The 56,675-nt window shown below is 67.1% G+C and carries 47 protein-coding genes and 3 pseudogenes (2 of these 50 cut by a window edge); 26 read left to right on the top strand and 24 right to left on the bottom strand.

Annotated features, from left to right (window positions below; all coding sequences use genetic code 11):
• The 8 genes and pseudogenes from bamA to ACTJI4_RS14930 all read left to right on the top strand — a co-directional run.
• Nucleotides 1-1,504, top strand: the 3' portion of a protein-coding gene (gene bamA, locus ACTJI4_RS14965; RefSeq protein ID WP_392916016.1) for an outer membrane protein assembly factor BamA. 920 nt of this gene lie to the left of the window's left edge; 1,504 of the gene's 2,424 nt are visible here — the last part of the coding sequence; its start codon lies beyond the left edge, outside the window; the stop codon is at nt 1,502-1,504.
• 592 nt (nt 1,505-2,096) lie between these two features.
• Nucleotides 2,097-3,119 (top strand): UDP-3-O-(3-hydroxymyristoyl)glucosamine N-acyltransferase, encoded by a 1,023-nt coding sequence (gene lpxD / locus ACTJI4_RS14960; protein ID WP_392916013.1) that lies wholly within the window; start codon nt 2,097-2,099, stop codon nt 3,117-3,119.
• A complete protein-coding gene (gene fabZ, locus ACTJI4_RS14955) occupies nt 3,116-3,571 on the top strand; it encodes a 3-hydroxyacyl-ACP dehydratase FabZ (RefSeq protein WP_068850460.1) in 456 nt (151 codons plus the stop codon). Before lpxD ends, fabZ begins: the two co-directional genes overlap by 4 nt.
• Nucleotides 3,568-4,353 (top strand): acyl-ACP--UDP-N-acetylglucosamine O-acyltransferase, encoded by a 786-nt coding sequence (gene lpxA, locus ACTJI4_RS14950; protein ID WP_392916009.1) that lies wholly within the window; start codon nt 3,568-3,570, stop codon nt 4,351-4,353. Before fabZ ends, lpxA begins: the two co-directional genes overlap by 4 nt.
• A gap of 14 nt (nt 4,354-4,367) precedes the next feature.
• Nucleotides 4,368-5,543, top strand: a pseudogene (lpxB, locus tag ACTJI4_RS14945) (lipid-A-disaccharide synthase); the annotation flags it as partial.
• On the top strand, nt 5,540-6,190 hold the full coding sequence (locus ACTJI4_RS14940; RefSeq protein WP_440869806.1) for a ribonuclease HII: 651 nt from the start codon (nt 5,540-5,542) through the stop codon (nt 6,188-6,190). The pseudogene lpxB and the gene ACTJI4_RS14940, both read left to right, overlap by 4 nt.
• 421 nt (nt 6,191-6,611) lie before the next feature.
• Nucleotides 6,612-10,193 (top strand): DNA polymerase III subunit alpha, encoded by a 3,582-nt coding sequence (gene dnaE, locus ACTJI4_RS14935; RefSeq protein WP_392916003.1) that lies wholly within the window; start codon nt 6,612-6,614, stop codon nt 10,191-10,193.
• A gap of 79 nt (nt 10,194-10,272) precedes the next feature.
• The gene (locus ACTJI4_RS14930; protein WP_392916000.1) at nt 10,273-11,232 is read left to right on the top strand and encodes an acetyl-CoA carboxylase carboxyltransferase subunit alpha; all 960 of its coding nucleotides are present in this window, start codon (nt 10,273-10,275) and stop codon (nt 11,230-11,232) included.
• A 72-nt stretch (nt 11,233-11,304) separates the two neighbouring features.
• Here the strand turns inward: ACTJI4_RS14930 and ACTJI4_RS14925 are convergent, their stop codons facing one another.
• Complete coding sequence (locus ACTJI4_RS14925; protein ID WP_282246776.1) at nt 11,305-11,760, bottom strand: CopD family protein; 456 nt, start codon at nt 11,758-11,760, stop codon at nt 11,305-11,307.
• A gap of 128 nt (nt 11,761-11,888) precedes the next feature.
• Here ACTJI4_RS14925 and ACTJI4_RS14920 point away from each other — a divergent pair, with 128 nt between their 5' ends.
• Together ACTJI4_RS14920 and ACTJI4_RS14915 are read left to right on the top strand one after the other, a co-directional pair.
• Nucleotides 11,889-12,485: a class I SAM-dependent DNA methyltransferase gene (locus tag ACTJI4_RS14920; RefSeq protein WP_068850442.1), complete on the top strand. Its 597-nt coding sequence runs from the start codon at nt 11,889-11,891 to the stop codon at nt 12,483-12,485.
• Nucleotides 12,486-12,582: 97 nt separating this feature from the next.
• Complete coding sequence (locus ACTJI4_RS14915; protein WP_392915995.1) at nt 12,583-13,896, top strand: polyhydroxyalkanoate depolymerase; 1,314 nt, start codon at nt 12,583-12,585, stop codon at nt 13,894-13,896.
• Nucleotides 13,897-14,025: 129 nt separating this feature from the next.
• On the opposite strand, the pseudogene ACTJI4_RS14910 reads toward ACTJI4_RS14915, so the two are convergent.
• From ACTJI4_RS14910 to ACTJI4_RS14900, 3 genes and pseudogenes are all read right to left on the bottom strand, one after another.
• Nucleotides 14,026-14,661, bottom strand: a pseudogene (locus ACTJI4_RS14910) (sensor domain-containing protein); the annotation flags it as partial.
• A gap of 171 nt (nt 14,662-14,832) precedes the next feature.
• Nucleotides 14,833-15,033, bottom strand: a pseudogene (locus tag ACTJI4_RS14905) (HAAS signaling domain-containing protein); the annotation flags it as partial.
• Nucleotides 15,034-15,044: 11 nt separating this feature from the next.
• Nucleotides 15,045-15,410: a PadR family transcriptional regulator gene (locus ACTJI4_RS14900; RefSeq protein WP_392915993.1), complete on the bottom strand. Its 366-nt coding sequence runs from the start codon at nt 15,408-15,410 to the stop codon at nt 15,045-15,047.
• Between the two features lie 148 nt (nt 15,411-15,558).
• On the opposite strand from ACTJI4_RS14900, the gene ACTJI4_RS14895 reads away from it, so the two are divergent.
• Nucleotides 15,559-16,458 (top strand): peptidylprolyl isomerase, encoded by a 900-nt coding sequence (locus ACTJI4_RS14895; protein WP_392915990.1) that lies wholly within the window; start codon nt 15,559-15,561, stop codon nt 16,456-16,458.
• A 31-nt stretch (nt 16,459-16,489) separates the two neighbouring features.
• Here ACTJI4_RS14895 and ACTJI4_RS14890 read toward each other — a convergent pair whose 3' ends face one another.
• Entirely contained in the window at nt 16,490-17,356 is an 867-nt protein-coding gene (locus ACTJI4_RS14890; protein WP_440869871.1) for a DMT family transporter, read from the bottom strand.
• A gap of 172 nt (nt 17,357-17,528) precedes the next feature.
• Between ACTJI4_RS14890 and ACTJI4_RS14885 the strand changes: the two genes are divergently transcribed.
• Together ACTJI4_RS14885 and ACTJI4_RS14880 are read left to right on the top strand one after the other, a co-directional pair.
• The gene (locus tag ACTJI4_RS14885; RefSeq protein ID WP_440869805.1) at nt 17,529-18,533 is read left to right on the top strand and encodes a LysR substrate-binding domain-containing protein; all 1,005 of its coding nucleotides are present in this window, start codon (nt 17,529-17,531) and stop codon (nt 18,531-18,533) included.
• A gap of 88 nt (nt 18,534-18,621) precedes the next feature.
• Nucleotides 18,622-18,915: a hypothetical protein gene (locus tag ACTJI4_RS14880; RefSeq protein ID WP_440869804.1), complete on the top strand. Its 294-nt coding sequence runs from the start codon at nt 18,622-18,624 to the stop codon at nt 18,913-18,915.
• A gap of 40 nt (nt 18,916-18,955) precedes the next feature.
• On the opposite strand, the gene ACTJI4_RS14875 is transcribed toward ACTJI4_RS14880, so the two are convergent.
• Both ACTJI4_RS14875 and ACTJI4_RS14870 read right to left on the bottom strand, forming a co-directional pair.
• A complete protein-coding gene (locus tag ACTJI4_RS14875; protein ID WP_440869870.1) occupies nt 18,956-19,720 on the bottom strand; it encodes a DUF4349 domain-containing protein in 765 nt (254 codons plus the stop codon).
• A gap of 38 nt (nt 19,721-19,758) precedes the next feature.
• Entirely contained in the window at nt 19,759-20,115 is a 357-nt protein-coding gene (locus ACTJI4_RS14870; RefSeq protein ID WP_392915982.1) for a GFA family protein, read from the bottom strand.
• 103 nt (nt 20,116-20,218) lie between these two features.
• Between ACTJI4_RS14870 and ACTJI4_RS14865 the strand changes: the two genes are divergently transcribed.
• Nucleotides 20,219-22,027: a DUF885 domain-containing protein gene (locus ACTJI4_RS14865; protein WP_440869803.1), complete on the top strand. Its 1,809-nt coding sequence runs from the start codon at nt 20,219-20,221 to the stop codon at nt 22,025-22,027.
• Between the two features lie 536 nt (nt 22,028-22,563).
• On the opposite strand, the gene smrA is transcribed toward ACTJI4_RS14865, so the two are convergent.
• Nucleotides 22,564-24,399, bottom strand: coding sequence for a multidrug efflux ABC transporter SmrA (gene smrA, locus ACTJI4_RS14860; protein ID WP_440869802.1), 1,836 nt, complete (start codon nt 24,397-24,399; stop codon nt 22,564-22,566).
• A 69-nt stretch (nt 24,400-24,468) separates the two neighbouring features.
• Nucleotides 24,469-26,046, bottom strand: coding sequence for a serine hydrolase (locus tag ACTJI4_RS14855; RefSeq protein ID WP_440869801.1), 1,578 nt, complete (start codon nt 26,044-26,046; stop codon nt 24,469-24,471).
• Nucleotides 26,047-26,180: 134 nt separating this feature from the next.
• Between ACTJI4_RS14855 and ACTJI4_RS14850 the strand changes: the two genes are divergently transcribed.
• The 3 genes from ACTJI4_RS14850 to ACTJI4_RS14840 are packed head-to-tail and all read left to right on the top strand — an operon-like array spanning nt 26,181 to nt 28,427.
• Nucleotides 26,181-26,615, top strand: a complete 435-nt coding sequence (locus ACTJI4_RS14850) for a VOC family protein (protein ID WP_440869800.1) — start codon at nt 26,181-26,183, stop codon at nt 26,613-26,615.
• A complete protein-coding gene (locus ACTJI4_RS14845; protein ID WP_440869799.1) occupies nt 26,570-27,430 on the top strand; it encodes a DUF72 domain-containing protein in 861 nt (286 codons plus the stop codon). The genes ACTJI4_RS14850 and ACTJI4_RS14845 overlap by 46 nt, the downstream gene beginning before the upstream one ends.
• 49 nt (nt 27,431-27,479) lie before the next feature.
• Nucleotides 27,480-28,427 carry a DMT family transporter gene (locus ACTJI4_RS14840; protein WP_392915965.1) on the top strand — a complete coding sequence of 316 codons (948 nt, stop codon included), beginning with the start codon at nt 27,480-27,482 and terminating at the stop codon, nt 28,425-28,427.
• 12 nt (nt 28,428-28,439) lie between these two features.
• Here ACTJI4_RS14840 and ACTJI4_RS14835 read toward each other — a convergent pair whose 3' ends face one another.
• The 6 genes from ACTJI4_RS14835 to ACTJI4_RS14810 all read right to left on the bottom strand — a co-directional run bounded on the left by ACTJI4_RS14835 (nt 28,440) and on the right by ACTJI4_RS14810 (nt 37,977).
• On the bottom strand, nt 28,440-29,603 hold the full coding sequence (locus tag ACTJI4_RS14835) for an AAA family ATPase (protein ID WP_392915962.1): 1,164 nt from the start codon (nt 29,601-29,603) through the stop codon (nt 28,440-28,442).
• A gap of 154 nt (nt 29,604-29,757) precedes the next feature.
• A complete protein-coding gene (locus ACTJI4_RS14830) occupies nt 29,758-30,828 on the bottom strand; it encodes a sensor domain-containing diguanylate cyclase (protein WP_392915958.1) in 1,071 nt (356 codons plus the stop codon).
• A 67-nt stretch (nt 30,829-30,895) separates the two neighbouring features.
• Nucleotides 30,896-31,618, bottom strand: a complete 723-nt coding sequence (locus tag ACTJI4_RS14825; protein WP_392915955.1) for a pseudouridine synthase — start codon at nt 31,616-31,618, stop codon at nt 30,896-30,898.
• A 37-nt stretch (nt 31,619-31,655) separates the two neighbouring features.
• Nucleotides 31,656-33,314, bottom strand: coding sequence for a diguanylate cyclase (locus ACTJI4_RS14820; protein WP_440869798.1), 1,659 nt, complete (start codon nt 33,312-33,314; stop codon nt 31,656-31,658).
• A 121-nt stretch (nt 33,315-33,435) separates the two neighbouring features.
• Nucleotides 33,436-35,853, bottom strand: a complete 2,418-nt coding sequence (locus ACTJI4_RS14815) for a putative bifunctional diguanylate cyclase/phosphodiesterase (protein WP_392915949.1) — start codon at nt 35,851-35,853, stop codon at nt 33,436-33,438.
• 168 nt (nt 35,854-36,021) lie between these two features.
• Nucleotides 36,022-37,977 carry a DEAD/DEAH box helicase gene (locus ACTJI4_RS14810; protein WP_440869797.1) on the bottom strand — a complete coding sequence of 652 codons (1,956 nt, stop codon included), beginning with the start codon at nt 37,975-37,977 and terminating at the stop codon, nt 36,022-36,024.
• 268 nt (nt 37,978-38,245) lie between these two features.
• On the opposite strand from ACTJI4_RS14810, the gene ACTJI4_RS14805 reads away from it, so the two are divergent.
• A complete protein-coding gene (locus tag ACTJI4_RS14805) occupies nt 38,246-38,476 on the top strand; it encodes an RNA-binding S4 domain-containing protein (RefSeq protein WP_068850383.1) in 231 nt (76 codons plus the stop codon).
• A 96-nt stretch (nt 38,477-38,572) separates the two neighbouring features.
• On the opposite strand, the gene ubiM is transcribed toward ACTJI4_RS14805, so the two are convergent.
• The 4 genes from ubiM to ACTJI4_RS14785 form a co-directional block, all read right to left on the bottom strand.
• The gene (ubiM, locus tag ACTJI4_RS14800) at nt 38,573-39,763 is read right to left on the bottom strand and encodes a 5-demethoxyubiquinol-8 5-hydroxylase UbiM (RefSeq protein ID WP_440869796.1); all 1,191 of its coding nucleotides are present in this window, start codon (nt 39,761-39,763) and stop codon (nt 38,573-38,575) included.
• 87 nt (nt 39,764-39,850) lie between these two features.
• Nucleotides 39,851-40,252 carry an MAPEG family protein gene (locus tag ACTJI4_RS14795; protein ID WP_440869795.1) on the bottom strand — a complete coding sequence of 134 codons (402 nt, stop codon included), beginning with the start codon at nt 40,250-40,252 and terminating at the stop codon, nt 39,851-39,853.
• An 18-nt stretch (nt 40,253-40,270) separates the two neighbouring features.
• Nucleotides 40,271-40,801, bottom strand: coding sequence for a DUF4019 domain-containing protein (locus ACTJI4_RS14790; RefSeq protein ID WP_392917546.1), 531 nt, complete (start codon nt 40,799-40,801; stop codon nt 40,271-40,273).
• Nucleotides 40,802-40,862: 61 nt separating this feature from the next.
• Entirely contained in the window at nt 40,863-42,002 is a 1,140-nt protein-coding gene (locus tag ACTJI4_RS14785; protein ID WP_392917543.1) for a hypothetical protein, read from the bottom strand.
• 172 nt (nt 42,003-42,174) lie between these two features.
• Between ACTJI4_RS14785 and ACTJI4_RS14780 the strand changes: the two genes are divergently transcribed.
• The 3 genes from ACTJI4_RS14780 to ACTJI4_RS14770 are packed head-to-tail and all read left to right on the top strand — an operon-like array spanning nt 42,175 to nt 45,437.
• A complete protein-coding gene (locus ACTJI4_RS14780; protein ID WP_392915934.1) occupies nt 42,175-43,632 on the top strand; it encodes an AlkA N-terminal domain-containing protein in 1,458 nt (485 codons plus the stop codon).
• A gap of 4 nt (nt 43,633-43,636) precedes the next feature.
• Complete coding sequence (locus tag ACTJI4_RS14775) at nt 43,637-44,128, top strand: methylated-DNA--[protein]-cysteine S-methyltransferase (protein ID WP_392915931.1); 492 nt, start codon at nt 43,637-43,639, stop codon at nt 44,126-44,128.
• A 52-nt stretch (nt 44,129-44,180) separates the two neighbouring features.
• Complete coding sequence (locus tag ACTJI4_RS14770) at nt 44,181-45,437, top strand: alkaline phosphatase family protein (protein WP_440869794.1); 1,257 nt, start codon at nt 44,181-44,183, stop codon at nt 45,435-45,437.
• An 87-nt stretch (nt 45,438-45,524) separates the two neighbouring features.
• Here ACTJI4_RS14770 and ACTJI4_RS14765 read toward each other — a convergent pair whose 3' ends face one another.
• Together ACTJI4_RS14765 and ACTJI4_RS14760 are read right to left on the bottom strand one after the other, a co-directional pair.
• Nucleotides 45,525-45,707 carry a 30S ribosomal protein THX gene (locus ACTJI4_RS14765; RefSeq protein ID WP_068850363.1) on the bottom strand — a complete coding sequence of 61 codons (183 nt, stop codon included), beginning with the start codon at nt 45,705-45,707 and terminating at the stop codon, nt 45,525-45,527.
• A 108-nt stretch (nt 45,708-45,815) separates the two neighbouring features.
• Nucleotides 45,816-46,229, bottom strand: a complete 414-nt coding sequence (locus tag ACTJI4_RS14760) for a MerC domain-containing protein (protein ID WP_392915925.1) — start codon at nt 46,227-46,229, stop codon at nt 45,816-45,818.
• A 163-nt stretch (nt 46,230-46,392) separates the two neighbouring features.
• Here ACTJI4_RS14760 and ACTJI4_RS14755 point away from each other — a divergent pair, with 163 nt between their 5' ends.
• The 4 genes from ACTJI4_RS14755 (at nt 46,393) to ACTJI4_RS14740 (ending at nt 52,176) form a co-directional block, all read left to right on the top strand.
• On the top strand, nt 46,393-48,579 hold the full coding sequence (locus ACTJI4_RS14755; protein ID WP_440869793.1) for a TonB-dependent receptor: 2,187 nt from the start codon (nt 46,393-46,395) through the stop codon (nt 48,577-48,579).
• 170 nt (nt 48,580-48,749) lie between these two features.
• Nucleotides 48,750-49,316: a TetR/AcrR family transcriptional regulator gene (locus ACTJI4_RS14750; RefSeq protein WP_440869792.1), complete on the top strand. Its 567-nt coding sequence runs from the start codon at nt 48,750-48,752 to the stop codon at nt 49,314-49,316.
• Nucleotides 49,313-50,998, top strand: a complete 1,686-nt coding sequence (locus ACTJI4_RS14745) for an MFS transporter (protein ID WP_440869869.1) — start codon at nt 49,313-49,315, stop codon at nt 50,996-50,998. The genes ACTJI4_RS14750 and ACTJI4_RS14745 overlap by 4 nt, the downstream gene beginning before the upstream one ends.
• A gap of 8 nt (nt 50,999-51,006) precedes the next feature.
• Entirely contained in the window at nt 51,007-52,176 is a 1,170-nt protein-coding gene (locus ACTJI4_RS14740) for an HlyD family secretion protein (protein ID WP_440869791.1), read from the top strand.
• Nucleotides 52,177-52,354: 178 nt separating this feature from the next.
• On the opposite strand, the gene ACTJI4_RS14735 is transcribed toward ACTJI4_RS14740, so the two are convergent.
• Together ACTJI4_RS14735 and gltX are read right to left on the bottom strand one after the other, a co-directional pair.
• Entirely contained in the window at nt 52,355-52,840 is a 486-nt protein-coding gene (locus ACTJI4_RS14735; RefSeq protein ID WP_440869790.1) for a transcriptional repressor, read from the bottom strand.
• A gap of 14 nt (nt 52,841-52,854) precedes the next feature.
• A complete protein-coding gene (gene gltX, locus ACTJI4_RS14730) occupies nt 52,855-54,258 on the bottom strand; it encodes a glutamate--tRNA ligase (protein WP_440869789.1) in 1,404 nt (467 codons plus the stop codon).
• Between the two features lie 491 nt (nt 54,259-54,749).
• On the opposite strand from gltX, the gene ACTJI4_RS14725 reads away from it, so the two are divergent.
• Entirely contained in the window at nt 54,750-55,754 is a 1,005-nt protein-coding gene (locus ACTJI4_RS14725; RefSeq protein ID WP_440869788.1) for a hypothetical protein, read from the top strand.
• On the opposite strand, the gene ACTJI4_RS14720 is transcribed toward ACTJI4_RS14725, so the two are convergent.
• Nucleotides 55,747-56,675 carry the end of a dermonecrotic toxin domain-containing protein gene (locus tag ACTJI4_RS14720; RefSeq protein ID WP_440869787.1) on the bottom strand. Its footprint extends 4,489 nt past the window's final position, so only the last 929 of its 5,418 coding nucleotides appear in the window; its start codon lies beyond the right edge, outside the window — the gene reads right to left on this strand; it ends in the stop codon at nt 55,747-55,749. The genes ACTJI4_RS14725 and ACTJI4_RS14720 overlap by 8 nt on opposite strands.

The raw sequence follows: 56,675 nt of genomic DNA, 5'->3' as shown, positions 1-56,675 counted from the left end.
GGAATTCAGCTCGGATGCCATCACCAATTCGCTGTCCAACATCGGTTACGCGTTCGCCAAGGTGAACCCGATCCCGACCAGCAACCGCGCCGAACGTACCGTGGCGATCAACATGCAGGTCGTGCCGGGTCCGCGCGTGGGCGTTCGCCGCATCGTGTTCAAGGGCAACACCCGTACTTCCGACGAAGTGCTGCGTCGTGAAATGCGCCAGTTCGAAAACAGCTGGTACTCGCAGGCCGCGATCGACCGCTCCAAGATCCGCCTGCAGCGCCTGGGTTACTTCGAATCGGTGGACGTGGAAACGCCGCCGGTCACTGGCAGCAACGACCAGGTCGACGTGGTGTACAACGTCAAGGAAACCACGTCGGGCAGCTTCGTGTTCGGCCTGGGCTATTCGCAGTCCTACGGCATGACCACTTCGGTGCAGCTGTCGCAGAACAACTTCCTGGGCGGCGGCAACCGCGTATCGGTCGAAGCCTCGCGCAGCAGCTACCTGCAGCGTTACGGCTTCTCCTATACCAACCCGTACTTCACCGACGACGGCGTGTCGCTGGGCTACAACCTTTCCTGGCGAGAGCTGGATTACTCCGACTTCAACACCGCGCAGTACAACAGCACCAACGGCGCAGCGCAGGTGGTATTCGGCGTGCCGATCACCGAGAACGACACCGTCTCGCTGATGGTGGGCATCGACAGCAACCAGATCACGACCTACCAGGGCTCGACGCCGCAGTCGATCATCGATTACATCGATGCCATCGGCAGCAAGACGTTCCACTCCTGGCGCACCGAACTGGGCTGGGCCCGCGACACCCGCAACGACTACTTCATGCCCACCCGCGGCATGTACCAGCGCGTGGGCCTGGAAACGACCCTGCCCGGCTCGACGGTCGAGTACTACAAGCTGAACTACCAGGTCTCCAAGTACTGGCCGATCATCCCGTCGCTGGTCATCAACACCCGCGCCGAAATCGGCTACGGCGACAGCTACGGCAACGACGTCACCCGCGACCTGTGCTACACCGCACCGACCACCGCGAACCCGAACCCGACCCAGACGGTGAACTGCAACACGTCCTCGCCCGATTACGTGAAGACCGTCACCGCCTCCGGCCTGCCGTTCTTCGAAAACTTCTACGCCGGTGGTACCAACTCGGTGCGTGGTTTCGAAGACAACACCCTGGGCCCGCGCTCGGAGCCCACGCTGTCGTACAACCGTGGCCAGCCGCTGGGTGGTTCGCTGAAGACCGTCGGCTCGATCGAAGCCTACTTCCCGCGCCTGTTCGACAGCCCGTCGGCCCGCGTCTCGGCGTTCTTCGACGTCGGCAACGTTTACACCGGCGTGGACAACTTCAAGGCCAACGAGCTGCGTGCCTCGGCCGGTGTCGCCCTGCTGTGGCGCGCCCCGGTCGGCCCGATCTCGATCAGCTACGCCTTCCCGCTCAAGAAGGAAGACGGCGACGAAATCGAAAGGCTCCAGTTCACGTTCGGTGGCCAGTTCTAAACCCACCGATCGCACACGAAGACGCCGGGCATGCCCGGCGTTTTTGTTTGTGGCGCATAGGGCAACGGCGAACGGCGAACGGCGAACGGCGAACGGCAGCGTTTCAGCTTTTACGTGCTGGGGAGGCCGGCGGGCAGCCCCGCTCCGGGACACGCCGTAAACCCATCCATGGGGGCTTGGCAAAAACATCCATGTTTTTGACAGTCCCTCCGGGGGCTGCCCGCCGGCCTCCCCTGCAAGGTGGGTCGCAGGCGGAAACGAAGAGCAGCCACGCAGGGCGTGGCTCTACGCGGCCACGTGGAAATGATCGACACCGCTCTTGATCACCCTTGGCCACCGACAAAGCTGTCGAAGGCGGGTCGGGGCGGGTTTGCGGGGGTGTCAAAAACATGGATGTTTTTGCCAAGCCTCCAAGGACGGATTCACGGCGTCCCCCGCAAACCCGCACCGTCCCGCCAAACCAGGAGACAACGGGCCACAGGCTGTTCGCCCAAGTGCGTGAAGCCGCCGGGCAGAGCCCGGCGCTACGGGATCGCCTGCCACCCCAACGCCCGAACATGACCGAAGTCACGCCACACGGTAAACTCCCGGCGTGAACACTCCTACCTATACCGCCCAGCAACTCGCCGAGCAGTTTGGCCTGCAGGTCCATGGTGATGGCAGCACCGCCATCCGTGGCGTGGCCACGCTTGCCCATGCCGGCCCCGGCCAGCTGACCTTCCTGGCCAACCCGCGCTACCGTGCCCAGCTGGCCGACAGCCAGGCCGGCATCGTGGTGCTGCGCGCCGAGGATGCCGAAGCCGCACCCGGTACCGCACTGATCGCCAAGGATCCGTACACCACCTTCGCCAAGATTGGCGCGCTGTTCGACATCGCCCCGACCCGTCCCCCCGGCATCCACCCCAGCGCTGTCATCGATCCCCAAGCCCAGGTCGCGGCCAGTGCCCACATCGGCCCGTTCGTCACCATCGGCGCGCGCAGCGTGATCGGCGAAAACTGCATCATCGGCGCCGGCAGCATCATCGGCGAAGACTGCAGCCTGGACAGCGGCTGCGAACTGATCGCCCGCGTCACCCTGGTCACCCGTGTCCGGATCGGCAAGCGCGTGCGCATCCACCCCGGCGCCGTGCTCGGCGCCGATGGCTTCGGCCTGGCGATGGATGCCGGCAGCTGGATCAAGGTGCCGCAACTGGGTGGCGTGCGCATTGGTGACGACTGCGAGATCGGCGCCAATACCTGCGTGGACCGCGGCGCCCTCGAAGATACCGTGCTCGACAACGATGTGCGCCTGGACAACCTGGTCCAGATTGCCCACAACGTCCAGATCGGCGCGCACTCGGCCATCGCCGGCTGCACCGGCATCGCCGGCAGCGCGAAGATCGGACGTTACTGCCTGCTCGGCGGCGCCGTCGGCGTCGTCGGCCACCTCGAGATCTGCGACAAGGTGGTGATCACCGGCAAGTCCGTGGTGCGCAACTCCATTACTGAACCGGGCGAATACTCGTCCGGGACCCCGTTGACCGACAATCGCACGTGGCGCAAGAACGCCGCGCGCTTCAAGCAGCTCGATGCCCTGGCCCGTCGCATCCTGTCTGTGAGCAAGGAGAAGGAATGAGCCACGAACAGAAGCTGCCGGACATCACCCAGATCCAGGCGTTGATCCCGCACCGTTACCCCTTCCTGCTGGTCGACAAGGTTGTCGCCATCGATTACGAAAAGCGCACCATCGTTGCCACCAAGAACGTCAGCATCAACGAACCGTTCTTCCAGGGCCACTTCCCCAGCCAACCGATCATGCCCGGGGTGCTGATCATCGAAGCCATGGCCCAGGCCGGCGGCGTGCTGACCCAGCTCACTCTGGGCCGCGATGCGCAGTCCAAGCTGTTCTACATGGTGAAGGTGGACAAGGCGCGCTTCAGCAAGCAGGTGGTGCCCGGTGACGTGCTGGAAATGCACGTGGAGATCAAGCGCGTGATCCGCAACATGGCGGTGTACGACTGCGTGGCCAAGGTCGACGGCGAGATCGTCGCCTGCGCCGAAGTGCTCTGCGCCGGCACGCGCGAATGAACGGGCCGCTCATCCACCCCACCGCGGTCATCGACCCGTCGGCGAAACTGGCGGCGGATGTACGTGTCGGTGCGTTCTGTCTGATCGGTGCCGAGGTCGAGATCGGCGAAGGTACCGAAGTCGGCCCGCACTGCTCGATCCACGGCCCGACCCGGATCGGCCGCAACAACCGTTTCATCGGCCACGTCGCGGTGGGCGGCGAACCGCAGGACAAGAAGTACGCTGGTGAGCGCACCGAGCTGGTGATCGGCGACGACAACGTGTTCCGCGAATTCGTCACCCTCAACCGGGGCACCGGCGGTGGCGGTGGCGTCACCACCATCGGCAACGGCAACTGGATGCTCGCCTACACCCACGTCGCCCATGATTGCCACGTGGGCAACCACTGCGTGTTCTCCAACAACACCACACTGGCCGGCCACGTGACCGTCGGCGACTACGTGATCATCAGCGGCTTCGCCGGCGCCCACCAGTTCTGCCGGATCGGTGCGCACGCCTTCCTGGGCATGGGCGCACTGACCAACGGCGACGTGCCGCCGTTCACCATGGTCGGCAGCGACTCGCTGGGCCGCCCGCGCGGCATCAACAGCGAAGGCCTCAAGCGCCGCGGCTTCGATGCCGAGCGCATCGCCAGCATCAAGCGTGCCTACCGCACGCTGTACGTGGCCGGCCTGCCGCTGGCCGAGGCCAAGGTGCAGCTGGCCGAACAGGCCGCGCACAGCGCAGACGTCAAGGACATGCTGGACTTCATCGAGCACGCTGAGAGGCCCCTGCTGCGATGACGGCGCCGGGCTCTTCGCGACCACTGCGGATTGCGCTGGTTGCCGGCGAAGCCTCCGGCGACCTGTTGGGCGCCGGCCTGGTGCGCGAACTGCAGCAGCGGTTCCCGGATGCGGAGTTCGCCGGGATTGGCGGCGACGCGATGCGCAGCGCCGGCTGCCTGACCTGGTTTGATGCCAGCGAGCTGGCGGTAATGGGCCTGACCGAGATCCTGCGCCACCTGCCGCGCCTGCTGAAGCTGCGCAATGAATTCCGCACGCGGGTGCTGGAGTGGCAGCCGGACGTGTTCATCGGCATCGATGCACCCGACTTCAACCTGGGGGTGGAGCGCTGGCTGAAGCTGCGTGGCATTACCACGGTGCACTACGTCAGCCCGTCGGTATGGGCGTGGCGCGAGAAGCGTGCCGAAAAGATCGGCGCCAGCGCCGACCTGGTGCTGTGCCTGTTCCCGATGGAACCCCCCATCTACGCCCGCCATGGTATCGACGCTCGTTTCGTCGGCCACCCGATGGCCGATGACATTCCGCTGCACAGCGACCGCGAAGAGGCCCGCGTGGCCCTGGGCCTGCCGGCCAATGCCAAGGTGCTGGCGGTCCTCCCGGGCAGCCGGCTGGGCGAGATCAGCAGGCTGGGTGGCGCGTTCTTCGAAGCGGCCTGGCAGGTATCCGAACGTATTCCGGGCCTGCACGTGGTGGTGCCGGCGGCCAACCCAGCGTGCCGCGCATTGATCCAGGAACAGCTGTCGCGCTCGGCGCTGCCGGTGGCTTACTCGCACCTGCTGGACGGCCAGGCGCGCCTGGCGATGATCGCGGCCGATGTGGTGGTGCTCGCATCGGGCACGGCCACGCTGGAAACGATGCTGGTGAAGCGGCCGATGGTGGTGGGTTACCGGGTGGCGGAGCTGACCTACCGCATCGTGAAGGCGCTGGGCCTGATCAAGGTGGACCGCTTCGCACTGCCGAACATCCTGGCGGGCAAGGACCTCGCGCCGGAACTGATCCAGCACGACTGCGTGCCGGACAAGCTGGCCGACGCGATTCTGCAGTGGTTCGATCATCCGCAACGCGCCATCGAGATCCAGGACACGTACGAAAAGCTCCACCTGCAGTTGCGCCAGGACGCGTCGGCGCGCGCGGCCGACGCGGTGGCGGAACTGCTGGCACGCAAGCCGCGCGGGAACGCGCCGGCATGAGTCGCCGCCACGCTGCGGCGGCCTCGCTGGCGCTGTTCGACGGGGCGGCGCTGGCCACCGTGGCGCCGCGCTATGTGGCGGGCGTGGACGAAGCCGGTCGCGGGCCGCTGGCCGGCCCAGTGGCGGTAGCGGCGGTGGTGTTCTGCCCGGAGCGCCCGCGCCTGAACGGGCTGGACGATTCCAAGCAGCTCACGGCGATCCGGCGCGACCAGCTGTTCGACAGGATCCAGCAGCGTGCGCTGGCCTTCCACGTGGTGATGGTGGACGTGGCGGAGATCGATTCGCTCAACATCTACCAGGCCACGATGCTGGGCATGCGCCGGGCGGTCGAGGCGGTTGCGCACGTGGCGCAGTTCGCGCGCATCGACGGCAACGTGGTGCCCAAGGGCCTGCCCTGCCCCGCGCAGGCGCTGGTCGGCGGCGACGCGCTCGACCGCGCGATCATGGCGGCCTCGATTCTGGCCAAGGTCAGCCGCGACCGCTACATGCACCAGCTGCACGAGCAGCACCCCGAATACGGTTTCGACCAGCACAAGGGCTATGGCACCCCGGCCCACCTGGCCGCCCTGCGCACCCACGGCCCCTGCCCCCACCACCGCCGCAGCTTCGCGCCCGTGCGCGATTCCTTGGTCGCTGGCGTCGCTTAGCGCCGGGCCCTGCCCGGCCTCATGCATTCAGGCGAACAGCCGGTTAGCGCCTGGTTCTCTGGTTTGGCGGGACGGTGCGGGTTTGCGGGACACGCCGTGAACCCATCCTTGGGGGCTCGTAGAAAACATCCATGTTTTCTACGGTCCCGCAAACCCGCCCCGCCCCACCTTCGACAGGTGGTCGGTAGCCATAGCCAAGGCAAAAGCGCCACCGGCTCGGTTCAGGGCTCGACCGGCTGCTCTCCGATCCGGGCCACGTCAAGCTTGATGGAATAGAGCCCCCTTCTTGTTGAAGGGGGCGCGCCAACGGCGCGGGGTTAAGGTGGAATGCTCGGACATCACGGGCCGCAGGCCCTTGATGTCAAGCCTTGTTCCGCTTGCCCCGCGCGGCTACCCTGACCGGGCATTACATTGGCCCGGCATGTCCACTTCCCGTTTCGTACATCTGCACGTCCACACCGAGTTTTCGCTGGCGGATTCGACCATCCGTGTCCCGGCGAAACCGGATCAGGCTGACCCGAAAAAGGCCAAGCAGGCCAACCTGCTCAGCCGTGCCGTCGAACTGAACCTGCCCGCGTTGGCAGTGACCGACCTGAACAATCTGTTCGCGCTGGTCAAGTTCTACAAGGCCGCCGAAACGGTCGGCATCAAGCCGATCGCCGGTGCCGACATCATGATCGCCGAAGAGGGCATGACCCCGTGGCGCATGACCCTGTTGTGCCGCGACCGCGAAGGCTACCTCAGCCTGTCGCGCCTGCTTACCCGCGCCTGGATGGAAGGCCACCGCCCGGAAGGCGGCGTGGCCGTGCACCCCGATTGGCTCAAGGCCGGTTGCCATAACCTGTTTGCCCTGGCTGGCCGCGACAGCCTGGCCGGGCGCCTGGCCGGCGAAGGCCGGCATGACCTGGCCGAGCAGCAGCTCGCCGACTGGCAGCGCGTGTTCGGCGATGGCCTGCACCTGGAACTGACCCGTACCGGTCGCGAGGGCGAAGAAGCGTTCAACCAGTTTGCGCTGGTGGCCGCCGGCCAACGTGGCCTGCCCGTGGTGGCCAGCAATGACGTGCGCTTCCTGCGCCCGGACGATTTCAGCGCCCACGAAGCGCGCGTGTGCATTTCCTCCGGCCGCGTGCTGGACGATCCCAAGCGCCCGCGCGATTACAGCGACCAGCAGTACCTGAAGTCGCCCGAAGAGATGTGCGCGCTGTTTGCCGACATCCCCGATGCGATCGACAACACGCTGGCGCTGGCCGAACGCTGCAATATCGAAATGCGGCTGGGCACCTACTTCCTGCCCAACTACCCGGTGCCGGAAAACGAAACGCTGGACAGCTGGATCTGCAGCGAATCGCGCAAGGGCCTGGACGCGCGCCTGGAAAAGAATCCGCTGGCCGAAGGCAAGACCCGCGAGGATTACTTCGAGCGGCTGGAATTCGAGCTGGCCACCATCATCAAGATGGGCTTCCCCGGCTACTTCCTGATCGTGGCCGACTTCATCCAGTGGGGCAAGAACCAGGGTATTCCGATCGGCCCGGGGCGTGGTTCCGGTGCCGGCTCGCTGGTGGCCTGGGCGCTGCAGATCACCGATCTGGATCCGATTCCGTACAACCTGCTGTTCGAGCGGTTCCTCAACCCCGAACGCGTGTCGATGCCCGACTTCGACATCGATTTCTGCATGGACCGCCGCGACGAAGTCATCGACTACGTCGCGCGCAAGTATGGCCGCGAACGCGTCAGCCAGATCATCACCTACGGCACCATGGCCGCCAAGGCCGTGGTGCGCGACTCCGGGCGCGTGCTCGGTTTCCCGTATGGCCTGGTCGATGGCGTGTCCAAGCTGATTCCCAACATCCTGGGCATTTCGCTCAAGGATGCGATGGGCGAAGGCAAGGATTCGGAAATGGCATCGCCGGAGCTGATCCAGCGGTACCAGAACGAAGACGACGTGCGCGACCTGATCGATCTGGCCCGCCAGCTCGAAGACCTTACCCGCAACGCGGGCAAGCATGCCGGTGGCGTGGTGATCGCGCCCGAGCCGCTGGCCGAATTCTGCCCGCTGTTCGCCGAACATGATGAAGGCGGCCGTGGCCGCAACCCGGTCACCCAGTTCGACAAGAACGACGTCGAAGAAATCGGCCTGGTGAAGTTCGACTTCCTGGGCCTGCGCACGCTGACGATCATCGACTGGGCGGTCAAGGCGATCAACAAGCGCCATGCCCGCGCCGGCATTCCGCCGATCGACATCACCGCGCTGCCGCTTGATGACGCCCCGACCTACAAGGACATCTTCGCCAACGGCAACACCGGCGCGGTGTTCCAGTTCGAATCTTCGGGCATGCGCCGCCTGCTTAAGGACGCGCGCCCCGACCGCTTCGAAGACCTGATCGCGCTGGTGTCGCTGTACCGCCCCGGCCCGATGGACCTGATTCCTTCCTTCAACGCGCGCAAGCACGGGCAGGAAGAGATCATTTACCCCGATCCGCGCACCGAAGCGATCCTGAAAGACACCTACGGCATCATGGTGTACCAGGAGCAGGTGATGCAGATGGCGCAGATCGTCGGCGGATACTCGCTTGGCGGCGCCGACCTGCTGCGCCGTGCGATGGGCAAGAAGGTGCCTGCCGAAATGGCCAAGCACCGCGAGATCTTCCGCGAGGGTGCCGCCAAGGGCGGCGTCGATGGCCCCAAGGCCGACGAGATCTTCGATCTGATGGAGAAGTTCGCCGGCTACGGTTTCAACAAATCGCACGCCGCCGCCTACGCGCTGGTCAGCTACCAGACCGCCTGGCTCAAGCGCCATTATCCGGCCGAGTTCATGGCCGCCACGCTGTCCTCGGACATGGACAACACCGACAAGGTGGTGGGCTTCCTTGCCGAAGTCCGCAACCTCGGCCTGACCGTGCTGCCGCCGCGCGTGAACGAATCGGCGTACATGTTCGAAGCCTCCAGCGCCGACACCATCCAGTACGGCCTGGGGGCCATCAAGGGCGTGGGCCAGGGGGCGTGCGAGGCGGTGGTCGAAGAGCGCCTCGCCAACGGCCGCTACGCCTCGCTGCTGGATTTCTGCATGCGCATCGAATCGGGCAAGCTCAACCGGCGCACGCTTGAAGCGATGATCAACTGCGGCGCGCTCGATGGCCTTGGTAAGAATCGCGCCTCGCTGATGCTGCAGCTGCCTGAAGTGCTCAAGGCCACCGACCAGATGTCGCGCGAGAAGGCCTCTGGCCAGAACTCGCTGTTCGGCGCGCCCGACCCCGTCAGCACCGCGCTGCAGCTGGACCTTCCCGAAGCCAAGGAATGGGGGCTGGGCCAGCTGCTGGACGGCGAACGCGAAACGCTGGGGTTCTACCTCAGTGGCCATCCGTTCGACCCGTACGCCGAGGACGTCAAGGAACTGGTCGGCACCGACCTCGGGATGCTGGAGAAACTCATTCCCCCGGCCCGCCCCGGCAAGGACGGCGAGAAGCGCGCCTGGCGCCAGGAAACCCCGGTCATCCTGGCCGGACTGGTGGTCGGCGTGCGCCGCAAGGGCGAGAGCCAGGTGTTCATGCAGCTCGAAGACGGCAAGGGCCGGGTTGAATGCAGCGCATTCAGCGATGGCCTGGCCGAGTTTGGCCACCTGATGACCAAAGACCGCATTCTGGTGGTCAAAGGCGGCCTGCGCGAGGATGAGTTCAATGGCGGCTACGCGCTGCGCATCCGCCAGTGCTGGGACTTCGAGGAAATCTGTGCCAATTACGCCACCCGGCTGTCGTTGCGCCTGGACCTGCGTCAGGGCGACCCGGTTTGGGCGCGGGTAAACGGCCTGCTCGACCGCCACCGTCCCGGCCGCACCCCCTTGCGCCTGGACCTGCTGCTGGGCACCGACCAGGGCCCGGTGGCCGGCATGCTGGACGTGGCCGGCGACACCGCAGTGCGCGTGGACAGCCAGCTGGTGGACGCCCTCCGGGCGGATCCGGCGGTACGCACGCTGAAGGTGCGCTACAGTCCGCCGTGGGCCAATTAGCCCCGGACCAGACGACGGCGTACGGGGCATTTCGACGCATTCGGCTACACTTTCCCTCTTTTCTTCACGACGGCTTCCGATGAATCCGAACTACCTCGACTTCGAGCAACCCATCGCTGATCTGGAGGCAAAGATCCAGGAGCTGCGCAGCGCAAGCGCCGGCCCGGCGGTCAATGTCGAAGCCGAAGTGCGCACCCTGCAGGACAAGCTGCGGCTGCGTACCGCGCAGATCTTCCGCAACCTGACCTCGTGGCAGGTGCTGCAGCTGGCCCGCCATCCTTCGCGCCCGTACACCGCCGACTACATCCGCATCTTCTGCGATGAATTCCAGGAACTGGCCGGCGACCGCGCCTTTGCCGATGACAAGGCCATCATGGGGGGCCTGGCCCGAATCGGCGGCCGTCCGGTGATGCTGATCGGCCACCAGAAGGGCCGCGACACCAAAGAGAAGATCAAGCGCAACTTCGGCATGCCCAAGCCGGAGGGCTACCGCAAGGCGCTGCGCCTGATGAAGATGGCGGAGCGCTTCGGCCTTCCGGTGTTGACCCTGATCGACACCGCTGGCGCCTGGCCGGGCATTGATGCCGAATCGCGCGGCCAGTCCGAAGCGATCGCGCGCAACCTGATGGAGATGGCCGAGCTGAAGGTGCCGGTGATCTGCACGGTGATCGGCGAAGGCGGCTCCGGCGGCGCGCTGGCACTGGGCGTGGGCGACCGCACCGTGATGCTGGAATACAGCGTGTACTCCACCATCAGCCCGGAAGGTTGCGCCTCGATCCTGTGGAAGGACGCCGGCAAGGCCAAGGAAGCGGCAGAGCAGCTCGGTCTCACCGCGCCACGCCTGAAGAGCCTGGGACTGGTCGACAAGGTCGTGCGCGAGCCGACCGGCGGTGCCCACCGCAACCCGAATCAGATGGCCAGGCGTTTGAAGGCCGTGCTGCTCAATGAACTGGACGCGCTTGAGAAGCTGTCCACCGAAGACCTGTTGCAGAAGCGTTACGAGCGCCTGCGCGGGTATGGCGCGTACGAAGTGGCCTGACCGGCGCACCCGTGGTCACGGCCACCGTGACGCCACACAGGTGGCTCACGACCGTTGGTCGTGAGCCATGCCTCAAAAGGGCTTGGCCAGCACCAGCCACACCACGCCGATGAACAGCACCAGCGGCAACTCATTGAACCAGCGCAGCGCGCGCGATGACGGCAGCACCTTTCCCTTCACCGCGCCCTTCAGCAGCCGCCCGGTCCACGAGTAATACACCAGCAGCAGCACCACCAGACCCAGCTTGGCGTGCAACCAGCCCGCCGCACCCGGTGCGACCATCGTCGGGAAGTCCGGAATCACCCGGTAGCCCAGCCACAGCACCAGCCCCAGGATCAGCGCGAAGCCGAACATCATGTGGCCGAACCTGTACAGGCGCAGGCCCATCAGCTGCAGGCGCTCCACCACCGGCAACTGCCCGGCCGTCTCACTCAGGTTTACCAGTATCCGCGGCAGGTAGAACACCGCCGCCATCCACGCCACCACGAACAGCAGGTGGAAGGTCTTGACCCAGTAGTAGGACTGCATGCGCTTGCTCCGGCGGCTGGCGTGGGGTGTCGTTCATTCTGGCCGATTCAGGGCGGCAGCGCATGCGCGGCGGATTGACGCAGCGGGCTCGGCTACCATGTGCACCTCGTCACCGAGCCCTGTCCCGCATGCAGAAGACCTACGACCAGGCCTACTTCCAGCGCTGGTACCAGCCCGACCAGACCGGCGGCGCGGCGCGCCTGGCGCGCAAGGTCGCGCTGGCGGTTGCCAGTGCGGAGTATTACCTGGAGCGGCCGATCCGCAGCGTGCTGGACATCGGCGCCGGTGAAGGTGCCTGGCGCGCGCCGCTGCTCAAGCTGCGCCCGCGCGTACAGTACATGGGCTTCGACAGCAGCGACTATGCGGTGCAGCGCTACGGCCGCAGCCGCAACCTGCACCCGGCCCGCGTCGGCGATTTCGCCTGGCTGCGCCCGTGCGCGCCGGTGGACCTGCTGGTCTGTTCGGACGTGATGCACTACGTGCCGACCCGCGAGCTGCGCCCGGCCCTGGCTGGCTTTGCCGAGCTGACCGGCGGCGTAGCCTTCCTGGAGGCGTTCACCGCCGAGGATGAGTTCGAGGGTGACCATGAAGGATTCCAGGCCCGCCCGGCGGCCTGGTACCGCCGCCAGCTGACGGCCGAGGGCTTCACCGCGCTCGGGTCCCACTGCTGGCTGTCGCCGGCACTGGCGGGCCACGCCGCCGCCCTGGAACGCAGCGGCCGCTGATCTCAGGGTCGGTTGCGACGAAATCGCCTATTAAGGCGTTTCTGACCCGGGTGCGGTATGCTGCGCGGCAACATAAGACCATACATATTCGGACGTCATGCTCTATCAGCTGCATGAATTGACCCGCAACCTGCTCGCCCCGTGGGTGCACCAGGCCCAGGCCAACGCCAGGTTCTTCGCCAACCAGGGCCACTGGTGGTCGCAGATGCCCGGTGCCGATCGCCTGTCCGCGGTGAACGAGCTGTTCCATCGCATCGGCAAGGATTACGAGAAGCCCGAATGGGGCATCAACGAAATCGAGGTCGACGGCGAGCGCGTGCCGATCGTGGTGCACGAAGAAGTCAGCAAGCCGTTCTGCAAGCTGCTGCGCTTCAAGCGCCACAGCAACGAGGCCGACCAGCTCAACACCATGCTCAACCAGCCGTTCGTGCTGGTGGTGGCGCCGCTGTCGGGGCACCACGCCACGCTGCTGCGCGACACCGTGCGCACCCTGCTGCGCGACCACCGCGTGTATGTCACCGACTGGGTCGACGCGCGCATGGTGCCCGGCAGCGAAGGCGAGTTCAGCCTGGACGATTACATCGCCTACGTGCAGGAATTCATCCGCCACCTCGGTGCGGAAAAACTGCACGTGGTCAGCGTGTGCCAGCCGACCGTGCCGGTGCTGGCTGCCGTTTCGCTGATGGCCAGCCGGGGTGAAACCACGCCGCGTTCGCTGGTGATGATGGGCGGCCCGATCGATGCGCGCTGCAGCCCGACCGCGGTGAACAACCTGGCTACCCAGAACCCGCTGTCGTGGTTCGAGAACAACGTGATCCACACCGTGCCGCCGGGGTACCCGGGCGCGGGCCGTCGCGTGTACCCGGGCTTCCTGCAGCACGCCGGATTCCTGTCGATGAACCCGAGCCGGCACTTCAGTTCGCACTGGGATTTCTATGCCGACCTGGTCAAGGGCGACATGGAAGATGCCGATGCGCACCGCCGCTTCTACGACGAGTACAACGCGGTGCTGGACATGCCGGCGCGCTACTACCTGGACACCATCCGCGTGGTGTTCCAGGAATTCCTGCTGCCGCGCGGCGAGTGGTACGTGCAGGGTGAACTCGTGGATCCCGGTGCGATCACCGGCACCGCGCTGCTGAGCATCGAAGGCGAGCTGGACGATATCGCCGGCCTGGGCCAGACGGAAGCAGCGCAGGAACTGTGCACCGGCATTCCGGCCGCGCGCCGCGAGCACTTCATCGTCGAGGGCGCCGGCCACTACGGCATCTTCAGCGGCCGCCGCTGGCGCGAAACCGTGTACCCGAAGGTACGCGAGTTCTTCGCCGCCAACGCGCAGGCGGCGGCGAAGCCGAAGAAAGCAGCCAAGGCCGCCAGCAACGTCACCCCCATCCGCAAGAAAGCGGGGTAACCCCGTATCGACCAACGGTCGATACCTGCCGTCGTGACTGAGGCTGCGCACAGCCGGCAGGTGACAACCGTTGTGGCTGACGCCGCGCACAACCGGTAGGTGACGACCGTTGGTCGTCACCTACGTAACTTACAGGCGCACCAGCAGGTGCTTGGCCATCTGCCCGTGCAGGTGCCCGATGACGCGCGCCAGGTGCATCGTGCAGAACAGGAGCACCACGCCCAGTACGGCCAGCGCAGGGGTCGCCCACAGCGGCAGCACCACCAGCTCGCTTTCGAAGTACAGGCTTGGGGCGCCCAAGGCGAACATCGAAGCAACCGGCGCCCAGATGAAGACCAGCGACACCGTCAGCAGCGTGACCGCGATGGTGAAGTAGATGATGCCCAGCGGCAGCATCAATACGAAGTACAGCATCGTCAGCCAGGTCCGGCCATCAGTGAACATGTCGCCGATCCGTTGCAGCCAGCTGCGGCTGCGGTCGGCGTAACGCGGCCGGCGCGGCATGCGCTCGCCCAACAGCACTTCCACCAGCCGCCCTTCGAGCAACGCCAGGCCACGCACCGAGCCGAAGAACAGCACCGTCAGCGGAATGCCGATGATCAGGATCAGCAGCCCGAGCGAGAGCGACAGGCCAGTGATCACCCACATGAAGAAGAACGTGCCGGTCGCCAGCGACAGCAGCATGTAGAACAGCGCGCCATAGGTGCGCGGTTCCAGTGCCACGCCGAAGAAGCGCGCCAGCGCCGAGCGGTGCGGCGGCGGAACACGCTCACCTGGCGTCGCTTCGCTCCCCCCCGCTGCCGCAGTCGTTGCCGCTGCCCCACCCGGCGCCACCTGCGCCGGCACCACCCGGGCGATCGGCCGTACGCTGGCACTCGGGGTGCGCAGCGCGCGGTTCACGGTGATTTCGGTTTCGCGGTAAATCTCGGCCACTTCCTCCGGCGCACCATAACTGCCGGCGACGTCGGCAATCACCTCGGCTTCGCTGCGGCCGGGCTGGGCAGCCAGCTCCGAGCGCAGGTATTCCTCGGCGTCGTACAGCGCGTCCTGCACCATCGCCGGATCGGCGTCGTGCAGCGCCGCGCGCAGCTGCGCCAGGTACTGCCCGATGGTGGTGGGCAGGCCCCCACCCCTCATGCTTTCTTCGTTCATTGCAGTACCCCTTCCAGCACGGAATCAACGGAATCTCGGGTGGCACGCCAGGCCTGGGTCCACTGCTCCAGTACCTCGCGGCCGCGCTCATTGATGCGGTAGTAACGTCGCGGTGGCCCGGCCACCGATGGTTCGATCTGGCTTTCCAGCAGCCCCGCGCCTTCCAGGTTGCGCAGCACCGGGTACAACGCACTCTGCTTGCCGCTCAGCACGCCCTGCCCGACCCGCTCCAGCTCCTTGGCGATCAGGTAGCCGTACAGCGGCTCGCCGGTCCGGGCCAGCACCGCCAGCAGCGCCAGTGAAACCGTGCCGGCGCTGAGCTCCTTCTGGAACTTCTTCAGGTGGGCCTCGTGGTCGCTCATGACGATCTCCAGCTAGCGTGGAGTCAACACTAGTGTGAAGTCAGCTATAGCGAACATGCCGTTAGTCACGCTGCCCGCAGACAGGGCGGACTGGCGGCTGCGGCCGGGCTTCGCGCAGAATCGGGGCTCGTCCATCCCGGTAACCACCATGTCGCCACGCCGTCCTGCCCTGCTCGCGCTTGCCCTTTCCTGCCTGCTTCCGGGCCTGGCCATGGCGGCCACGCCCTACCGCAGCGCGCAGCAGATCCTGGAGGCATCGCCGGCCAGTGACTGGCGCACGCCGGATCCGGCCAACCTGCTGGTGATGAAGCTCGATGCCGGTGAGGTCCTGATCGAGCTGGCGCCCGCCTTCGCGCCGCAGCACGTGGCCAACATCCAGACCCTGGCCCATGAGCATTTCTGGGATGGCGAAAGCATCTACCGCGCGCAGGACAACTTCGTGGTGCAGTTCGGCGATGCCGATGCCGATGACGCGGCCAAGGCCAAGCCGCTGGGCAGCGCCAAGCGCAGGCTGCCGGCCGAGTTCCAGCGCGACAGCAGGGGTCTGCAGGTGAGCGTGCTGCCCGATCGCGATGGCTGGGCCGACCGCACCGGCTTTGTCGACGGCTTTGCCGTGGGCCAGGATGCGAAGGAGGGCAAGACCTGGCTGGCCCACTGCTACGGCGCGCTCGGCGCGGGCCGCAACAACGAAGAAGACAGCAGCATCGGCGCCGAACTGTATGTGGTCACCGGCCAGTCGCCGCGCCAGCTGGACCGCAACATCACCGTGGTCGGCCGGGTGCTCAAGGGTATGGAGCTGCTCAGCGCGCTGCCGCGCGGACCAGCGCCGATGGGGTTCTATGCGGACCCGGCACAGCGCACCGCGATCCAGTCGATCCAGCGGGTGAGCGACCTGCCGGAAGCGGAGCGGCCCAAACTGCAGGTGCTGCGTACCGATTCGAAGACGTTCACCGATACGGTCGAAGCGCGGCGCAACCGGGTGGATGGCTTCTACAAGCGCGCCGCAGGACATATCGACCTGTGCAACATTCCCGTGCCGGTGCGGTAAGGGACGCCGCCTTCTGCCACGGCCGCGTTACTTACCGTTTCTGGCTGGCGGCGACGCTGCCGAGGATCAGCGCGCCGGCGACCACCATCGCCCAGGTCACCGGCTCGCCCAGGAACAGCCAGGCGAACAGCGCGCCGAACATCGGCACCAGGTAGGTCACGGTGGAGGCGCGCGCCGGGCCGATACGCGCGATGAGGCGGTAGAACATCAGGAACGCAAAGCCGGTGCAGACCACGCCCAGCGCGATCGCGCAGGCCCACGCCACGACGGGAATCGGGGCATCCGGCCAGTGGGTCAGCGCCAGCGGCAGCATCAGCAATGCCGCGCTGCCCAGCGTGGCGCCGGCCGACGCCGCAGGCGGCAGCCCGGTCATGTGGCGCTTGACCAGGTTCACGCCCAGGCCGTACAGCAGCGCGGCCAGCGAACCGGCAATCACCGCCGCGCCAATGCTCAATCCGGACACCTTGGCCGTAGCCAGCACCACCACGCCAGCGAAGCCGACCAGCAGCGCGATCGCGCGGCGCATGCCGATCTTCTCGCCGAAGAACAGGAACGCGATCAGCGCGGCAAACAGCACGGTCATCGCATTGCAGATCGCGCCGATCGCGGCCGGTGCGCGCTGCGCCGCCCAGGCGAACAGCACGAACGGAATGGCGGAGTTGATCAGGCCGATCGGCACCAGCCACAACCAGCGCCGGGCCGGGAACTGCGCGCGTGCCTGCCAGAGGAACGGCAGCAGCACCAGCGCGCCCAGCAGCAGCCTTACTTCCACCAGCGCATAGGGGCCGAACGACGGCACCGCCACGCGCATGAACAGGAACGAACAGCCCCAGATCGCGCCCAGCACGGTCAGCTCCAGTGGGGTGCGCCAGTCGCGTTCAATCGCCCCCGCACTCATCGGCGCGCCGCTCACCGGCGGCCCCCGGCACGGCAGGAACAGGCGGCAGCAACGGGGACGGGCAGCAACATGGCGCGGGCTCCAGGGATCAGACACGCAGCATCTACCGGCCGCGCGGCCTCGACAAGCGCGTAGTATCCCTGCAAGCCACAAATATGATTTGGGTCTTGCCATGATTCTGCGCCCTGCCCTCCTGCCCGCGCTCGGCGTGTTCGCGGTTGCCGCGCGCCATCAGAATTTCGCCCATGCCGCCGACGAGCTGCACCTGACCGCCAGCGCGGTCAGCCACCACGTGCGGCGGCTGGAATCGCTGCTGGGGACGGTGCTGTTCCAGCGCCACGCCCGTGGCGTGCGCCTGACCGCCGAGGGCCGCCAGCTGGCCGACGCCGCCGCCGCCGCCCTGAGCGACATCAACGCGGTGGCCGGCAACCTGCACCCGCAGGCCGATGTGGTGCCACTGCGGATCACTACGCTGCGCTCGCTGTCGTACTGCTGGTTGGTGCCGCGGCTGACGCGTTTCACCCGCCTGCATCCGCGCATGCGCATCGAGCTGCAGACCAGCAGCGAACTGGTGCGCTTCGACGAGAACGGTCCGGAACTGGGCATCCGCTACGGACTGGGCCAGTGGCCAGGTCTGGCTGCCCACCACCTGATGGACGACGAGCTGTGCCCGGTGGCATCCCCGGCCCTGCCGGGGGTGTCGGCGCTGCGCGAGCCGGCGCAGATCGCCACGCTGCCGCTGGTCAGCGACATGTCGCCGCAGGGCTGGCGCGACTGGTTTCGGGCTGCCGGCGTGCGCGGGCTGGACCTGACCGCGCAGCACATCTTCAGCGACAGCACCGATGCCATGCGCGCGGCGGTGTATGGCATCGGGGCGGTGCTGGCGCGCAAGCACATCGCCCAGCCATACCTGCAGCGCTATGAACTGGTGCGTCTGCCCGGGCCGGCGCTGAAGGCGCGCTATGCGTACTACATCGTGCACGCCGGGCACCGGCCGCTCAGCCCGACGGCGGTCGCGTTCATGGATTGGCTGAAGCGCGAAGCGCAGGACGAACGCACGCCGGTACCGGCGTTGCCGGATGAATTGTTGAACCGGCCTCACGACCGGACGTCTCACGACTGGACGTCTCACGACCGGACGTCTCACGACCGGACGTCTCACGACCAACGGTCGTGAGCTACCGGGGTGGGAGCTGCCGGGACATTCACCCGGTTTTGCCCGGTGGATCGCTACGGTGGAATCCCCTCACCTGCGAGACCTCCCCATGGCCATGTTGCGACTCAGGATCACCGGCAGTGAAGATGCCGCACGCGCCATCAGCGATCTGCTGCTGGGCGTTGAAGGCATCGAGCACGTCGAGGAAACCGACGACCTGATGCCGCATATGGACGACGACGATTCCAGTTCCGCCGGCCTGTCCGACGATATCGGCCCCGGCATCCACGAGCTGGAAGTCGAGGTCGGCAACGAAAGCACCGAGCAGAAAGTGCGCGATGCCGTGCAGGAGCTGGCGCTGGAACTGGATGTGTTCGTCGAATACGAAACCGACGAGGGTTGACGTGACAACCCAGCGGTAGGCATGCGTTGGTGCATGCGCGTTACGGCATGGACGACGCCCGGCGGCGGCGACGCCACAGCTTCAGCGCAACCCAGCCGACCAGCCACAGCACCAGCGTCACCGGCAGCAGCGCGGCCACGGCGCGGATCACGAAGGCCACGCTGCTGGTGAGCGTGGCACCGAATTCGCTGAACGCCTGGCCGATGTCACTGCGGCTGCGCTGGCCTGCGGGCGTCTGGAAGCGCAGCGTGAGCAGCTGGGTGTCGATCCGGCGCCGCTGGTTGGCGGCGTCCCTGCTGGCCTGCTCCAGCCCTGCCTCGATCTCGGACAGGCGCTGGGTGATGACCAGCAGGTCGGCCACCTTGATGCCCTTGTCATCCTGGTAGGCGAGCAGGCGTTCGTGTTCCTTCTGCAGCCGCGCCCTGGTCAGCGCGGTGTCCGCGACCTGCTGGGCGAGATCTTCGGCCTGGGTGTTGCGCGAAGCGACGTCGCCGCCCTGCCCCGCCAACCCGATCAGCGGTTCCACGCCCTTGGGTGCGATCCGCACCCGGATCGAACCGGACGGATACTCGCCGCCCTGCTGGCCCACCTGCAGCACGGCGCAGTCGCCGAACCGGCTGGACTGGCAGGCCTCGCTGATCTGCTTCACCCGCGGCCCGATCTGCGCGGCATCGAGCTGGATGTCCACCTCATGCTCATACGCCAGCGCCGCGCCTTCCGGCGACGCCACCGCGCCGGCCGCACCGGCGCCGGCCATTTCCGCGTGCTGCTGGCCACTGCATCCGGCAAGCGCCAGCGCCAGCATCCCTGCCATGGCGCCGCTGCGCCACCTCGTCCCTGTCGTCACACGCTGGCTCCATCGTAGAAATTGATCGTCAATCCGCCGAGGTCCAGCCCGGGCAGGCAGCGCACGTTTACCGCCACCATCGCCTGGCCGCTGCGCGGGTCCACGCCCTCGCTGAACGGCGCGATGCCGCACGCACGGCAGTAATGATGCTGCAGATGGTGCTTGTTGAACTGGTAGGTGGCCAGCTGCGCAGGGTCCGTGTTCAGGGTCAGCGCCGCGCGCGGCCCGAACCACAGCAGGCCACCGCGCCGCCGGCACAGCGAACAGTTGCAGTCCACGACCCCGGTGATGGGCGCATCGGCCTGGACCACGAATGCGATCTGCCCGCAATGGCAGCTTCCTTCGTACTGCATGGCACACCTCCCCGCAGGAAAGGGCCATGGTAATCCAATGGCACGGGCGCACGCCCGGCGGCAGCGCCTATGCTCGGCGATTGTCCACAGCACAGGATCGCCGATGCGCCAGCATCTTCTTGCCCTCGCCCTGATCGCCGCCCTTGGCGGCTGCCAGCAGGCCGACGCCCCCACCGCCCCGGCCGGTACCGCGGCAACCGCCCCCGCCGCCGATGCGGCCGTGGACGCGGCCTTCGCCGACCTGTCCAAGCGCGCCCTGGACACCTGGATGCAGTTGTCGCCGATCAGCGCCACCCAGATCGGCGATCACCGCTACGACAGCGAGATCGACGACCTGAGCGCAGCCGGTCAGCAGAAGATGCTGACCGCCTACAAGGGGCTGCTCGGCGAGCTGGACAAGGTTGAAGTGAGCAAGCTCTCGCGCGAAAACCAGGTCGACGCGGCCATCCTGCGCAACCAGCTGCAGTCCGAGATCTGGAACGCCGAAGTGCTGCAGGCGTCCAAGTGGGACCCGCAGATCTACAACAGCACTGCCGGCAGTGCGCTGTACGGGCTGATGGCGCGTGAATTCGCGCCGCTGCCCGAGCGCCTGAAGTCGGCCACCGCACGGATGGAGAAGCTGCCGCAGATCTTCGCCCAGGCCCGCGAAAACCTGGACCCGGCCCGCGTGCCGAAGATCCACGCCGAAACGGTGTCCAAGCAGAACAAGGGCATCCTCAGCATCGTCGATACCTTCATCACTCCGCACATCGGCGAACTGCCGGCCGAGGACGGCAAGCGCCTGCAGGCCGCGATCGACGGCCTGAAGAAGGCGGTGGACGAACAGCAGGCGTGGCTGGACAAGACGCTGGTGCCGAACGCCAAGGGCGATTTCCGCATCGGTGCCGAGCTGTACGACCAGAAGCTGAAGTTCGCGCTGAACTCGTCGTTGTCGCGCGCCGAGATCGGCGAACGTGCCCGCGCCGAACTCAAGCGCGTGCGCCAGGACATGTACGGCATCGCGCAGACGGTGCTGAACGGCAAGCCGGGTGCCCCGGCGCTGCCGGCCAACCCGAGCGACGAGCAGCAGCAGGCCGCGATCGAAGCGGCGCTGGAGCTGGCCTACGCCGACAAGCCGGCGCGCGACAAGGTGGTCGACGATGCCAAGGCGGCGCTGGCGCAGTCCACCGAGTTCGTGCGCACGCATGACCTGATGACCCTGCCCGACGCGCCGGTGGACATCATCCTGATGCCCGAATTCCAGCGCGGCGTGGCCGTGGCCTACTGCGATTCGCCGGGCCCGCTGGACAAGAACCTGAAGACCTTCTACGCGGTGTCGCCGATTCCGGACGACTGGACCGACAAGCAGGTCGATTCGTTCCTGCGCGAATACAACAGCCGCATGATCCACCTGCTGAGCATCCACGAAGGCACGCCGGGCCACTACCTGGAAGGCTGGCATTCGGGCAAGTTCCCGTCCACGCTGCGCGCGGTGCTGCGTTCGGGCCTGTTCGCCGAAGGCTGGGCGGTGTACACCGAGCGCATGATGCAGGAGCAGGGTTACCTGGACAACGATCCGCTGTTCCACCTGGTGCAGCTGAAGTTCTACCTGCGCACGATCTCCAACGCGATCCTGGACCAGGGCGTGCACGTGGACAACTGGACGCGCGAGCAGGCGATGCAGCTGATGACCCACGATGCGTTCCAGCAGGAAAGCGAGGCATCGGGCAAGTGGGTGCGCGCGCAGCTGACCTCGGCGCAGCTGCCGACCTACTTCGTCGGCGCGCAGGAACACTTCGACACGCGCAAGGCGGTCCAGGAAAAGCAGGGCGACAAGTTCAACCTGAAGGCCTACCACGACCAGATGCTGTCCTACGGCGCCCCGCCGGTGCGCTTCGCCCGGCAGCTGATGCTGGACCAGCCGATCGAGTGATGGTGCGTTACTGTTGAAAAGCGGGCGGCCCGGTGATTACCGGGCCGTTTGCGCTTCTGGTGTTACGTGTTGGGGAGGCCGGCGGGTGACCCCTTACGGGACACGCCGTAAATACGTCCTTGTAGGCTTGGCAAGAACATCCATGTTTTTGACAGTCCCTACAGGGGTCACCCGCCGGCCTCCCCTCATGCATCGCGTGGGCGGATCGGAAGGCAGCGACGCAGGGCGTCGCTCTACGCGGTGTTGATTGTTTTCATGCGTTACCGGGCGTTGATATGTTCACGGCAGTCGTTTGGGAACCGACTCTACCTTCGTAGAGCGACGCCATGCGTCGCTGCTCTGTCTCTCCGCGCGCGGCCCTCTTTCGGGGACGGTCGGCGGGCAGCCCCCGTAGGGACTGTCAAAAACATGGATGTTTTTGACAAGCCTCCATGGATGGATTCACGGCGTGTCCCGTAGGGGGCTGCCCGTCGACCGTCCCACACGGAAGAACTGAAACGCTGCCGTTGCCGTTGCCGTTGCCGTTGCAGTTGCCGTTACCCAGCATCCGCCGCCACGAACCCACCCGTCTGGCGCGCCCACAAACGCGCGTACAGGCCGCCTGCTGCGACCAGCTCGGCATGCGTGCCGGTCTCCACGATGCGGCCCTGGTCCATCACCACCAGCCGGTCCATGCGCGCGATGGTGGACAGGCGGTGCGCGATGGCGATCACCGTCTTGCCCGCCATCAGCTCGTCCAGGTTGTCCTGGATCGCCGCTTCCACTTCCGAATCCAGCGCCGACGTGGCCTCGTCCAGCACCAGGATCGGCGCGTCCTTCAGCAGCACCCGCGCGATCGCGATGCGCTGACGCTGACCGCCGGACAGCTTCACCCCGCGCTCGCCCACGTGCGCATCATAACCCTGCCGCCCTTCGCCATCGCGCAGGGTGTAGATGAAGGCCGCCGCGCGCGCCTTGGCCACTGCCGCACGCAGTTGTTCCTCGGTGGCGTCCGGCCGCCCGTACAGCAGGTTGTCGCGGATCGAGCGGTGCAGCAGCGAGGTGTCCTGGGTGACCACGCCGATCTGCCGGCGCAGGCTTTCCTGGGTAACCTCGGCGATGTCCTGGCCGTCAATGCGGATGTGGCCGCTTTCCAGGTCGTACAGCCGCAGCAGCACGTTCACCAGCGTGGATTTGCCTGCGCCCGATGGCCCGACCAGGCCGATCTTTTCGCCCGGCTTCACCATCAGGTCCAGCCCGGCAATCACCCCGCCCTGCTTGCCGTAATGGAAGTGGATGTCATCGAACTGGACCCCGCCCTCGCGCACCACCAGCGGCACCGCATCCGCGCGGTCCTGCACGCTCAGCGGCTGCGAAATGGTGGTGATGCCGTCCTGTACCGTGCCGATGTCCTCGAAGATGCCGTTGATCGTCCACATGATCCAGCCGGACATGTTGTGGATGCGGATCACCAGCCCCGTTGCCAGCGTGATCGCACCCACCGTGATGTTGCCGTGGCTCCACAGCCACAGCGCCAACCCGCAGGTACCCGCGATCAGGAAGCCGTTGACGATCGCGATGGTCAGGTCCATGCCAGTGGTGATCCGGGTCTGCCGGCGGTGCTTGACCGCCAGTTCCTCGATCGCCTCGGCGACATAGGCCTGCTCCCGTCCGCCGTGGGCGAACAGCTTCAGCGTGGGAATGTTGGTGTAACCGTCGACGATCCGGCCCATGGCCTTGGAACGCGCCTCGGACGCGATCCACGCACGCTCCTTCGCGCGCGGCACGAAGTACACCATGATCACAACATAGGCTGCCAACCACAGCACCAGCGGGATCATCAGCCGCCAGTCCGCCTGCGCGAACAGGTACAGCGCCGTGCCGGTGTACACCACGATGTACCACAGCGAATCCACCATCTGCACCGCCGACTCGCGCAGCGACGTACCGGTCTGCATGACCCGGTTGGCCATGCTGCCGGCGAAATCGTTCTGGAAGAACGACAGGCTCTGGCGCACCACGTAGTTGTGCATCAGCCAGCGCGAGCGGTTGCTCAGCCCCGGTACGATGGCCTGGTTGACCAGCAGGTTGTGCAGGCCCACCAGCACCGGCCGCGCGACCAGCGTGATGGCCGCCATCCACAACAGCGTATCGGCATGCCGGGCGAAGAAGCCGGCGTCGGGCTGTTCGCTGACCATGTCGACAATGCGGCCGAGGAAATCGAACATGGCCACTTCCACCAGCGCCAGCAGCAGCCCGGCGATCAGCGTGGCCAGCAGCACCGGCCACACCGGACGCAGGTAGTGGATGTAGAACGGCAGCACGCGGCGCGGCGGCATGCGCGCGTCGATCGGCGGAAAGACGGGAATCAGCGACTCGAACCAGCGGAACATTCCATTTCCCGGAAAACAGGCAGGCCGCGATTATCCCACCGCGGCCTGCCGTTTGTTTTCACGCAGTGCTTATTTCGCCTTGTCGGCATCCACCGGGGTCAGCACCAGGTCCTGGAAGTCGAAACTGAAGTCGGTCAGCGACGATACCGCCTGCATGCGTACCTCGCGCACCTTGCCGTCCGGATCCAGGCTGAAGTTCACGAACGCATCGGCGTTGAGCGAACGGTCGTCCCAGCGCACGATGAACGTATCGTGCTGCCAGTGCTCCATGCTGCCCACCAGCTGCGCGGTCCTGCCGAAACGCAGGCGCAGCCTGCTGCCACGCTGCTCGACGAACACCTCGCCATACCACGGGTCGCGGTAGGTGCCGGCGTAGCGGGCAAGCGGCAGCGACGGGGTGGATTTCGGATCGCGTGCCGCCTGGTGCGCGGCCCAGCCCTCATCGGCCTTGTCCTGTGCCTTGGCCACCGCAGCGGCATACGCCGCCACCCAGTCGGTGGCCGGCGCCTTGAGGTAAGCGTCCAGCACCTCCATGGTGACCGCGTTGAAGGCCGCGCCCACTTCCTGGTTGGTCAGCACCACGATGCCCAGCTTCTGCTCCGGTACCAAGGTCACCCGCGACACCATGCCCGGCCAGCCGCCGGTGTGCCACACCAGCTTCTGCCCCCGGTAGTCGCTCAGGCTCCAACCCTCGCCGTAGCCGGCGAAGTTCGGGCGCGCGGCAGCCAGGGCCGGTACGCTCGGTTCGGGCACCACCTGCGGGGTGATCATCTGCCACATCGCCTGCTGGCTCTTGGCGCTGAACAGCGCAGTGCCATCTTCAAGCCTGCCCTGGGACAGCTGCACGTTCATCCAGCGCGCCATGTCGTGCACGCTGGAATACACCCCGCCGGCACCGGCGTTGTTGGACCAGGTCAGCGGGGCCACCGTGCGCAGGTCGGTGAAATCGAACTTGGCATGCCCGGTGGCGGCCTTGTCGCCCGGCTTCAGGTGGTCGGCATTGAAGCGGGTGCCGGCCATCCCCACCGGGGTGAAGATGTGCTGCTGCAGGAAGTCCGCGTACGACTGCCCGGAAACCTGTTCGATCACCTGCTGCGCCACCGCATAGAGGATGTTGTCGTAGGCGTAACGGTCGCGGAAGCCGGCCTTCAGCGGCACCTTGCCCAGCCGCTGCACCACCTCGGCGTTGCTGTAGGTAGTGGTCGGCCAGAACAGCAGGTCGCCCGCGCCCAGGCTTAGCCCACTGCGGTGCGAGAGCAGGTCGCGGATGCGCATTTCGCCGGTCACGTACGGATCGGACATACGGAACGATGGCAGGTGGTCGATTACCCGGTCGTCCATCTTCAGCCTGCCCTGCTCGGCCAGCAGGTTCAGCGAGGTCGCCGTGAACGCCTTGGTGTTGGAAGCGATGGCAAACAGGGTGTCGGCCTCGACCGGTGCCGGCTTGCCCAGCTCGCGTACGCCGTAACCGCGCTCGAAGACGATCTGCCCATCCTTGACCACCGCCACCGCGATGCCGGGAATGTCGAACTGGCTGCGCACGCGTTCCACCGTGGCATCGAGCCGCTGCAGTTCGGCCGGCACCGCTGCCGACGCCAAGGGTGCGCATGCCAGCAGCACAAGGCCTCCGATCCAGGATGTGTTCAATCAGTGTCTCCGGTTGCGTGTTGCAGGGGCGTGGAGGCCACCAACGGGCCGGTTACGCCAGGTTTCGCGCGATGGTAACGCGGCCGGTTGCAGGCTCGCCTGTGCCAGAAGCCGCCCACCCCCGGAGTACCCGCATGACCGCGCCCGCCCAGACCGGTTCCACCGTCATTCCCTGCCTGCGCTACCGCGATGCCCGCGCGGCGATCGCCTGGCTGGAGCGTGCGTTCGGCTTCCACGCGCAGGCGGTCTACGCGGAAGGCGACATCGTGTACCACGCCCAGCTGGTGTACGGGACCGGGATGATCATGATCGGATCGGTGGGCACCGGCGGTGAGTGGGAAGCAATGACCGCGCAGCCGGCCGACATCGGCGACCGCGAAACCCAGAGTGCCTGCGTGATCGTCACCGACCCCGACGCCCATTACGCGCAGGCGCTTGCCAATGGCGCGCTGCTGGCCATCGACATCGCCGACCAGGAGTATGGCGGCCGCGGTTATGCGTGCCGCGATCCCGAAGGCCATATATGGTGGTTCGGCAGCTACGATCCCTGGCGCGAGAACGCGCTTTGAAGCCCGCACCCCCCGGCCCGATCTTCACCGGCATCGGTGGCTGGGTGTTTCCTGCCTGGCGTGGCGGCACCTTTTACCCGGCCGGGCTGCCGCAGCGCGAGGAGCTGGCCCATGCCAGCCGGCAGCTGGGCTGCATCGAGATCAACAGCACGTTCTACCGGGCGCAGAAGCCGGCGGTGTACGCGCAATGGCGCGAACAGACCCCACCCGGGTTCCGCTTTTCGGCCAAGGCGCCGCGCACCGTGACCCAGAGCCACGATCTGGCCGCCGCGGGAGCGCGCGCCGATGGCTTCATCCAGGGCATCAGCGCGCTGGAGGACCGGCTGGGCCCGCTGGTATGGCAGTTCGGCGAAAAGCATCCGGCCGGTGCGCAGGAATTTGATCGGTTCCTGGAAGCGTTGCCGCGCAGGGTTGGCGGGCGGGCGTTGCAGCACGCACTGGAGGTGCGCAATGCCGCCGCGTGGACGCCCGAGCTGATCGCGGTGGCGCGCGCACACGGTGCCGCCCTGGTGTTCAGCGGCTCGCCGGACTACCCCAGCTTTGCCGACCCCACCGCCAGCTTCATCTACGCCCGGTTGATGCAGTCGCGCGCCAACCTGCGCGCCGGCTACCCCGAGCGCACGCTGGAACAATGGTGCCTGCGCGCCATGCGTTGGGCACGCGGCGAGGACAACCCCGACCTGCCGCACGTCGCCGCCGAACCTGAGCCAAGCGGCCCCCGTGAGGTGTATGTGCTGTTCATCGGCGCCGCCAAGCACCGAAACCCCGGCGCCGCAGTAGCGCTGCGCAGACAGCTCAAGCAGGTGGGCGCGTAGCGCCACCTGGGCGTGGCCGTGCGCATGCCTGTTGCCCCACAATATGCGGATGCCGATGACCGATACCCGCAGAGCCCTGCTGCAAATCCACTTCTGCGTTCTGCTGTGGGGCGTTACCGCCATCCTCGGCAAGCTCATCAGCCTCCCCGCGCTGCCGCTGGTGTGGTGGCGCATGCTGCTGGTGGTGGCCATGCTGGCCCTGCTGCCGCGCGTCTGGCGCGGGCTGCGCCAGCTCTCGCCCGCCCTGTTCGCCGGCTACTGCGGGGTGGGCGCGCTGGTGGCCCTGCACTGGCTCACCTTCTACGGCGCAGTGAAGCTCGCCAACGCTTCGGTGGCCGCCACCTGCATCGCGCTGGCCCCGGTGTTCACCGCCGTCATTGAACCGTGGGTGGCCAAGCGCCCGTTCCAGCTGCGCGAACTGGCCTTTGGCATCGCCGTGCTGCCCGGCGTCGGCATGGTGGTCGGCGGCGTACCGGATGGCATGCGCCTGGGGGTGCTGGTCGGCGCCATGTCCGCCTTGCTGGTCGCCATCTTCGGCTCGCTCAACAAGCGCCTGGTCAGCCACGCCGACCCGCTCACCGTAACGGCGGTGGAACTGGGCGCCGGCACCGTCACCCTCACCCTGCTCGCGCCCCTGCTGCCGTTCCTGCTGCCCGCACTGGCCAGCCCGCTCTGGGTGGTTCCCAGCCTGCGCGACGGCATGCTGCTGCTGGCCCTTGCCGGGGTGTGCACCCTGCTGCCGTTCGCCTTGGCGCTGGTCGCGCTGCGCCACCTCAGCGCCTATACCGTGCAGCTGGTCACCAACCTCGAACCGGTCTACGCGATCCTGCTGGCCGTGGTGCTGCTCAGTGAACAGCGTGAACTTACCCCGCTGTTCTATGCCGGCGTGGCGATCATCGTCGGCGCGGTGTTCCTGCACCCGCTGTTGAACCGCTGGAAGAAGGTGCAGCATCCGGAAATCCTGGGCACGTCCGAGGCCCGCAACATCGCCGATTGAACCGGGTGCAGGTCAGCGGGTGGGCCAGTACCAGGCAGGCACGTCCAGCACCCCTTGGCCGACCAGCGTGGTACGGCTCATCTGCTTTTCCAACGCGATCGGATTGCACTGCGGGGCTTCGCGCAACGCGGCGATCAACCGGCTGGCATGCGACACCACCCACACCTGGCTGCGCGCCGCCGCGCCGATGATCAACCGCCCCAGGGCCGGCAACAGGTCCGGATGCAGGCTGGTTTCCGGTTCGTTGAGCACCATCAACGGTGGCGGACGCGGCGTATGCAGCGCCGCGATCAACAGCAGATAGCGCAACGTGCCATCGGACAGCTCCGCCGCGCCCAGCGGCCGCAGCAGTCCCGGCTGCTGGAACTTCAGGCTCAGCTGATCCTCGTTAGGCTCGATGAAGACCCGCGCGCCCGGGAACGCATCGTCCAGCGCAGCCGCCAGGGCGTCCGGATCGCCGATTTCCACGATCGTGCGCCACGCCGCCGCCAGGTCATGCCCATCGTGGCTCAAGACCGGCGTCCGCGTGGCCAGGCTCGCCTGTCGCGCCGGCGCATCCCGATCACTGCGGAAATGATCATAGAAGCGCCAGCTGCGCAGCGTCTCGCGCAGGCGCAGCACCTCGGGCATCCGCTGCGGATCGGCCACCTGCGTGAACAGGCTCTCGTGCACCGACAGGTTCGATTCCAGCAGCTCCCAACTGCGCCCACTGCGCCGCCGCACCATCGCCCCGCGCCGCTCCACCAGCACATTGCTGCTGCGCAGGAACGGCCCGGCCCAGATGCTCTCGCACTTGATCTGTGGATCCAGGTTGAACATCGAATGCGGATCGGCCACCGGGTAGCCCAGATCGATCGCATACCCGAAATCGTCCGCCGCAAACCCCAGTCGCAGCGCCACTGACTTCTGGCGCGGCCCGCCCTGCACCGGCACTTCCCCTGACAGCATCCGCCGGTCCAGCGTCTCCGGCCCGGCCCACAGCGCCGACTGGAACCCGCCCTCCCGCGCCAGCGACGGCGTCACCCCACCCCGCGCCGTATCGGCCAGCAACCGCAGCGCGCGGTACAAGCTGGATTTGCCACTGCCGTTGTCACCGGTGACCAGGTTCAGCGATCCCATCGGCACGACCAGATCGTGCAGTGAACGGTAGTTGGAAATGGCGAGGGTCTGCAGCATGGACGGAATCCGCGGAAAAACGGCCGTGCAGGATGGCAGCGATAGGTCGCAGATATTGCGATTGATGACGCAATTGACCCATTCAATCGTCATGCTTTTTGCTGGCACACCCGCCAGCCAAACCGAGGAAGCCCGCAGCCCAAGGCTCTAAAACTCAGGGCGCCAACTCAACCCGATTCCGCCCATTACCCTTTGCCCGGTACAAGGCCGCATCCGCCCGCTCCAAGGTCTGATCAACAGTGTCACCTGAACGATGCGCCGCGACCCCGATACTGACCGTCACCGGAAACCCCAGCGGCAGGTCGGAAACGGCCATCCGCAGGAAATCGCACTGCAACTCCGCCGTGCGCAGGTCCGTATCCGGCATCAGCACCACGAACTCCTCCCCGCCGTAGCGCGCCGCCAGCCCTCGGCCCGCGAACTGCGCCCTGAGCAGCACGCCCAATTCCGCCAGCACCCGGTCGCCTGTCGCGTGCCCGTTGAAATCGTTGATGTGTTTGAAATGGTCGATATCCACCAGCGCCACCGCCGTCTGCCGTGGCTGCCCGTCCGCGTCCAGCACCGACGCATCCAATGCCACCGCCATCGCCCGCCGGTTCGGCAGCCCCGTCAGCACATCGGTCCGACTCTGCTCGGCCAGGTCCGCGTTCTGCGCCAGCAGCACATCGTGGTACTCGCCCAGCAACCGTTCGTAATCGGCGCGCTCCACCATGTGGGACTGGATGTCCAGCGCGAAACGGCGCAGCTCCATCACCACCATCACCTGCCGCGACAACGCCGCCAGCGCCTCGGTCTGCAGCGCATCCAGCCGGTGCGGCTGCGGATCAAAGACGCACAGCGTGCCCAGCGGCAATCCCTCCGTACTCACAAGGGGCGCCCCCGCATAGAAGCGTACCTTGGGGTCGCCGGTCACGATCGGGTTGTCGTGGAAGCGTTCGTCGCGTTGCGCGTCCTCGATCACCATCACCTGTTCCGGCTGCAGGATCGCGTGGCCACACATCGACTCCGAACGCGGCAGCTCCTGCGCCTGCGTTCCCTGGATCGATTTGAACCATTGGCGTTCGGCATCTATCAGCGTAACCGCCGCCATGGAGGCGCCACACACCGCCTTGGCGATCGTCACCAGATCCTCGAAGGACTGTTCCTTCTCCGAATCCAGGATGCGGTATCGATACAGTGCCGCCAGGCGAACGGCTTCGTTGGCGGGCTTCTCGGGTTTGATCATCGAGCGGGTCGAAATCCGGGAGCTGGGTCCAGTGTAGCGAACAAAGGGTTACCCACGGGTGCAGGACCTACCAGTCCTGCTGTTGCGGCAACAGCCCCTTCAACTCCGCATCGGTCAGGTTGCGCCACTGGCCGGGCTTGAGCGCCCCGAGTTTGACGTTGTCGATGCGCACCCGGCGCAGCTGGGTCACGCGATAATCAAACGCCGCCGCCATCAGGCGGATCTGCCGGTTGAGGCCCTGCTGCAGCACGATCCGGAAGCCGAACTTTGCGATCCGTGAGGCCCGGCACGGAAGCGTGGTCTCATTGTGGATGCGCACGCCGCGTGCCATGCCGCGCAGGAACTCGTCGGTCACCGGCTTGTTCACCGCCACCAGGTATTCCTTCTGGTGGTTGTTCTCCGCGCGCAGGATCTGGTTGACGATGTTGCCGTTGCTGGTCATCAGGATCAGGCCTTCCGAATCCTTGTCCAGGCGGCCGACCGGGAAGATGCGCTGCTCGTGGCCCACGAAATCGACGATGTTGCCCTTCACCGCGCTTTCAGTGGTGCAGGTGATGCCCACCGGCTTGTTCAGCGCGATGTACACATGGCGGCGGCCACCAGCCTTCCTGGCCTCGCGCGCGCGCAGCGGCTGGCCGTCGACCAGCACCGCATCGCCCTCGCCGACCACCGCACCGGTGCCGGCCGGATGGCCGTTGACGGTGACGCGGCGCTCGCCGATCAGGCGGTCGGCTTCACGCCGGGAACAGAAGCCGGTTTCGGCAATGAACTTGTTGAGTCGGGTTGTCATCGCGCCATTATCCGGCAAAACCCCGTGCCGCGCGGGATCAGGCGATCAGCGGATCATCAGCCGGCAACGGCCGCTCCCCGTCGCAGACCTGGTCCCGCCCCGCGCGCTTGGCCCGGTACATCGCGTGGTCGGCGCGTCGCAGCAGCCCGGCCAGGTCATCGCGGCCCGGGCGCAGCACCGCCAGCCCGATGCTGACGGTCACCGCCAGCCCGCCGATGCCCAGCGGCACGGTCACTGCCGGAATCTGCCGGCGCACGCTTTCGAGCCTGGCCAACGCCGCGCCGTGGCCCGCCCCGGGCAACAGCAGCAGGAATTCCTCGCCCCCCATGCGGATCACGTCGTCCTGTGCCCGCACCGCCCCGCGCAGCCCACGCGCCACCGCCACCAGCACCTGGTCGCCAACCTCGTGACCAAACCGGTCGTTGATGTCCTTGAACAGATCGATGTCCAGAAAGCCGATGGCCAACGGCTGCTGTTCCGCGCCGGCTCGTTCCAGGTGGCGGGCCAGAAGGCGCAGGCCATGGCGGCGGTTGGGCAGCCCGGTCAACGCATCGGTGTCGGCCAGCTGGCGCATCTCGTCGCGCTGCTGCCGCAGCCGGCCCAGGCGCAGGTTGAGCGCATAGGCGGCCATCATCAGGAACCAGGTCGCCGACAGCTGCAGCGCCTCGATCCGGTACGCGATCAGCCAATGCGCGTGCAGCGCATCGGCGATGATCAGGATCCACCACGGCACCAGCGCGAACAGGCCTGCCGCGGCATAGCCATCGCGCCGCACCAGCGACCACACGCCTACGCCCAGGCAGACCACGCAGCCGAACACGAATACCGCCTCCAGCAGCGCCGCCATCCACGCCAACCCGGCCATGCCCATCCACGGCACGCACAGACCAGCCAGCACCAGGCCCCACAATACCGCACGCTGCCCGGTGCCCGAATCCGGCCACAACCGGGCGCCGCCGTTGAGCCGCCACAGGATCGGCAGCAGCAGCGCCAGCGCAAATGCGCTCAGCGCCACCAGCCACCATGAGGCCCGGTCGTGCACCGGCAACCAGGGCTCCGGGTAACCGCTCAGCCCTCCCAGCACCGCCTGCCACAGCACGAACACCGCGCAGATCGCCACGTAGTACAGAAAGGTGCGGTCGCGGGCGGTCACGAACCCCATCAGCGCCGACAGCGCCAACGCGATCGCCACCGCGATGCAGGCCGCCCGCACCAGCAGCCGCGCGGTGTCGTTCTGCTGTACCGGGCTGGGCGCGCCCAGACGCACGGTGGGAATCCAGCGCGGCTTGAGCGGCGCGGCCCACGACACCACGATCGGTTCGCGCTCGCCGGCTTTGGGCACCACCACCATGCCGACCCCGGCGCGGAAGCGCGAATCGCGGGTCCGGGCATCGTGCATGCTGCCGCAGATCTGGCGGTCGCCCTGGCTGATGCGCACTTCGCCGGTCAACACCCCGAACACATCCACCGCCTGCGGGGCGCCCGACCAGCCGTCAGCAGGCGCCGGAATCGAAAGGATGTCCTGGTGGTGCGCCAGCACCTCGGGCGAGCAGGGACGTTGCGGAGCCTGCTGGTCGGTAGCGGCGCCCAGCAGCAGCACGTCCCGCCCTACCTGGGCCGCGCCGGCCAGCGCCGTGGCCGACAGCAGCAGGCAAACCAGCCCGGCCAGCCAGGCCCTGGCCCTGGCCCTGCTCATCCTCCGCCTCGCGCTGTCACTGCGTCTCACACCATCACCCTGTCGCCCTGCACCGCCACGCACACCGCATGGCGTCCCCGTGCCGATTATCGCAAGAAGGGGCGCCGGTGCACGTGAGAGTTCAGGAAAGCCGGCCTGACTGCATCTGCGTCTCCCGCCACAACGAGGGCTGGGTGAGCTTTTCCAGCGGCATCGGGCGTTCGATGGCATAACCCTGCAGGCCCTCGACCCCCAGAGCCCGCAGCTGCGCGGCGATCTCTTCGGACTCCACCCATTCGGCGGTCACACTCATGTGCAGCTCGCGGCCGATTTCAGTGATGGCGCGGACCGTCGCCCGGCTGACCGGGTCGATATCCATGTCACGCACGAACACCCCATCGATCTTCAGCATGTCCGCCGGCAGCTGGCGGAGGTAGCCGAACGAAGAGAGCCCCGCTCCGAAGTCGTCCAGCGCCACCCGGCAGCCGCGCGCCTTGACCCCTTCGACAAAGCTGCGCGCCTGCTCCAGGTTGCTGATCGCCGCGGTCTCGGTGATCTCGAAACACAGCTTGCGCGCCAGCCCGCGGTTGCGCTCCAGCAGGTCGCAGACGAAGGCCAGGAAGCTCGGCTCGGCGATCGATTGAGCCGACACGTTCACGTTGCACAGGCCCAGCCGCTGCACATGCGCCGGGCACAGCTGCAGGTGGCGGAACAGCAGCCCCAGCACGTGCCGGTCCAGCGCCATGCCCATGCCATAGCGCTCCAGCGCGGGCATGAAATCGCCCGGCCCCCGCAGCTGGCCATCGGTGCCGCGCATGCGTACCAGCACTTCGTAATGCAGGAACCCCGGATCACCGACCTGTTCAATGCGCTGGGCGTACAGCAGCATGCGGTTCTCGGCGATCGCGCTGGACACATGCGCCAACCGCTCTGCTTCCAGCAGGCGCTCCTGCAGCGCCATCCGGTTCTCATTGAAGCAATGCACGCGGTTGCGCCCGGCCTGCTTGGCCGCGTAGCACGCGCTGTCTGCCGCGCTCATCAACCAGTTCACATCGGCCACATCGGCGGTGATTTCGACCACGCCGATACTGCAGCTGACCCGCGGCAGCCCATCGTCGCGCTGGAACCCGGCCTGGCCCAGGTTGCGTGCGATCCGCTGCAGCACCTGCTTGGCCTCGTCCTGGCGGGCGTCGGACAGCAACATCGCGAACTCGTCGCCGCCCATGCGGCCCACCCAGTCGCCCTCGCGTACCGCGCCCTCCAGGTAATCTGCAAAGCCGCGCAGCAGCTGGTCGCCGGCCGCGTGGCCGAGGCCATCGTTGACCAGCTTGAAATAGTCCAGGTCCAGGTAACACAGGCTGTGGGTACCGCCGCGGGTGCGCACGTCGAGCAGCGCCAGCTCCAGCAGGCGCTCGATCTCGCGCCGGTTGATCAGGCCGGTGAGCGGGTCGTGGCTGGTGTGGTGCTCGACTTCCCGCGCCAGTGCGTGGTTCTGCGATACGTCTTCGATGATCGCGAACACGGACAGGTCACGGCCAGGGCTGCGCACCAGCGTACCGCTCCAGCGTCCCCACAGCAGACCGCCGTCGGCATGCCGGAAGCGCAGTTCGCCCGGGCGCAGCTGGCGCGGCCAGTCGATGTCGCCGGCCTCGTCCAGCACCAGCTCGCCATCGACCAGCAGTTCCGGCAGTTCCATGCCAAGCAGCGCGTCGCGGCGATACCCGAGTATGTCGGCCATGGCCTGGTTGGCCTCGACGATGCCCCCGGCGTGGTCCAGCTTGAGCATGCCCACCGTAGCCTGGTAGAACGCGGCGCGGAAGCGGCTTTCGGTGTCGATCAGGTCATTGCGCACGCGCCGGGACAGCAGCACCGCGACCAGGGTGATGAGCAGCACCGACAGGCCGCCGACAATCAGCGTGGCCATGCGCACGATGGAAGCCGTATTGAGCAGCGCCAGCGAGAACGCGCGGGCCTGCGCCTGCAGGCTGCGGTCCAGCGCCTGCACCTGCACCAGCAATGCCTCGCGGATGGCCGGTTCCACGGTGCCGTTGGCATGCATCGCTTCGGCGGTGTCCATCATCGCCTGCAGCTGGGCCAATCCGTGGTCGGTCTGTTGCCACAGGTGCACCGCATCGCGGAAGTATCCCAGGCGCCCCAGGTAGCGGAACGACAGGATCAGCCGGTTGATGTCGCCCGGCTGGTTGCCGCCCTGCAGGAAGCCGCGCCGTGCCCGCGCGATATCCACATCGTCCTGCTCCAGCGCGCGGCGCGCATCCAGGTCGCCCAGCGGTACCTGCAGCGCCGCACGCGCCTCGACCAGCGCGGCCGGATTGCCCGACGAGATGTAACGCGCCAGGGCGAAAGAGGCCTGCTGCTGGCTGCGCGACCAATGGCTCTGGCCCACGATCCACGCAGTGGACGCGCCCTGCAGCTCCTGGATCAGTGCGGAAAGCGCCACCAGGCCAACGGCCATGCCCGTAAGCAGCACGAACCGCAGGGTCAACCCCCGCGTGACATGCGGTACGGCGGTACTGCCCACCTCCCTGCTGCCTCCCAGCATCGCAGATCCCTCCGGCGCCCATGGGTGCTTGGCATAGTCCCCTGTGATGGCAGGCTAGGTCCAGCGCTGTTGAAACGGCGCGAAGTTTGCCCTCACATCGGCTCGGACGGCTGGAACAACAACGCCAGCCCGAGGGCTGGCGTTGTTGGAGACGGCAATGTGGATCGATCAACCGTTGCGCGGGCCGCGCGGCTTGAAGCCGTCGCGACGCGGCGGGCGATCGTTGCCGCCCGGGCCGCCCGGACCGCGGTGCCCCGCCGGACCGCCCGGCTTTCCGCCGCGGCCAAACTTCGGCTTGAACGGCGGACGGGCCGAACCCGAACCGGCGGTGTCTTCACCCGGCTCGACCTTGCGCATCTGCAGCTGCTGGCCCGACACCCACACCTTCTTCAGGTGACTGAGCAGTTCAGCAGGCATTTCCGCCGGGAGATCCAGGATCGAGAAGTCGTCACGGATGTCGATGCGGCCGATGAAACGGCTCTCCAGCCCGGCTTCGTTGGCGATCGCGCCGACGATGTTGCCCGGCTTGACCCCGTGCACGTGGCCCACCTCAATGCGGAAGGTTTCCATGCCGGGCTCCGGCTCGCCACGCGGGGCGATCTCACGGCGCGGGGCACGTTCGAACCCCCCGTCGTTGCCGACGAAATCGCCTTCCGGACGCGGCGGACGCGGGCCGCGGTCGTCTTCGCGGCGCGGGCCACGCTCGAAGCGCGGCTCGAAGCGCGCCGGGCGCTCACCCCGATCGTTGCGGTCATTGCGCGGGTGCGGCGCACGCTCTTCACGGGCACCGCGCACCGGCGGGGTGAGCAGGAACGGCGAGTCGCCCTGCAGCAGCTTGGCCAATGCAGCGGCAATGTCGATCGCCGGCACGTTCTTCTCGCCTTCCAGCTTCTGCAGCAGGTCGCGGTAGAACTCGGTGCCGCCGGCATCGAGCGCGTCGCTGATGCGGCTCATGAACTTGTTGATGCGGGTGTCGTTGACCGCGTCCACGCTCGGCAGCTGCATTTCTTCGATCGGCTGGCGGGTGGCACGCTCGATCGCACGCAGCATGCCCTTCTCGCGCGGGGTGGCGAACAGGATCGCATCACCGGTGCGGCCGGCACGCCCGGTACGGCCGATGCGGTGCACGTAGCTTTCGGTGTCGTAAGGGATGTCGTAGTTCAGCACGTGGCTGATGCGCTCCACGTCGAGGCCGCGGGCCGCCACGTCGGTGGCGACCAGGATATCCAGCTTGCCTTCCTTGAGCATGCCGATGGTGCGCTCACGCTGCGCCTGCTGCATGTCACCATTGATGGCCGCGGCGGCCAGGCCACGGGCCTGGAGCTTTTCCGCCAGCTCTTCGGTGGCTGCCTTGGTACGCGAGAAGATGATCATCGCGTCGAACGGTTCCACTTCCAGGATGCGGGTCAGCGCGTCCAGCTTGTGCATGCCGCTCACCCACCAGTACCGCTGGCGGATGTTGGCCGACGTGGTGGTCTTGCTGACGATGGTGACTTCGGCCGGGTTCTTCAGGTAGGTCTGCGCGATGCGGCGGATCTGCGACGGCATGGTGGCCGAGAACAGTGCCACCTGGCGGGTTTCCGGCAGCTTCTTCAGGACCGCTTCGACGTCGTCGATGAAGCCCATGCGCAGCATTTCATCGGCTTCGTCCAGCACCAGGGTCTTCAGCTCGGACAGGTCCAGGGTGCCGCGGTCGAGGTGGTCGATCACTCGGCCCGGGGTGCCGACGATGACGTGCACGCCGCGGCGCAGGGCCTGCAGCTGCTGCCCGTACGGCTGGCCGCCGTAGACCGGCAGCACGCGGAAACCGGGAATGCCCGAGGAGTAGGTCTGGAACGCCTCGGCGACCTGGATGGCCAGTTCGCGGGTCGGCGCCAGCACCAGCACCTGCGGCTTGGTCTGGTTGAAATCCAGGTTGGACAGGACCGGCAGCGCGAAGGCGGCGGTCTTGCCGGTGCCGGTCTGGGCCTGGCCCAGCACGTCGCGGCCTTCCAGCATCGCCGGGATGGTGGCAGCCTGGATCGGCGACGGGGTTTCATAGCCGACGGCGGCAACGGCCTTCATCACAGCGTCGGACAGGCCGAGGTCTGCGAACAGCAGCGGCGTGGGGGATTCTTGGGACATGGGGAACTCCGAAGCCACTACCGTTTTACGTGGCAGTGGCATAAAAAAGGGGATGGTCCGCGCTTTGGGCGCCCTTTCTTATCGCGTGCCCTGGCGCTGCTCGGTCGGAGGAGAATTCACTCGCTCAGGGCGCGATGATACCGCATGGATCCTGAACCACGTGTACAGATTTCAGCCCGGATGCTGCAAGCGCCGCGTGCTGGCGCACAATACGCGCCCACTTTCGGCCGGCCCCGTGCCCGCGCCCCTTCACAGGATACCCCACCCGATGCAGACCCTCGAATTTGAACTGGACAGCGAATACGTGGAACTGAAGCAGCTGCTCAAGCTCGCCGACCTCGTGACCAGCGGCGGCGAGGCCAAGACCGTGATCGGCGACGGCCAGGTCCTCGTTGACGGCGAAGTGGAGCTGCGCAAGGCCTGCAAGATCCGCGGTGGCCAGCAGGTCCAGTTCGGCGACACCGTGATCAACGTCATCGCTGATAGCGACGCCCCCTGATCCCATGTGACGACCAACGGTCGTCACCTACCATGGTGGCTCACGACCAACGGTCGTCACCTACCATGGTGGCTCACGACCAACGGTCGTGATGCCTCACCGTTGGGTGAGGTGCGCGGCGATCACCTGCCGGAACGGCGCCACCCCGTGGGCCAGCCGCAGCCCCGCCCGACGCAGCACGCGCGCCGGCAGGCGGTCATCGGTATAGAGCGTGGCGATCGCATTGGTCGCCTCGTACAGCGGCCGTGAGGCCAGCCGGTGCCCCCGCTCGTAGGCGGCCAGACCGGCCGGAGCGGCGATATCGGTACCCCGCCCGGCCGCCCGGCGCAGGATCGCGGCCAACCGGTCCTGGCTCTGCAGGCCCAGGTTGAAACCGTGCGCGGTGACCGGATGCATGCCCACCGCGGCATCGCCGATCAGCGCGCAGCGCGCGCCCACGAACGCAGTGGCGTACACCCCCACCAGCGGGTACGCGATGGGGCGCGCCACCGGGGTCATCGCGCCCAGCCGGTGTTCGAAACACGCGCCGATGCTGCGTCCGAAGCTTGCTTCGTCCTGTACCAGCAGCGCCTCGATCCCGGGCGGCGGCAGGGTGATCACCGCCGACGCCTGGTCGCCGTTGAGCGGCAGCAGCGCCATGGTGCGGCCATAGCCGAACCACTCCCACGCAGTGTGCTGGTGCGGCACCTCGACCTGCATCCGGCAGACCAGCATCGATCTGCCGAAATCGCGCATGCGCGCGCCGATGCCCAGCATGCGCCGGGTGGACGAGAACCGGCTGTCGGCCGCCACCACCAGCCGCGCCTGCAGCCGGCGCCCATCGGCAAGGGTCACTTCGCTGTGGCGCGCACCGGGCACGATGCCGCGCACGCTGCACTGGTCGAGGATCTCCAGGTCGGCCTGGTCCTGCACGCTGTCCCATGCCGCGCGGCGGATCAGGTGATTGGGCACCAGCCAGCCCAGGTCGCCACCGCGCGCGTCGCGCGCAGCGAAGGTCAACGCGAATGGAGAACGCCCGTCCATGACCTTGGCGTCGCGCAGCGGCGAAACTTCAGCGGGGTCAAGCCGCTGCCACAGGCCCAGCTGCTCGAGGATGTGGCGCGACGCATGGGTGAGCGCGATTTCGCGCCCGTCGAAGGCGGCCTCGGCCAGCGCCGCGCGCGGCTGCTGCTCCACCATCGCCACGCGCAGGCCACTGCCGGCCAGCGCGCGAGCGAAACACAGCCCCGCCGGGCCGGCGCCCACTACCACCACATCCACTGCCTGCCCGCTGCGATCGTTCGTCATGATCCGTTTCCGTTGCTTGACCACGACCGAGCTTAGCCCTCACCGCCGGCGGCGCTCTTGATCTGGATCAGCCGCGTCGGCGCCGGTTCACGCCAGCCCGTGCAGCAGGCGCCACAGCAACAGCACGATGCCCACCAGCGACACCACCCAGACCAGGCTGCGCAGGTAGGGAATGCCTGCGGCATACAGCGGCACGTAAACCACCCGCGCCCAGAAATAAAGCTGCACGGCGAGCGCGGTGGTGCTGTCCTGGCGTTGGGTAAGCACCACCGCCAGCACGGCGGCGGCAAAGAACGGGAAGGTTTCCAGGAAATTGGCCTGCGCCCGCTGCAGGCGCGCGGCCAGCGGGCCCGGCGCAGGTGGTACCCCATCGCGGGCCGACGCATTCCAGGCCAGCCCGCGTTCGCGGGTGACCGCGCCAGCGGCGATCATCACCTGCACCAGGCCCAGTACGATGGACCAGCCCAGCATCTGGATTTCGATACCCATGCGATGTTCCTCCTGCGATCAGGGAGCTGCGGCGCGGACGCTGTAACCGGCCAGGCGCCAGATCCTGTCGTCGTCAAAGCGGAACGACACCAGCTCGCGCACCGGCTGCGCGCTGTTGGCGAACCGGGTGGGGAAGCTGACGTTGATGTACAGGCCCTCGGGCACGGCCGCGCCCGCCTTGTACTTGACCCGCGTGACCACCGGCTGGCCGCGCGAGACCAGCGCGCCCAGGCGCTTGCGGTCGCCGTCGAGCTGCGCCACGAACGCCTGCTCGGTGACCGCCCTGCGGGCCACTTCGGACGCGCCCTTCCAGGCCTCGGCGGCGCGTCCGGCATCAACCAGGGTCGCCACCTTCAGGCCGGCAGCGGCCATTTCCTGATCCTGCTTCTGGACCTGCGCCTGCTGTTGCGGGGTCAAGGCAGGCCGTGCCGGGGCAGCCGGGGAGGCAGGTGCCGGGCGCGCGGGCGCCGGTGCCGGGGTGGCCGGCGGCGGGGTCTGGGCCAAGGCAACGGCGGGGAGCAGAAGCAACAGCAGCAGCGGAACGCGCATCGGGGCACCGTGGGCGGCAGTGGATTTCACGCCAGTCTACGGGAACCCCGTGAGCAGGCCGTCAGTTGCGTTCGGCCGCCTCCGCGGGCGGCTGGTCGGCATCGCTGGCGGTGCGTTCGACCACCGCATCGCGCGGCGTTTCGTTGGTCGGCAACAACGTGGACACATCGATTTCCGACAGCGGACTTTCGTCCGGGCAGGTCGCATCCGGGAAACCGAAGCGCTGCTTGAGCGTCTGCCCGCAGCGGGTAATCACGTCCAGCTCGCTGCCCTCGCGCTTGCACTCCTGGTCGAAGGCAACCAGAAATGCATCCTTGCGCCGCACGAAATCATCGCCGCACTTGCGCATCTGCTTGATCCGCTCCAGATCGTCCTGCACCGCATTGGTGCCATCCAGGCCGAACTGGCGCAGTTCCTCGCTGCTGAGCAGGCGCAGGCTGCGGTTGGGCACGGTCATCATCAGGTCGGCCACGCCGACCGCCACGCCGTTCCGCTGCAGGTAATCCTTGACGTTGTCGTAGACCTCGTGAAGTTCCAGATTGAGCTCGGCACGCGAAGTAGCCTTGGAGCTGATCCGCATCATGCGGTGGATGCCGACCTTGCCCGACACCAGCCGGTTGTCGCCGGCGGCCAGTACAAACACGCAGGCGCTGTGGCAGACCGAGCCTTCACGCACCCAGATGGTCCAGTTGGATTCGCCGATACGATCACCGGCCGCGATCGCCGCTTCCACCTGCCCGCCGCTGGAATCCAGGTCGAGAATGCGCCGCGAGACGTGCTGGGCATCGGCCACCAGCGCGATACGTGTCACCAGTTCGGTGAATCCAGGATTGATCTTGCCGGCGTAGCGCACACGCAGCAGGCCGCGCTCGACGCACGGGGCGATGGCCGCTTCCAGGCTGGCGCGGTCCAGCGCCTGCAGCGGGGCGCCGTCGCCTGCTTCGTCTGCGTACTCGGTGTCGCAGCTCAGCCAGGCCTTGCCGTTGTCCAGCGCCACCGTCGGCCAGTCCTGCTCGCCCTTGCGAGGCGGCGGTGGCGGCGCGGGGGGTGCATCGGCGGCATTGAACGACACCATGTGGTCGCCGTCGGCGGTCTGCGCCCGTACCGCCTTGTCGGCGGCGGTGACGTTGCCGGGGTTCTCCAGCTGGCTGCAGGCCGCCAGCCCCAGGCACAACAGTAACAACCCGCACGACTTGAGCAGCATGGACACCCGGCTTCCAGACAAAGGGCGTGCCGAAAACGGCACATGAAGGCACAGTCTAGTGCGCCCGGCCGGCATCACGGCAACCTGCCCTGAACCGCACCGGGCGTGCCCGGCATTGCTGTCCGAAAACGGCGAGCCGGGCCCCGGCCGGGCGCATAGACTGGGCCCCATGCACACCGCCCTGCCCCTGGATTACGCCGCCTGCGAAAGCGCCCGCCTGGCCCGCGATGCGCGCTTCGACGGCGTGTTCTTCACTGCCGTGCGCAGCACCGGTATCTACTGCCGCCCGGTCTGCCCGGCGCCGGCGCCGAAGCCGGTCAACGTCGATTACTACCCTACGGCGGCCGCTGCCGCCGCGGCAGGCTTCCGACCCTGCCTGCGCTGTCGGCCGGAGCTGGCTCCGGAAGCGCAGGACGCGCTCAGCAATGAAACCCTGCAGCGCGCGCTGGCGCTGATCCACGATGGCTTCCTGCAGGATGCCGCGGTGGGCGATCTGGCTGCCCGGCTCGGCCTGAGCGCGCGCCAGCTGCAGCGGCTGTTCGTGGCACGGCTGGGCGCGGCCCCGGCGCAGATCCACGCCACCCGCCGGCTGCTGCTGGCCAAGCAGCTGCTGACCGAAACCGCGCTGCCGGTCACCGACGTGGCCATGGCCGCCGGCTACAACAGCCTGCGCCGCTTCAACGCCGCGTTCGTGGAAGGCTGCGGCATGCCGCCCTCCGCGATCCGCCGCCAGCGTGGCGTGCTGGCTGACGGTGCACTGACCCTGCGCCTGGGCTACCGGCCACCGCTGGATTTCGCCGCGATGCTGGGCTTCCTGCGCCGCCGCTGCATCCCGGGCATCGAGCAGATCGACGACAGCAGCTACCAGCGCGTGATCGGCCCGGTCGAGCGCCCGTCGGTGATCCGGGTCACCGCTGATCCACGCCGCCCCGAGCTGCTGCTGCAGCTGGGCCAGATTGATCCACGCGCGATCCCCGGCATCGTGCGCCGGGTGCGGCGCATCTTCGACCTGGACGCGGACCTGCGCATCGTGCACGCCACGCTGGCACAGGACCCGCTGCTCGCGCGCGGCATCGCGCAGCGGCCCGGGCTGCGCGTACCCGGCGGTTGGGATGGCTTTGAAGTGGCGGTACGTGCCGTGCTCGGCCAGCAGGTCAGCGTGGCGGCGGCCATCACCCTGGCGCGGCGCGTGGTGGAGCGCTTTGGCACACCACTGGAGGCCATGCCGGAAGGGCTGGACCGTCAGTTCCCCAGCCCGGAACAGTTGGCCGACGCGCCACTGGAAGGGATCGGCCTGCCGCGAACGCGTGCGGCAACCGTGCGTGCAGTAGCCACCGCCGTGGCCGATGGTCGGCTGGACTTCCACGCCGGACAACGCCTGGACACTTTCATCGATCGTTGCGTGGCCCTGCCCGGGATAGGGCCGTGGACCGCGCACTACATCGCGCTGCGCGCCCTGGCGCTGCCCGATGCATTCCCCGCCGGCGACCTGGTGCTGCAGCAGGTACTGGGCGGTGACACCCGCCTGACCGAGCGCGCCACCGAGGCCCGCTCGCAGGCCTGGCGGCCCTGGCGTGCCTACGCCGTGCTGCACCTGTGGCATCTGGCCACGTCCGCTCCGGAGTAACCGCATGAACCTCCTCTACGACACCTTCGACAGCCCCATCGGCGCGCTGACCGTGGCCGGCGACAGCCAGGGCATCCACCACATCCTGTTCGAGAACAACCGTTACGACGCCAAGGGCCGCGCGCAGTGGCAACGTGATCCGCATGCGCTGCGCGACGCGCGCACCCAGCTGCTGCAGTACCTGCGCGGAGAACGCAGCAGGTTCGAGCTGCCCCTGGCACCGCACGGCACGGGGTTCCAGCTGCGGGTGTGGAAGGCGCTGGCCGACATTCCGTTCGGCGAGACCTGGAGCTACGTGCAGCTTGCGCGCCACATTGGTCACCCCACCGCCAGCCGTGCCGTCGGCGCGGCCAATGGGCGCAACCCGTTGCCGATCGTGCTGCCCTGCCACCGCGTGATCGGAAGCAGCGGCGCACTGACCGGCTTCGGTGGCGGCATCGAAACCAAGGCCGCGCTGCTCGAACTCGAATCGCGCACGCAGCCATTGTTCGCCTGACCGTGCCATCGGTTGTCTTCGCCGCGTCACTGCAGCGAACTATCATGGAGGGATGATTTCCGTCCGCCTTTCGCTGGCGCTTGCCGCCGCCCTCGCGCTGAGCAGCTGTGCCAGCGTCCCTTCAACGCCGTCGATCACCGCTGCCGACGCCGCTACCGTGGCAGCCAGTGCACCGAAGCTGCTGCTGGTCTCGATAGATGGCCTGCGCGCGGACATGCTGGACCGTGGCATCACCCCGAACCTGCAGCGCATCGCGAACGACGGCGTGCGCGCACAGTGGATGACGCCGTCCTACCCGTCACTGACCTTCCCCAATCACTACACGATCGTGACCGGGCTGCGCCCGGACCACCACGGCATCATCCACAACAGCATGCAGGAGGACGCACTGGGTCGTTTTCAGCTCAACCTGCGCGATGCGGTGACCGATGGACGCTGGTGGGGCGGCGAACCGATCTGGGTCGGCGCCGAAAAGGCCGGCATGCGTACGGCCACCTGGTCGTGGCCCGGCAGCGAAGCGGCGATCCAGGGCATCCGCCCCAGCCAGTGGCGGGTGTACGACGACACCGTGTCGCTCGCCGACCGGGTCGACCAGGTACTGGGCTGGCTCGGCCAGACCGATGCCGATGCCCCGCGCCTGGTCACCCTGTACATGGAGCAGGTCGACAAGGCTGGCCACCACAACGGCCCCGATTCGCCCGCGTACGCGGCGGCCATCATCGACGTCGACACCGCCATCGGACGCCTGCTGGACGGCCTGCAGGCACGCGGGCTGGACGCCCGCACCAACCTCATCGTGCTGTCCGACCACGGCATGGCCAGCGTCCCGGATGGCCAGACCATCGCGGTGGAGGACATGATCAATCCGTCCCTCGCCAGGAACGTATCGGAGGGCCAGTCGATCGGTTTCGCACCGCTACCGGGCAAGCAGCACCAGGCAGAGAAGATCCTGCTCGGCGCCCACGCAACCTACGACTGCTGGACCCGCCAGAACCTGCCCCCGCGCTGGGAATACGGGAGCAACCCGCGCATCCCGCCGATCGTGTGCCAGATGCACGAAGGCTGGAACGCACTGAGCCGCGAGCGGCTGGCCCAGCGCGAGTCCGGCGACCGTGGCTCGCACGGTTACGACAACGCCCTGCCCTCGATGCGCGCGATCTTCATTGCCCGTGGTCCGTCGTTCAAGCAGGGTGCCACCCTGCGCGGCTTCGACAACGTCGATGTCTATCCGTTGATGGCGCGTCTGCTGGGCATTCCGGCCGCCCCGAACGATGGCAATCCCGAGACGCTGGTTCCTGCATTGAAGTGATCGCGCTTGGTGGTGGAGAGCATGAAACTCGAAACCAAAAAAAAACGCGGCGCAAGCGCCGCGTTTTTTCGTCAGACCTGGCGAAACTCAGCCGGCCTTGGCAACAGCCTTCTTGGCCACGGCCTTCTTTGCCGGGGCCTTGGCCACGGTCTTCTTGGCGACCGGCGCAGCTGCGCCCACGGCCACCTTGCTCACCGCGTGCGAACGCGAATTGCCGTAGCTGGCGTTGTAGCGCTTGCCCTTGGCGGTCTTGCGGTCACCCTTACCCATGTCGTCAACTCCTTAGTCTGAACTCTGATTACCCCGTGCTGACACGGGTTCGGCGGGCCCGCCCTTGCAGACGCCCCCGCGCACGATCGGAAAGCCTACCACAGCGCCTCAGTGCGCACAGCTCGCATCATGGACGTGCCCGTGGTTCAGGCGCAGGTTGACCAGGTGCGCGACCCCCACCAGCACCCCGCCCAGTGTCATCACCACCGCGTGCGGCACCGCCGAATGATGCAGCGGCCCGTACAGCAGCCCCGCCCACAAGGCGGTCAGGCCCGGCACCAGAAATCCGAGCGCGCGCAGCGCACCGTGGCGGCGGTAGCCCCACACCAGGCTGAACAGACCCAGCAGGGTCACGAAGCTGACCAGCGCCAGTTCCACCTCGTCGCCCAGCCACACCGACAACCCCAATGACGGCGCCGCCGCCAGCAGGACAGGCAGCACGGCGCAGTGCACCGCGCACAACAACGAGCCGGTGGCACCGAAGCGATCCAACAGATGACGCAGGCGGGGGAACAGAGGCATGACTTCCAGCAGGGTCGGCGAAGCGTTATGGAATAATATAACATCAATCCCGACGCGCACCTGCCTCCCCCTCGCTCCACCCGGTTCCACCTGCCCGTTACGACGGGATTCGCGCGCCCCACCATTGATACATTGTAACAATTAGCCGACGGACCCTCTGCCCATGCGCTCTTCCCGCTCCTTCAAACCGCACGCCCTGTCCCTGGCGCTTGCTGCCGCCCTGCTGCCTTCCCTGGCCATCGCCGCCGACGATGCGGCCGAACGTGACCAACACCTGACCGAACTGTCTGCGGTGAAGGTCACCGCCAGCCCGTTGCAGGGTGATGCCGAATCGCTGGCGCGCCCGGTGGACGTGCTCGCCGGCGAGCGCCTGGACGAACAGAAGGCCGGCACCCTCGGCGACACCGTGGCCAAATTGCCCGGCGTGCAGAGCACCTTCTTCGGCCCCGGCGTCGGCCGCCCGATCATCCGCGGCCAGGAAGGCCCGCGCGTGGCGGTACTGTCCAACGGCATGGGCAACATGGATGCCTCCACTGTCAGCGCCGACCACGCCACCAGCATCGAACCGTTCCTGGCCGATCAGATCGAAGTACTCAAGGGCCCGGCCACCCTGCTGTTCGGCAGCGGCGCCATCGGCGGCGCGGTCAACGTGGTGGATGGCCGCATCGCCCGCGACCTGCCCGAGCGCCCGCTCAGTGGGCGCGCCGAAGTGCGCGGCAACTCGGTCAACGACGAGCGCAGCGGCATGTTCCGGCTCGATGGCGTGAACGGCAACTGGGTACTGCATGTCGATGGCCTGGTCCGCAACGGCGATGACTACCGCATTCCCGGCTACGCGGTGATCGACGGCCTGGAAGACCACAGCGGCCACGACCACGAAGACGGCGACGCCGACGAACCGCGGCGCGGCACCCTGGACAACAGCTCGATCCGCACCCGCGCCGGTGGCGTCGGCGCGACCTGGCTCGGCGAAGGCGGCTACTTCGGCGCCTCGGCCAGCACCTACCGCACCAACTATGGCATTCCCAACGGCGCCCACGTGCATGCCGACGACGACCATGATCATGACCACGATCATGGCGACGAGGAAGAAGAAGGCGGCGAACACGACGTGCGCATCGACATGGTGCAGAACCGGTTCGAAGCCAAGGGTGGCATCTACAACCCGGTGTCGTTCCTGAAGAACATCAACCTGCGCACCGCCTACACCGACTACGAGCATGTCGAGCTGGAAGCCGGCACGCCGTCCACGCGCTTCACCAACCGCGGCGTCGAAGCCCGCCTGGAAGCCGTGCAGCAGCAGATCGGCGGCTGGGACGGCGCGTTCGGCCTGCAGTTCGGCAACAGCGATTTCGGCGCCAAGGGCGAAGAAGCGTTCGTGCCCGATACCGGCACCCGCAACGTGGGGCTGTTCGTGCTCCAGGAAAAGCAGTTCGGCCCCTTCAAGCTGGAACTGGGTGGCCGCCACGACCAGGTCAAGCTGGACCCGACCGGCGACTACCGCGCGCGCACCTTCGATGCCACCAACCTGTCGGCGGCCGGTATCTGGAAGCTCAATGATGCGGTCGACCTGCGCTTTGGCGTGGACGGCTCCGAGCGCGCGCCGACCAATGAAGAGCTGTACGCCGCCGGCGCACACATCGCTACCCGTTCGCTGGAGATCGGCGATGCCAACCTGAAGACCGAGCGCGGCCAGCGCGTCGAGCTGGGCATCCACACCCACAGCGACCGTCTCGATTTCTCCGCGTCGATCTACCAGACGAAGTTCAAGGACTTCATCTACCTGGCCGACACCGGCGTGGTCGAAAGCCTGCCGGTCCGCCTGTGGACCCAGCAGGACGCCACCTTCAAGGGTGCCGAAGCCGAAGCCCTGGTGCACCTGTTCGAAGGCAGCACCGGCGACTGGGACCTGCGCGTGTTCGGCGACTACGTGAAGGCAGAGCTGGATGGCAGCGGCAGCCGCAGCGTCGACATCGCCGTGCCGCACGGCGACCATGACCACAACTACACCGTGGACCTGGCCAACACCGGCTACCTGCCGCGCATTTCTCCGGCCCGGGTCGGCGCCGACCTGCGCTGGTCGCGTGACGGCTGGCGTGCCTCGATCGGCGCGGTGCGTTACAGCAGCCAGAAGGACACCGCGCAGAACGAAGCGCCGAGCGACGGTTACACCCTGGTCGATGCGCACGTCGCCTACCGCTGGGACCGTTCGGACAGCAACAGTTACGAAGTGTTCCTGGACGGCAACAACCTGACCAACCGCGAGGCGCGTGCGCACACCTCGCTGCTGCGGGACTACTCGCCGCTGCCGGGCCGTGGCGTGGCGTTCGGCATCCGCGCGTACTTCTGATCACTGCCGGGGTACATGTTCGACCTTCGGGGGCCGCAAGGCCCCCGTTTTTTTTCGCCCTGCCGGACCGGGAGGCGGCGACTTCACGCCTTGTTGACCAACCAGAGCGGCCTCATACCGGCATCGCCCGCCCGGCTTCCACTGCGGACATCCCTGTCCGAAAATAGCGCATGCAAAGTCAACGTGCCGATGCGGCTGCGCGCCGCGCCCTGATCCTGGATGCCGCCGACAGCGTGTTCGGCCAGCATGGCGTCACCGCGCCGCTGGACCTGGTCGTGGAAAAAGCACAGGTCGGACGCGCCACCCTGTACCGCAATTTCCCCGACCGCACTGCGCTGATCGAGGCGTTGCTGGACCGGACCGTGGCGCGCATCGCGCGCCAGGTGGAAACGCTGGGCGACCGCGATGACGCCCTGTTCGAAGTGCTGCAGGGCATGGCCACGCGGATCGTACAGTCGCCGGCGCTGGCCGATTACTGGCGCGCGGTCGACCCGGACGAACCAACGATCAAGGCGGCGCGGCAGACCGTGCACACCCTGCTCAAGGCGCCCATCCAGCGCGCGATCGATGCCGGTTTGTGCCGCCCGGACCTGCAGGCGGCCGATATTTCGCTCATTTCCAGCATGCTGGGCGCGGCACTGCGCGGCAAGACCCGCGAGGAGCGCGCACGGCTTGCCGGACGCGCGCTCCAACTGCTGCGTGGAGGACTGGGCGGACAGGTCGACGGAGGCCGCTGATGCCCGAGTACCTCAAGCCCATTCCCGACTGGGAGGAACACGAAAAACCGACCCTGCCCGGCTCCGCGTCGATGCCGTGGCACCCGCCCCACCGGCGCGTGGCCTACGCGCTGGTTGCACTGCTGGTGGGCATCACCGGCGGGCTGGGCAATGCACTGGTGACCGCCAATCTGCCGTTCCTGCAGGGCCAGCTCGGGCTCACCCCGACCCAGGGCAGCTGGCTGGTCGCCGCCTATGCGATGGTCAACGTCACCGCCAACCTGCTGGCCTTCAAATTCCGCCAGCAGTACGGCATCCGCCTGTTCGCCGAGATCGGGTTGGGGTTGTACGCCGTATTGGCGGTGCTGCATCTGTTCGTAGGTAGTTTCGAGACCACGTTGATGATGCGTGCGGCCAGCGGCTTCGCCGGTGCGGCCTGCACCACGCTGGGTACGCTGTACATGCTGCAGTCGCTGCCGCGACGCTACACCGGCAACCTGCTGGTGATCGGCGTGGGCATTTCACAGATGGCCGTGCCGATTGCCTGGCTGGTTTCGCCGGGCCTGATCGACACCGGCCAGTGGCATAACCTGTACCTGTTCGAGGCCGGGCTGGCGCTGTGCGCGTTCGCTGCGGTGGTAATGCTGAAGCTGCCGCCCGGCGCACAGATCAAAGTGTTCGAGCCGATGGATTTCGTCAGCTTCGCCCTGCTTGCCCCCGCCGTGGCCCTGCTGGTGGTGGTGCTGGCCCAGGGCACCCTGCGTTGGTGGCTGGACACGCCGTGGCTGGGCTGGGCGCTGGTCGCGTCGATCACCCTGGGCACGGCGGGGCTGGTGGTCGAGCGCTGCCGGCGCAATCCACTGCTGCAGATCCGCTGGCTGTCCAGCCTGCCAATGCTGCACTTCATCGTCGGCGCGTTCCTGCTGCGCTTCCTTACCACCGAACAGTCCTACGGCGTGGTTGGGCTGATGCGCCAGCTGGGCATGGGCCCGGACCAGATGCGACCGCTGTTCGCGGTGATCCTGGCCGGGGTGATCACCGGCATCGCGACCAGTTCCCTGACCTTCGGGCCGAAGCGCATCATCGCGCAGCTGTTGATGGCCATCCTGCTGCTGGGCAGCGCCGCGCTGCTCGACCAGAGCCGCACCAGCCAGGACCGGCCGCATGACTTCTTCCTCAGCCAGTTCCTGGCGGCAATGGGGTCGGGCATGTTCATGGGCCCACTGATCATGCTTGGGATCACCCAGGCGCTCAAACAGGGTACCGACCACATGATCACCTTCCTGGTCACGGTGTCCATCACCCAGACCTTGGGCGGGCTGGCCGGTTCGGCGCTCCTGGGCACCTACCAGGTGCACCGCGAGCAGGTATATTCCAGCGCGCTGGTCAGCCAGCTCGATCCGTCCGATGGCGTGGTCGCGCAGCGCCTGAAGCTGCAGCAGCAGCTGTATGCGCCGCTGCTCACCGATGGTGTGCAGCGCAGCGCGCAGGGCACAGGGCAGCTGGCCCAGATCACGCGCCGTGAAGCCAACGTGCGCGGCTTCAATGACGTGTTCTCGTTGAGTGGCCGGGTCGCCTTGGGATTCCTGGGCTGGCTGCTGCTGCTATCGGTGCGTACCGCCGTGCTCAAGCAGTGGCGCAAGCGCCATCCCGGTTCCCCCTCCCCTTCAGCCGCTGCGCCGTCCGCCGCGGCCCAGCGATGAGTGACGCCATGTCCACCCCCCCTCGCGATGCGCCCCCTGACGACGTCAATCCCCCGGCCCCGACCGATGCCGCGCCGGTGACGGCACCCGCTGCCCCGGCTGCCGCTGCAACGCCGGGCGGCGCGCCCAAGTACCTCAAGCCCAGCCGGCGCAGCGTGGTCGTGATGATCGTGGTCGCGTTGATCGGCATCGCACTGATCCTGCGCGCGTGGTCGTTGTGGCCGTTCAACAGCAGCTGGGTCAGCACCGACAACGCCTATGTGCGTGGGCAGATCACGGTGCTTGCGCCGCAGGTGAGCGGCTATGTCACCGATGTGCTGGTGAAGGATTTCCAGCACGTCAGACAGGGCGAACCGCTGCTGCGCATCGACGACCGCATCTACAGGGAAAAAGTAGCGCAGGCGCAGGCGAACCTGGACAGCGCGGTGGCCGCGCTGGCCAATTCCGATCAGGCGCAGGCGCAGAACCGGGCGCAGATCGGCGCTGCCAAAGCAGCGCTGTCGGCCGGCCAGTCGGAACTGGCGCGCTCACGCAACGAGCTCAAACGCTATGAGGAGCTGGCCGACCAGCAACTGGTGGCGCTGAACGACCGTGACAAGTTCCGCACCAGCGCGCAGGCCGCGCAGTCATCGGTGCAGCAGTCGCAGGCGCAGATCCGCATCGCAGAAGAGACCCTCACGTCCACCCAGGTGGCACGCAAGGGCCTGGAAGCCGGCGTGGAAACCGCCAAGGCGCAGCTGGAGCTGGCACGCATCGATCTGGCCAACACAGTCATCCATGCCCCGCGCGACGGACAGGTCAGCGAAGCATCGGTGCGGCTGGGGCAATACGTCACCGCCGGTTCGCAGCTGATGTTCCTGGTGCCTGACACGCTGTGGGTGGTAGCCAATTTCAAGGAAGGGCAGACCTGGCGCATGCGCATCGGCCAACCGGCCACGTTCTCGGTGGATGCCTTCGATGGCGAACGCTTGAACGGCCACATCGAACAGATCGCCCCGGCCACGGGCTCGGAGTTCAGCGTGCTGCGCCCGGACAACGCCAGCGGCAATTTCACCAAGGTGGTACAGCGGCTGCCGGTGCGGATCGCGATCGACCCGGATCAGCAGCTGGCGCCGCGGCTGCGCCCCGGCATGTCGGTCGTCGTACGGGTCGATACCGCAGCGGAGCCCAGAAGGTAGGGGCGGTTCCCAAACGCCTGCCGGTGACAGTGCAACGTCCGGTAACGCATGACCTGAAACGAAGGCGCTTCTACCGCAGAGGTCATGCGCCCCACTGTTGATAAGCGGCATCGGCAGTCATTTGGGAGCCGACCCTACCAGCCGCCATGGTCCAACGTCCCGTCGAAAGGCTGCGGCTTTACCCCGCGCAGCGGGCGCACAGACCGTGCACTTCCAGGGTCTGTGCCTGGGGCTGGAAGCCCAGTTCCTTGGCGCGCTTTTCCAGCTGGCTGACGATCTCGCGGTCTTCCAGCTCCACCGCGCTGTGGCAGCTGTTGCAGATCAGGAACGGCACCGAATGCTGCGCGCTGCTGGGGTGGTGGCAGGCGACAAAGGCGTTGACCGACTCGAGCTTGTGCACGAAGCCGTTGGCCATCAGGAAATCCAGCGCACGGTACACCGTGGGCGGGGCGTCGGCGCCCACGCCCTTGCCGTTGCGCACCCATTCCAGCAACTCGTATGCCTTGACCGGCTTGCCGGCTTCGGCGATCAGGCGCAGCACGTTGGCGCGGATCGGCGTCAGCCGCAGTCCGCGCTCCGTGCACACGCGCTCCACCACCTTCACGAAGTCAGAAGCGTCGTGAACATGATGGTGTGGGGCGGTACAAGCGGTCTTGGCGGACATGCGGTCTCCTGGGCTCAGGCCGTCGGTACTTTAGTGAGTGCGACGTCGATGCGTTTCAAGGCCTCTTCACGCCCGGCCAGGAACACGGTCTGCGAAATGTCCGGGCTCACCTGGGTGCCGGTGATGGCCACGCGCAGCGGCTGCGCCACCTTGCCCATGCCGATCTCCAGCACTGCAGAGACGTCGTGCAGGGCCGCCGCGACGCCGTCCAGCGTCCAGTCACCCAGTGCGGCCAGCAGCTCGCGGGTCTTGCCCAGCGCCAGTTCCGCGCCCGGCTTGAAGTGCTTGGCCACTGCTGCCTCGTCGTAGTCGAGCAGCGGCTGGTACCAGACCACGGCCTTTTCCGCCATTTCCTTCAGGGTCTGCACGCGGTCCCGCAGGGCCACCACCACGTCGGCCGGCGCCGGGCCGGCGTTCAGGTCCAGGCCCAGCTTGTTCAGCTGATAGACCAGGTGGGGAGCAACAACCGCCGGATCCTCGGTCTTGAGGAAGTGCTGGTTGACCCAGCCCAGCTTGGCCATGTCCAGGCGCGAGGCCTTGGAATTGCAGTGGGTCACGTCAAACAGCTCGATCAGCTCCTGGCGGCTGAACAGCTCCTGATCGCCATGCGACCAGCCCAGCCGGGCCAGGTAGCTCAGCAGCGCGTCGGGCAGGTAGCCGGCGTCCTTGTACTGCATCACGTCGGCCGCACCGGTGCGCTTGGACAGCTTGGCGCCCTGCTCGTCCAGGATCATCGGCATGTGGCCAAACCTCGGCACCGGCGCGCCGATGCCTTCGTACAGGTTGATCTGGCGCGGGGTGTTGTTGATGTGGTCGTCGCCGCGGATCACTTCGGAAATGCGCATGTCCCAGTCATCCACCACCACCGCGAAGTTGTAGGTGGGGAAGCCGTCCGGGCGGAAGATCACCATGTCATCCAGTTCGCTGTTGGCGATCTCGATGCGGCCCTTGATCAGGTCGTCGAACACCACGGTGCCTTCCAGCGGGTTCTTGAAGCGGATCACCCGGTTGGGATCGTCGCGGTACGGCAGGTTCTGCTCGCGTGCGGCGCCGTTGTAGCGCGGCTTTTCCTGGCGCGCCATGGCGGCCTCGCGCATTGCGTCGAGTTCTTCGCGGGTTTCGTAGGCGTAGTAGGCCTTGCCGTCGGCGATCAGCTGCTCGGCCACTTCCTTGTAGCGGGCCACGCGCTGGGTCTGGTAGATCGGGCCTTCGTCATAGTTCAGGCCCAGCCACTCCATTGCCTCCAGGATCGCGTCGATCGCGCCCTGGGTGCTGCGTTCACGGTCGGTATCTTCGATGCGCAGCACGAACTCGCCGCCGCGGTGGCGCGCCTCCAGCCAGCAGTACAGCGCCGTGCGGGCACCGCCGATGTGCAGGTAGCCGGTGGGACTGGGGGCGAAGCGGGTGCGGCAGGTCATGGAAGGCTCGGGGAAACGGGAATCCCGGCAATTTTACCCGTACCGGGGAGCAAACGGGACGGCCGCCCGATCCACCGTGCGCCCGGGCTTCAGTGACGACATCCACATGCCCAGATGGACATGAAGAATGCCCCTGCCGGCCAGCATTGAACCCTGGCGGCTCGCGCTGGGCGGACGATCTGCTGCCGTGACGGTCGCAAACGACGCAGAATTGCCGCGTCCATCGCCGGGCAGAATGGCTCTGCGTCGCATATCTGGATCACATCCAGTGATTGTCTGAATCGAAAAACTGCTTGCAACATCACCCCATCAATCAAGGCAGGCATGCGCGTCACGCTTTCCCGGCTTGCCATGCGCCGCAGGCACGGGGAGATGCTTGGCAGGAAAGGCGTGCGCATGCCCGGCCAACGCCCCGCCGACATGGCAGCTGCACGTTGCACAGGCGGGGCGGCTTCGGTAGCAATGGCGGTTCACCCCTGCCGGAGTCACCGATGGATGCCCCGCTGACCCCCATCACCCGCAGCTCGCCGACCGGGCGCACCCCGTCGGCGGCGCCGGGCACGGAACGGCCGGTAGCGGCCAACACACCCGCCATCCCCGGCCCGGGCGCTGGCGCATGCGCGACCGGCCTGCTGAGCGTGGCCAACCGCCCCTCGCCGTTACCGGTGCCGAACAAGATTCACATGTACTGGCAGGGATCGGCCAGCGCGTTCGCCCGGCATCTGCAGACCGTCACCGCCATTGCAGAATCCAATCCGGCGTGGCGATCGCGGTTGCACATGATGGCCGACACGCCGGCGGATGCCGCAGGCATCCATGCGCTGCTGCGCGACTCCGGCGTGAAAGTGAAAGCGCTGACCGCCGAGGGCTGGTTCCAGGCGTTCCAGCAGACGCCGCGCTACCGGCAGTTCCAGGCCGCATGCACGGGCAGCCGCGCGCATGCAGCCGCCGCTGCGGACGTGATCAAGACCGAACTGCTGGCACGCAAGGGCGGGGTATGGTCCGACGTGGACAACCTGCCGCTGCTGCCAATGCCCGCCACGCTGGAGGTCGCGCCCGGCGGCGTGTTGACCGCAGGCCCTGCCCGTTTCACCCGCTGGGGCGGGCAGCGCGGCGTGCACTGCTCCACGCTGGCAACGCACGCGCAGAATGCCACCCTGGATGCGATCAACACCGCCAGCTTCGACAAGTTCCGCAAGCTCGAGGGCGTGCTTTTTGCGTCCAACGCCGTCACTGACGACCCGGACCGCCATTTTCAGTTGATCTCCGAAACGGGCGGGTCGGTCCACCTCTCCCAGGAACTCATGCAGCGCGACGCCGGATTCCGCGACGAAGTCGAGCGCCTGCATGCCGACGGCGCGCGCGTGGGCGAACGCCATGCCATTTTCGATGCCTGCTTCAAGCCCCAGGCCACCACTGGCTGCGGTACATTGGATGATGCCCAGATACTGACCCTGCTCGAACGCCTGAGCCCGCCCGGCCATGTCGTCATCTAGCCATCGCCGCCCGCGGCCGGCAGCGGCTCGAGCAGCCGCTGCCAGCCGCGGGCCTGGGCCTGCGCCTGCAGCCGCGGGGCGTTGACCTGCCGCAGGTGGAACTGGAACCCGGTGCTGCCTGGCGTGGAAAACGCCCATACAGTTCAGCCAACGTCTGCGGCAACGCCCCGTCGTCGGCCCCAAGCACATGGGCAAATACCCGCGAACTGAAAAGCGCGTTCACCAACCGGGCAAAGCAGGCTTCGCTTGCGCAGACGTTCAAGCCGCTGTTGGGGTCAAAGATCATCAACAGCCGTTGGCCGTTTGCGGATGTTCGTGCGGCGCACACCATGCTGTGTTGGCTGCCACTGAGAATGAACTCGGCGTTGTCGGCCACGCCCATCAGGAACCGCGGCAACTGCGAGGTGGCGATCAGCGAGGTCGAGGACATGGTGCCGCGTTCCAGGGCCGCCCCCTGCGCATCGCGCACGGCGGCGAAGATGGCCGCTGACCGGGCGTCCAGCGGTGCAGCGATGGCATGGCGGAGATTGTCGAGTACCACGGCCTCCTCACCACGTGCCAGGGCCACGGCCATGATCCGCGACAAGCCCGTGCACATCCCCGCCGCCGAGCCGCTGGCTTCGCCCAGCAGGCCCTGCGAGGCCGGATAGAATCGTCCTCCGGCCGCACTGACCTCGCGGGCCACCAGGACTTCCATCATGGCGTACTGCTCGGCGCGCAAGGTGCTTTCCAGCCGTTCGATGATGGCCGACAGGGCGCCCAGCTGGACCGGATCGAGAACGCCCGAAACGAACAGCTCCTTCATCCGCGCCACGCTGCTTCCGTCGTGGATCGACGAAGGCGCCACGACCCGCTGCCAGTGCTCGCGCCCCCATTCAAAGTCCGCTGCGGCGGCATCCCGGGAGGGCGACCGCAGCCGCT

The sequence above is a fragment of the Stenotrophomonas sp. 22385 genome (genome assembly GCF_052045085.1).
In the GTDB taxonomy this organism is placed as follows: Bacteria; Pseudomonadota; Gammaproteobacteria; order Xanthomonadales; family Xanthomonadaceae; genus Stenotrophomonas.
Note: the sequence above shows the minus strand (reverse complement) of the source record. Positions and strands in the feature narration are given on the sequence as shown.

What these genes read in the sequence shown, in the direction of transcription:
- ACTJI4_RS14880 (WP_440869804.1), top strand. Translation starts at nt 18,622, where the DNA reads ATGGCCATGTTGCGACTCAGGATCACCGGCAGTGAAGATGCCGCACGC.
- ACTJI4_RS14750 (WP_440869792.1), top strand. Translation starts at nt 48,750, where the DNA reads ATGCAAAGTCAACGTGCCGATGCGGCTGCGCGCCGCGCCCTGATCCTG.
- ACTJI4_RS14795 (WP_440869795.1), bottom strand. Translation starts at nt 40,252, where the DNA reads ATGGGTATCGAAATCCAGATGCTGGGCTGGTCCATCGTACTGGGCCTG.
- ACTJI4_RS14805 (WP_068850383.1), top strand. Translation starts at nt 38,246, where the DNA reads ATGCAGACCCTCGAATTTGAACTGGACAGCGAATACGTGGAACTGAAG.
- ACTJI4_RS14740 (WP_440869791.1), top strand. Translation starts at nt 51,007, where the DNA reads ATGTCCACCCCCCCTCGCGATGCGCCCCCTGACGACGTCAATCCCCCG.
- ACTJI4_RS14735 (WP_440869790.1), bottom strand. Translation starts at nt 52,840, where the DNA reads ATGTCCGCCAAGACCGCTTGTACCGCCCCACACCATCATGTTCACGAC.
- ACTJI4_RS14765 (WP_068850363.1), bottom strand. Translation starts at nt 45,707, where the DNA reads ATGGGTAAGGGTGACCGCAAGACCGCCAAGGGCAAGCGCTACAACGCC.
- ACTJI4_RS14770 (WP_440869794.1), top strand. Translation starts at nt 44,181, where the DNA reads ATGATTTCCGTCCGCCTTTCGCTGGCGCTTGCCGCCGCCCTCGCGCTG.
- dnaE (WP_392916003.1), top strand. Translation starts at nt 6,612, where the DNA reads ATGTCCACTTCCCGTTTCGTACATCTGCACGTCCACACCGAGTTTTCG.
- gltX (WP_440869789.1), bottom strand. Translation starts at nt 54,258, where the DNA reads ATGACCTGCCGCACCCGCTTCGCCCCCAGTCCCACCGGCTACCTGCAC.
- ACTJI4_RS14845 (WP_440869799.1), top strand. Translation starts at nt 26,570, where the DNA reads ATGGTGGTTCGGCAGCTACGATCCCTGGCGCGAGAACGCGCTTTGAAG.
- fabZ (WP_068850460.1), top strand. Translation starts at nt 3,116, where the DNA reads ATGAGCCACGAACAGAAGCTGCCGGACATCACCCAGATCCAGGCGTTG.
- lpxA (WP_392916009.1), top strand. Translation starts at nt 3,568, where the DNA reads ATGAACGGGCCGCTCATCCACCCCACCGCGGTCATCGACCCGTCGGCG.
- ACTJI4_RS14820 (WP_440869798.1), bottom strand. Translation starts at nt 33,314, where the DNA reads ATGAGCAGGGCCAGGGCCAGGGCCTGGCTGGCCGGGCTGGTTTGCCTG.
- ACTJI4_RS14890 (WP_440869871.1), bottom strand. Translation starts at nt 17,356, where the DNA reads ATGAGTGCGGGGGCGATTGAACGCGACTGGCGCACCCCACTGGAGCTG.
- ACTJI4_RS14825 (WP_392915955.1), bottom strand. Translation starts at nt 31,618, where the DNA reads ATGACAACCCGACTCAACAAGTTCATTGCCGAAACCGGCTTCTGTTCC.
- ACTJI4_RS14780 (WP_392915934.1), top strand. Translation starts at nt 42,175, where the DNA reads ATGCACACCGCCCTGCCCCTGGATTACGCCGCCTGCGAAAGCGCCCGC.
- ACTJI4_RS14790 (WP_392917546.1), bottom strand. Translation starts at nt 40,801, where the DNA reads ATGCGCGTTCCGCTGCTGCTGTTGCTTCTGCTCCCCGCCGTTGCCTTG.
- ACTJI4_RS14850 (WP_440869800.1), top strand. Translation starts at nt 26,181, where the DNA reads ATGACCGCGCCCGCCCAGACCGGTTCCACCGTCATTCCCTGCCTGCGC.
- ACTJI4_RS14915 (WP_392915995.1), top strand. Translation starts at nt 12,583, where the DNA reads ATGCTCTATCAGCTGCATGAATTGACCCGCAACCTGCTCGCCCCGTGG.
- ACTJI4_RS14900 (WP_392915993.1), bottom strand. Translation starts at nt 15,410, where the DNA reads ATGAGCGACCACGAGGCCCACCTGAAGAAGTTCCAGAAGGAGCTCAGC.
- ACTJI4_RS14930 (WP_392916000.1), top strand. Translation starts at nt 10,273, where the DNA reads ATGAATCCGAACTACCTCGACTTCGAGCAACCCATCGCTGATCTGGAG.
- ACTJI4_RS14925 (WP_282246776.1), bottom strand. Translation starts at nt 11,760, where the DNA reads ATGCAGTCCTACTACTGGGTCAAGACCTTCCACCTGCTGTTCGTGGTG.
- ACTJI4_RS14885 (WP_440869805.1), top strand. Translation starts at nt 17,529, where the DNA reads ATGATTCTGCGCCCTGCCCTCCTGCCCGCGCTCGGCGTGTTCGCGGTT.
- ACTJI4_RS14835 (WP_392915962.1), bottom strand. Translation starts at nt 29,603, where the DNA reads ATGCTGCAGACCCTCGCCATTTCCAACTACCGTTCACTGCACGATCTG.
- ACTJI4_RS14755 (WP_440869793.1), top strand. Translation starts at nt 46,393, where the DNA reads ATGCGCTCTTCCCGCTCCTTCAAACCGCACGCCCTGTCCCTGGCGCTT.
- ACTJI4_RS14920 (WP_068850442.1), top strand. Translation starts at nt 11,889, where the DNA reads ATGCAGAAGACCTACGACCAGGCCTACTTCCAGCGCTGGTACCAGCCC.
- ACTJI4_RS14895 (WP_392915990.1), top strand. Translation starts at nt 15,559, where the DNA reads ATGTCGCCACGCCGTCCTGCCCTGCTCGCGCTTGCCCTTTCCTGCCTG.
- ACTJI4_RS14875 (WP_440869870.1), bottom strand. Translation starts at nt 19,720, where the DNA reads ATGCTGGCGCTGGCGCTTGCCGGATGCAGTGGCCAGCAGCACGCGGAA.
- ACTJI4_RS14810 (WP_440869797.1), bottom strand. Translation starts at nt 37,977, where the DNA reads ATGTCCCAAGAATCCCCCACGCCGCTGCTGTTCGCAGACCTCGGCCTG.
- ACTJI4_RS14725 (WP_440869788.1), top strand. Translation starts at nt 54,750, where the DNA reads ATGGATGCCCCGCTGACCCCCATCACCCGCAGCTCGCCGACCGGGCGC.
- ACTJI4_RS14775 (WP_392915931.1), top strand. Translation starts at nt 43,637, where the DNA reads ATGAACCTCCTCTACGACACCTTCGACAGCCCCATCGGCGCGCTGACC.
- ACTJI4_RS14830 (WP_392915958.1), bottom strand. Translation starts at nt 30,828, where the DNA reads ATGATCAAACCCGAGAAGCCCGCCAACGAAGCCGTTCGCCTGGCGGCA.
- ACTJI4_RS14870 (WP_392915982.1), bottom strand. Translation starts at nt 20,115, where the DNA reads ATGCAGTACGAAGGAAGCTGCCATTGCGGGCAGATCGCATTCGTGGTC.
- ACTJI4_RS14840 (WP_392915965.1), top strand. Translation starts at nt 27,480, where the DNA reads ATGCCGATGACCGATACCCGCAGAGCCCTGCTGCAAATCCACTTCTGC.
- ACTJI4_RS14760 (WP_392915925.1), bottom strand. Translation starts at nt 46,229, where the DNA reads ATGCCTCTGTTCCCCCGCCTGCGTCATCTGTTGGATCGCTTCGGTGCC.
- ubiM (WP_440869796.1), bottom strand. Translation starts at nt 39,763, where the DNA reads ATGACGAACGATCGCAGCGGGCAGGCAGTGGATGTGGTGGTAGTGGGC.
- smrA (WP_440869802.1), bottom strand. Translation starts at nt 24,399, where the DNA reads ATGTTCCGCTGGTTCGAGTCGCTGATTCCCGTCTTTCCGCCGATCGAC.
- ACTJI4_RS14940 (WP_440869806.1), top strand. Translation starts at nt 5,540, where the DNA reads ATGAGTCGCCGCCACGCTGCGGCGGCCTCGCTGGCGCTGTTCGACGGG.
- ACTJI4_RS14815 (WP_392915949.1), bottom strand. Translation starts at nt 35,853, where the DNA reads ATGCTGGGAGGCAGCAGGGAGGTGGGCAGTACCGCCGTACCGCATGTC.
- ACTJI4_RS14865 (WP_440869803.1), top strand. Translation starts at nt 20,219, where the DNA reads ATGCGCCAGCATCTTCTTGCCCTCGCCCTGATCGCCGCCCTTGGCGGC.